31 protein-coding genes are annotated in these 57,671 nt (G+C 54.0%); 14 read left to right on the top strand and 17 right to left on the bottom strand.

Annotated features, from left to right (window positions below; all coding sequences use genetic code 11):
- From HNQ64_RS15805 to HNQ64_RS15835, 7 genes are all read right to left on the bottom strand, one after another.
- Positions 1 to 182: hypothetical protein (locus tag HNQ64_RS15805; RefSeq protein WP_184210340.1), on the bottom strand; the 182-nt coding region annotated here is incomplete at its 3' end.
- A 291-nt stretch (positions 183 to 473) separates the two neighbouring features.
- Complete coding sequence (locus tag HNQ64_RS15810; protein WP_184210342.1) at positions 474 to 1,082, bottom strand: hypothetical protein; 609 nt, start codon at positions 1,080 to 1,082, stop codon at positions 474 to 476.
- A gap of 52 nt (positions 1,083 to 1,134) precedes the next feature.
- Positions 1,135 to 1,710 (bottom strand): hypothetical protein, encoded by a 576-nt coding sequence (locus HNQ64_RS15815; protein WP_184210344.1) that lies wholly within the window; start codon positions 1,708 to 1,710, stop codon positions 1,135 to 1,137.
- A gap of 49 nt (positions 1,711 to 1,759) precedes the next feature.
- The gene (locus HNQ64_RS15820; protein ID WP_184210346.1) at positions 1,760 to 2,404 is read right to left on the bottom strand and encodes a hypothetical protein; all 645 of its coding nucleotides are present in this window, start codon (positions 2,402 to 2,404) and stop codon (positions 1,760 to 1,762) included.
- 9 nt (positions 2,405 to 2,413) lie between these two features.
- The gene (locus HNQ64_RS15825) at positions 2,414 to 5,194 is read right to left on the bottom strand and encodes a hypothetical protein (RefSeq protein WP_184210348.1); all 2,781 of its coding nucleotides are present in this window, start codon (positions 5,192 to 5,194) and stop codon (positions 2,414 to 2,416) included.
- 169 nt (positions 5,195 to 5,363) lie between these two features.
- The gene (locus HNQ64_RS15830; RefSeq protein WP_343075903.1) at positions 5,364 to 5,942 is read right to left on the bottom strand and encodes a putative polyvalent protein kinase domain-containing protein; all 579 of its coding nucleotides are present in this window, start codon (positions 5,940 to 5,942) and stop codon (positions 5,364 to 5,366) included.
- 537 nt (positions 5,943 to 6,479) lie between these two features.
- Positions 6,480 to 7,247 (bottom strand): hypothetical protein, encoded by a 768-nt coding sequence (locus tag HNQ64_RS15835; protein ID WP_184210352.1) that lies wholly within the window; start codon positions 7,245 to 7,247, stop codon positions 6,480 to 6,482.
- Positions 7,248 to 7,684: 437 nt separating this feature from the next.
- On the opposite strand from HNQ64_RS15835, the gene HNQ64_RS15840 reads away from it, so the two are divergent.
- Positions 7,685 to 8,602 carry a class I SAM-dependent methyltransferase gene (locus HNQ64_RS15840; protein WP_184210354.1) on the top strand — a complete coding sequence of 306 codons (918 nt, stop codon included), beginning with the start codon at positions 7,685 to 7,687 and terminating at the stop codon, positions 8,600 to 8,602.
- 47 nt (positions 8,603 to 8,649) lie between these two features.
- Complete coding sequence (locus HNQ64_RS15845) at positions 8,650 to 9,720, top strand: L,D-transpeptidase family protein (RefSeq protein WP_184210356.1); 1,071 nt, start codon at positions 8,650 to 8,652, stop codon at positions 9,718 to 9,720.
- On the opposite strand, the gene HNQ64_RS15850 is transcribed toward HNQ64_RS15845, so the two are convergent.
- The 6 genes from HNQ64_RS15850 to HNQ64_RS15875 all read right to left on the bottom strand — a co-directional run bounded on the left by HNQ64_RS15850 (position 9,721) and on the right by HNQ64_RS15875 (position 29,746).
- On the bottom strand, positions 9,721 to 10,437 hold the full coding sequence (locus tag HNQ64_RS15850; protein ID WP_184210358.1) for a hypothetical protein: 717 nt from the start codon (positions 10,435 to 10,437) through the stop codon (positions 9,721 to 9,723).
- A 176-nt stretch (positions 10,438 to 10,613) separates the two neighbouring features.
- A complete protein-coding gene (locus HNQ64_RS15855; protein WP_184210360.1) occupies positions 10,614 to 14,102 on the bottom strand; it encodes a DUF4394 domain-containing protein in 3,489 nt (1,162 codons plus the stop codon).
- A gap of 202 nt (positions 14,103 to 14,304) precedes the next feature.
- Positions 14,305 to 23,154 carry a lectin-like domain-containing protein gene (locus HNQ64_RS15860; protein ID WP_184210362.1) on the bottom strand — a complete coding sequence of 2,950 codons (8,850 nt, stop codon included), beginning with the start codon at positions 23,152 to 23,154 and terminating at the stop codon, positions 14,305 to 14,307.
- On the bottom strand, positions 23,151 to 24,908 hold the full coding sequence (locus HNQ64_RS15865; RefSeq protein ID WP_184210364.1) for an MbnP family protein: 1,758 nt from the start codon (positions 24,906 to 24,908) through the stop codon (positions 23,151 to 23,153). The genes HNQ64_RS15860 and HNQ64_RS15865 overlap by 4 nt, the downstream gene beginning before the upstream one ends.
- Before the next feature lie 175 nt (positions 24,909 to 25,083).
- Positions 25,084 to 25,734, bottom strand: a complete 651-nt coding sequence (locus HNQ64_RS15870; RefSeq protein ID WP_184210366.1) for a helix-turn-helix transcriptional regulator — start codon at positions 25,732 to 25,734, stop codon at positions 25,084 to 25,086.
- Between the two features lie 79 nt (positions 25,735 to 25,813).
- Positions 25,814 to 29,746: a beta strand repeat-containing protein gene (locus HNQ64_RS15875; protein WP_184210368.1), complete on the bottom strand. Its 3,933-nt coding sequence runs from the start codon at positions 29,744 to 29,746 to the stop codon at positions 25,814 to 25,816.
- A 167-nt stretch (positions 29,747 to 29,913) separates the two neighbouring features.
- Here HNQ64_RS15875 and HNQ64_RS15880 point away from each other — a divergent pair, with 167 nt between their 5' ends.
- The 5 genes from HNQ64_RS15880 to HNQ64_RS15900 all read left to right on the top strand — a co-directional run bounded on the left by HNQ64_RS15880 (position 29,914) and on the right by HNQ64_RS15900 (position 34,945).
- Complete coding sequence (locus tag HNQ64_RS15880; protein WP_184210370.1) at positions 29,914 to 31,077, top strand: KamA family radical SAM protein; 1,164 nt, start codon at positions 29,914 to 29,916, stop codon at positions 31,075 to 31,077.
- Positions 31,078 to 31,152: 75 nt separating this feature from the next.
- Entirely contained in the window at positions 31,153 to 31,824 is a 672-nt protein-coding gene (locus tag HNQ64_RS15885; protein ID WP_184210372.1) for an ABC transporter ATP-binding protein, read from the top strand.
- On the top strand, positions 31,821 to 32,996 hold the full coding sequence (locus HNQ64_RS15890) for an ABC transporter permease (protein WP_184210374.1): 1,176 nt from the start codon (positions 31,821 to 31,823) through the stop codon (positions 32,994 to 32,996). The genes HNQ64_RS15885 and HNQ64_RS15890 overlap by 4 nt, the downstream gene beginning before the upstream one ends.
- Positions 32,997 to 33,104: 108 nt before the next feature.
- Positions 33,105 to 34,025 carry a methylenetetrahydrofolate reductase [NAD(P)H] gene (gene metF, locus HNQ64_RS15895; protein ID WP_184210376.1) on the top strand — a complete coding sequence of 307 codons (921 nt, stop codon included), beginning with the start codon at positions 33,105 to 33,107 and terminating at the stop codon, positions 34,023 to 34,025.
- A complete protein-coding gene (locus HNQ64_RS15900) occupies positions 34,022 to 34,945 on the top strand; it encodes an ROK family protein (protein ID WP_184210378.1) in 924 nt (307 codons plus the stop codon). The genes metF and HNQ64_RS15900 overlap by 4 nt, the downstream gene beginning before the upstream one ends.
- Before the next feature lie 2 nt (positions 34,946 to 34,947).
- Here HNQ64_RS15900 and HNQ64_RS15905 read toward each other — a convergent pair whose 3' ends face one another.
- A complete protein-coding gene (locus HNQ64_RS15905; RefSeq protein ID WP_184210380.1) occupies positions 34,948 to 39,579 on the bottom strand; it encodes a beta strand repeat-containing protein in 4,632 nt (1,543 codons plus the stop codon).
- Positions 39,580 to 39,820: 241 nt separating this feature from the next.
- Between HNQ64_RS15905 and HNQ64_RS15910 the strand changes: the two genes are divergently transcribed.
- The 7 genes from HNQ64_RS15910 to HNQ64_RS15940 all read left to right on the top strand — a co-directional run bounded on the left by HNQ64_RS15910 (position 39,821) and on the right by HNQ64_RS15940 (position 52,135).
- Entirely contained in the window at positions 39,821 to 42,352 is a 2,532-nt protein-coding gene (locus HNQ64_RS15910; RefSeq protein WP_184210382.1) for a DUF1553 domain-containing protein, read from the top strand.
- Positions 42,349 to 43,806: a DUF1501 domain-containing protein gene (locus tag HNQ64_RS15915; RefSeq protein ID WP_184210383.1), complete on the top strand. Its 1,458-nt coding sequence runs from the start codon at positions 42,349 to 42,351 to the stop codon at positions 43,804 to 43,806. Before HNQ64_RS15910 ends, HNQ64_RS15915 begins: the two co-directional genes overlap by 4 nt.
- Before the next feature lie 140 nt (positions 43,807 to 43,946).
- On the top strand, positions 43,947 to 47,123 hold the full coding sequence (locus HNQ64_RS15920) for a DUF1553 domain-containing protein (RefSeq protein WP_184210385.1): 3,177 nt from the start codon (positions 43,947 to 43,949) through the stop codon (positions 47,121 to 47,123).
- A 19-nt stretch (positions 47,124 to 47,142) separates the two neighbouring features.
- Complete coding sequence (locus tag HNQ64_RS15925) at positions 47,143 to 48,597, top strand: DUF1501 domain-containing protein (RefSeq protein ID WP_184210387.1); 1,455 nt, start codon at positions 47,143 to 47,145, stop codon at positions 48,595 to 48,597.
- Between the two features lie 83 nt (positions 48,598 to 48,680).
- Entirely contained in the window at positions 48,681 to 50,150 is a 1,470-nt protein-coding gene (locus HNQ64_RS15930; RefSeq protein WP_184210389.1) for a sulfatase family protein, read from the top strand.
- 48 nt (positions 50,151 to 50,198) lie between these two features.
- Complete coding sequence (rsmD, locus tag HNQ64_RS15935; RefSeq protein ID WP_184210391.1) at positions 50,199 to 50,756, top strand: 16S rRNA (guanine(966)-N(2))-methyltransferase RsmD; 558 nt, start codon at positions 50,199 to 50,201, stop codon at positions 50,754 to 50,756.
- A gap of 74 nt (positions 50,757 to 50,830) precedes the next feature.
- Positions 50,831 to 52,135, top strand: a complete 1,305-nt coding sequence (locus tag HNQ64_RS15940) for a 3-deoxy-D-manno-octulosonic acid transferase (RefSeq protein WP_184210393.1) — start codon at positions 50,831 to 50,833, stop codon at positions 52,133 to 52,135.
- A 4-nt stretch (positions 52,136 to 52,139) separates the two neighbouring features.
- On the opposite strand, the gene HNQ64_RS15945 is transcribed toward HNQ64_RS15940, so the two are convergent.
- From HNQ64_RS15945 to HNQ64_RS15955, 3 genes are all read right to left on the bottom strand, one after another.
- Positions 52,140 to 55,256, bottom strand: a complete 3,117-nt coding sequence (locus tag HNQ64_RS15945; protein WP_184210395.1) for an efflux RND transporter permease subunit — start codon at positions 55,254 to 55,256, stop codon at positions 52,140 to 52,142.
- Complete coding sequence (locus tag HNQ64_RS15950; RefSeq protein WP_184210397.1) at positions 55,253 to 56,425, bottom strand: efflux RND transporter periplasmic adaptor subunit; 1,173 nt, start codon at positions 56,423 to 56,425, stop codon at positions 55,253 to 55,255. Before HNQ64_RS15950 ends, HNQ64_RS15945 begins: the two co-directional genes overlap by 4 nt.
- Positions 56,426 to 56,568: 143 nt before the next feature.
- Complete coding sequence (locus tag HNQ64_RS15955; protein WP_221305470.1) at positions 56,569 to 57,564, bottom strand: SAM-dependent methyltransferase; 996 nt, start codon at positions 57,562 to 57,564, stop codon at positions 56,569 to 56,571.
- Between the last annotated feature and the right edge of the window lie 107 nt (positions 57,565 to 57,671).

Raw genomic sequence — 57,671 nt, forward strand, 5'->3', positions numbered from 1 at the left:
GTGAGGCTGCCTGCGGCGTGGCCGGTGGGCTGGCCGCTGCGGTCCCGCTGCAGGGTGTCTCGCACGGCCAGCTCGATGAGGGTTTCCCGCGTGGTGACTTCATCGGCCTGACCCTGGGCGATGGCGGCGAGGCGCTGGTAGAGGACTTTTTCCTGCGGGGTGCGGGCGCTGCCTATCGGCAAAGCGGCGGCGGCACGAAAAGACGGTCGTCGTTTCCTTTCCGGTGGCACTTCGCCACCAGCTCCGGCCGGGCAGTCACATCTACAGACACCTTTTCAAATGCTCCAGGGGTCAATTCCTAGTGTTCCCGGTACTCCACCCACTGCATGCAGACGGCGATGCTCTGGCAATAACGCCCCGAGGCCGTGTGCTGCTCCAGGTCATCACGTTCCTCTTCAAAAAGCTCAACGGTGTCTTTGTCCAGCCCTCACTCTAGCCTAACAAAGGGTTTGTTCCTCACCAATCCAGCCCCCTCACGGCCACTTGCCGACATGGCAGGGGGAACCCCGGGGCACGCGCATGTCTCCCAGTAGATTTGCGTCGTTGTTGTGCGTCTGGCACTTAGCAGCCAGGTAGATCAACGCCTCAGGATCGTCCAGGACTTGGCCCACTTCTTCTTCCGTAACTTCGTAGCTTTCATCACTGGTCACATCACTCATGACCGTGGGCAGATCTACGCGAATTTGCAGGATGTACTTTTGTGACTTCTGATCATAACCAAAAGCGAACTGCTCTTTCTGGAAAACTTCGTAAACTCTGAATTCCCGTCCATTGTCCAGACTCATCTGAATCAAGCTTGAACCTCGCCATTTTCCAGGGGGACAGGGCTCCCCTCGCACGGGTGGCAGCGGTTGGCTCATTCGGTCATCATTCTCCCGTGCCCGACACTTGGCCGTTAACGCCTGTCGCGCAGCGGCGTCTTGAGACGCAAGCCAGTACTCTTCTGGCGTGAGTTTATAGGATTCCAGATACTGCCGGTTGCCATCAAAGATAGGGATGCTCAAAAGAAACTGGTTAGTATCCAGATCCTGGTCCAGGCACATTTTTTCATCTTCTAAGCTTTGGAGCAAACGGTATCGCATACCTATAAATCATAGGCTCAAGGGAGTCTTTGTCCAGGGACGGCAGAGTGACTCATTGGTATGAGGTGCCCCGCTTGCTTGGGATCGGGCCCATGAAACGGGCGTCGTTCTGGCGGTCGCAGCATTTTTTCTTGAGGGCGAGCAGGGCCGTCTTGTCTTGGCTGAGATGACGGTATTCCTCGGGCGTGAGCTCGTATTCCTCTGAGCTTTGAAAATGGGGAGTGATGTTCACTGGAATACTCAGGCAGTATTTCCCGGTCTTCACCTCTTGCTGTAGAGTAAACCATTCCGCCCGAAAGTTCTGCAGCGTTCTAAACGGCTGGTTGGGATCGACGTAGAACAAGCACCCACCGCGATCCCCAGTGCAGGGTGTCCCCCGGTCTGCTGGCGGCGGCTCCATGAGCCGGCTGTCATTCTCCCGCGCCCGGCACTTCGCCACCAGCTCTAACCGCGCGGCTACATCTGCAGACACCTTTTCAAACTCTTCAGGAGTCAGTTCATAGTGCTCCAGATACTCCACCCACGGCGTGCAAACGACGATGCTCAGGCAATAACGCCCCGAGGCCGTGTGCTGCTCCAGGCCATAGCGTTCCTCTTCAAAAAGCTCAATGGGGGTGTAATCCTGCATCTCTCCCGTTATAAGCTCAACGGTGTCTTTGTCTAGCTCTCACGTCAGCCTAACAAAGAGTTTGCCCATCACCAATCCAGCCCCCTGACGGCCACTTGCCGACATGGCAGGCGGAGTGACGGCGGACGCGCATTTCTCCCATCAGGCGGGCGTCATTGTTGCCCGTCTGGCACTTAGCCGCCAGGTAGATCAGCGCTTCTCTATCTCTTGCCACCGCCTCATACTCTTCAGGCGTCACTTCATACTCATCACTCCCCATCGCGTCCATGGGACCAATACTGGTGCAGATCCTGAGAAAAAAGATTCGAGAATCCAGGTTACAATCCAGGCTAAACATCTCTCGCTTAAACACCTGCAGCGTTCTCACTTCATCACCGTTGCGTTCATGACGATTGAGGATCAAGCCCTCCCCAAATCTCCAATCGTTGATGGAATAGGGTTCACCGCGCACCAGCGGCGGCAGCTCGACAAGACGGTCGTCGTTTTCTCTACGGCGGCACTTTTCAGCAAGGGATACCAGCCAGGCTGGCTCCAGACGTGAGCGCTCGTATTCTTCAAGGGTGAGTTCATATCGCTCGCCATATTGCCTCACCCCGTCAAAGACGGGAATGCAAAGACAGATCATTCCGGAATCCAGCTCACGATCCAGACAGAAGTTCTCTTCACGAAAAGTCTGCAGCAGGCGATACATCATGACTGGAAGTCATAGGTTTAAGGGAGTCTTTGTCCAGGGTTTATCCGTTCGTCCTCGAAGATCTAAAGTTGCCTCAGGGATGGGCTCGCGATCCGGTACTTTGGGCAGCAGACCACCAGGAATCCACCATGTATTGGCTCCATCTTCGTTCCCAGAAGGCACCACCAGTTTATAGGTCTCAGGTCCGGTAAAGTCCACTCGAACGAGGGCGGCCCCTTTATACTCACCTGGTTCCATACCCAGGGCCGTTTCCAGCTTGACTCGGTCACCCTTGGCATAATCCAGAATGGCCTCAAGCTGCCACGTTGGCATGACAAAGGTGGTGCCATCATCGCGCAAGGGGGAGTGTGTCTCGTAATCCAAGGCTTTCATGATCTTGGACACACCACCCTTGAACAACTCCAGATGCTCCTGGGTCCGCTTTTCAGGGAGGTAATCAGCAGGGTCCGGCCGGTGGGGTTTCCAGAGGCTGGTGATGCGGGAGGCGGTGTCGGCAGGCATGCCGTCACTCCTCAGCGTGGTGGACAGGAGCGGGCGGCCTGTGCGGCCACTGGTGCTGGAGGTGGCGATGCTCTGGGGTGTCTGGCCACCGTTTTTGAGGGCGGCGTCCCGGGCCAGGAAGATGTAGTCTTTCAGGTCGTCATTGAAGCCCGGCGTGCGGGCATCGCGCAGCCCAGCTTTGACAAAAAGCTTGCCCACTAGGTCGCTGAGGAAGTCCCACATCTGCCGGGCCAGCGGGCGCATCGCTTCCGGTGAGGGGGTGTTTTCCACCTCGCGGGCGAACCAGGCGAGCTTCAGCGCCTCCGGGTCTCCATCCAGGTGGCGGTAGGCTTTGTCACGGGCGATGGCATCCAGCTCGGTCCGGGGGATCTGCGCGCTGAACTCAACCCAGCGCTGATACCCTGGGGTGTGAGGATCCGTTTTTTTGACATCCCCTTTGTTATTCCCAAAGAGAATGCTGAGCCCATCGTAGCCGATGCGGTGGCGGATGATAGTGCGGGTGAGGGCCTGACTTTCAGTCTCCCAGGCCCGGCGGCGGACGTTGTTTGCCAGGATGACGGTGCTGCCGGTGGTGATGTCGAAGAAGCCCTCTTTCCCCTGCATCTCAGCGCGGGCTTTGTCGGTGAACGGGTGCTGCTGAGCGTAGTCGGAGGCCAGGGCCTCGGCTTCATTGCTGAAGATGAGGGTGCGATCATGGACGAGGCCGGGGGCCTGCTGTTGCAGACGGGTGACCACGCTGTCAATCTGCTGCCGCTGGGGCGAAGGTACCCCTGCGGGCAAAGCAGAACCAGGGGCGCTGGTGTCTTGACTGGACATGAGGCTGCGGGTGTTTGCCTCCTGGCTGAGTGTGTCCGTCAAATTGGCCGCGCCTGCCTGGGTAGCGGGTGCCTCCTCTATCGGCGGAGTCTCTAGCGGGGCCTGAGTGCTGACAGGCGCGGCAGAGCCGCCAGCGAGGCGTTCGATGCCTTTTTGGCCGCTTTTCAGCAGGCCTGCGGTCATCAGGCTGGTGAGCAGCTCGGCGGGTAGGTTGTTCCAATCGTAACCGGGGGTGCCCAGCAGGCCGCGATCCAGCACGTTTTGCTGGAGCAGGCTCGTCAGCGGGTTTTCAGCCACTTCTTTGCCCATGTCCACGGCGTTTTTGGCGATGCCATGCATGCCGTTAGGCGTCATCTTGTGCAGCGGGCTGAAGCGCTCGATCGCCAACTCCGTGAGGCCGGTGAGCAGGGCGTGGGCATCGCGGTACTTTGCCAGTTGCTGGGCGCGGGCTGGGTTGTTATCTGCCAGGGCCTGCTGGATGAGTCCCTCTGTCTGAACATAGGAGCCGCCCGCAGCGGTGATGAAGCTGCTGCCACCGGCCACGCCGATGCGCCCGGCAGCGACGCGTGCGGCGAGGGTGGTGCCACGGGCGGCCAGGGAGACGCCCCAGCCGCCGAGGAGGCCGGGGGCCATGTAGCCTGCCCCCTGCTGAAGGCCAAGGACGGCCTGGTTCCAGGTGCCGCCCTCTAGACGGCGGCGGGTGCTGCCAGGCAGGGCGGTATCCAGCGCCTGCTCCGCCGCATTCAGGCGCTGGAGGGTGACGGGGGCGTGAGGGATGCCCAGGCTCTCGCTGAGGTGACCGCCCGCTTGATTGAGCCCGTTTTCTTCGCCAAAGAGGCGGGTGACCAGGGCATTGGCATGGAGGCCTGCACGGGCGAGGCCTTTGAGGATCTCTTCCCCAGCGTTGTAAGTGCCCACGAGGCCTTCCCACTCGGGTTTTTTCAGCTCTTCCCGCACGCGCTGGTCCAGCAGGTAGCGTGGGCCCTGGGCGGCCAGCTTCTGCTGCTCGGCCTTGGCTTGTTGCACTTTTTGTTCGGCGTGTTCAATCTCAGCCAGGGCTCCATTGGCGGCTCCCATGGCACCGGGGCCCATGGCGGCCAGGCTAGGTCCGCTGAGGCGGGCGCGGGCGCTTTCGGCCTGGGCCTGGCTATGGCGGATGGTGTTTTCCAGCTCGGTGATTTTGGCCTGCACGTCTTCGGGGGTGACGGGCGGGAGGCTGCGCAGGTATTGACGATCATCGGAGAGCTGGATGAGGAGGTCCAGTTGGCCCTCGGCATTGAGTCGGGTGCCGTAGTAGGCCAGGGTGGTCTCGCCCTCCTTGACGCTGCCGTAGGTGGAGGCCGGGCGGGTGGCCTGGAAGGCGGGGGCCTCCAGCACGGCGTCCAGCTCCTTCATGAGGGGGAGGAACTCAGGCAGGATGGGCTGCTCGGGAGACTCCACTCTTTGCGCTAAGACGGCCTGAAAGCGGCGCATCTGCTCCGGGTCCGTGAGGCGGCTCTGGAGGATCTGCTGTTGGCTATCTCGCGCGACCAGCTCAATGAGAGTTTCCCGCGTGGTGACTTCATCGGCCTGGCCCTGGGCGATGGCGGCGAGTCACCGAGGCTCAAAAGTAAGGAGGCCCTGAAAGGGATTCTGTTTAAATTCAGGCATTGCCCTCGGCATCTAGAATGAAGTTGCCTGGATGAGTATAAGCAATGACTGGGCCAGTATCCGGATGACGCCACTTGTTATAGCCATCCTTGATGTATCCCTGCGCCTCCATCCAAGCGATGATCTGCGGCTCTGTCGGGGAGGTCCCTTGGATGAATGGCTGCGAGATGATCACAGAGGGGCCGTCTAGGTCTTCGATCATGCGCTCAAAGAAAATGTCATCTTGAAACAATTCGTTAGACCAAGCGATGTTGTGGAGGTAGTCCACCAAGTTGCCTCGATCACCCAAATTAGGTGCTTTCGTGGTCTTGATGACACGACCTGTTAAAGGGTGAGTATGCACGTCATGTTCGGCTCCGCCTTCCAAGCTCTTGAGGTTCTTCCTTAACTCTTGGAATCGCTCTCCGTGGACGAGCCATCCTCCGTCTCGGGCCCACGATACCAAGGATTCGGACTCGGCACGTATCCGTTCGCCCGCATCTGCGCGTGCATTTCTTCCTGCGTCATTTTCTGCGCGAAGTCTGCAGGATTGGTTAACGTTACCTTCAGAACTTCCCTCTACTGGGTGCAAAATGAAGATTTTAATGGGGTGTCGCCAGTCTTATTTGACGATTTGGTGATGATACGGGTCCTCAATGCTTAATCCTATTGACGATAAATACTAACCTAACAAAATTTGATTCTTTTGGAAGAAGGATCTGCTTGGACGGCTTTCGCATTCCAAGATTCTTGAGTCGCACTTCTGGTGCTTTTAAAAACGAATAAAGCCGTCAGCGTATGACGCTCGGCTCAAGGCGATGGCGATGTTAAAACGACGCTTCTATCCAGACGAAAGTTACGCTGAAGACCCATGAGTGATTTTTAGTGAAAATGCGAGCGGTCAAGTGCGATAAATATATTGGCTCGCTTTCAGAGTACTCATTTGCATGCGCTATCTTCGCCTGTTGGCAAGTGTTTACAGGCATTGCTCATGAAACTATTCCGTGGTTTTTTATTTTAGCGGTGTGAGCAACAGACGTATTGAGTGCTTTCCAAAATGTATAGCTCAAATCTGTAAAGTAGGCCTTCATAGCGGTGAGCTTTAAATGCTAATTTTATGCGGCTGTTCTTACTTTGGGCTTAACCACTCGACGCTGAGAATCTGCTCGACCTCAATCTTGCCTCCGGCTTCGGGGATGTCTTCGATGGACTGTTTCCAAGTGACTTTGCATTTTCTCCCCTTGAATGCCTGTGAGTTTTCTAAGGCTTTATCAAGGGACGAATCTGGTTGTAAAACGAAAAGTGAAAGCTCTTTGCCCGTCGAAGTGCGCAGTTGCCAATGTGAGTAATCGCCCTGTTCGATGCCGAGAAAGATGCCTTCAGTGACTTGAGTTTTGCCGGCTTGTTTTTTGTTGGTGGCCTTAAGCGCTTTGATAAAAGCTGTGCAGTTTTTGGTGAGGCGTTCTGTTTCGGCGGCGTAGTCTTCACCGTGGAGAATGCCGGTTGTTGAATCGTTGGTTAGCCATTTGAAGATATGACCATCTCTGAAATAGAGTCGGTTCTCGATTTTTTGTGGTGATTTGCTGAGATGGTTTCTGAAGTAAGTGCTGTAAACGAAAAGGGGTTTTTCATCTTCCAGGTAATATTCTTCTACGCCAGCACCGTCTTCGCTGGATCTAGCGACGATTTTTTTGATTTGTCCTTCTTTGATCCAGCCTGTCAATGCAAAGACCAGAGGAGTATCTTTATAGGTTGCGGTGGTTTTGAGGAGCGTTTTTTCTTGTTGCTTGATCTGCTGGTAAACAGCCCGGTGATGAGCTGTATCCTCTTGAGCATTGATGCCGAAAGGCAAAAGCAGCAAGCACGATAGGGCCTGGAAAAGATTACGTATTTTCATAAAGCTATAAGTCGCTGATACCTACGGTGAGGTCGACCCTGGTTATTAGCTCGCAGCTATCTCACCTGAGTTTTCTTGGTCTGGCGGTGGTTCGGGGGATGGTGGGACAAGTGCTTCTTTTTTCTTAAGTTTGGGAGTTGGCTTTTGGCCGGGTATGAATCCGTCTTTTTGATTGCCCCAACTGCGTGCTGAGTTTCCGCTTTTAAAGGGACGAGGCGATTTATTGGTTTGTTTCTGACTCCGCATGGACGAGGGAATTGATTGTGTGAAGTGTGGTCTGAACCTATGAGAAATTAAATGGTTGGGGAGGTGGGAGCTTTTGGCAAAGCGAAATCTCTTCGTTTTGTCTTTCGATGCTTCTACTTGTGTGGGCGTTTGATCCTCTGAGAATTCTGCGACAGATTGTTCTTGTGAATGCCTCCTTTTCTCGCCGCCCTTTGATAAAACCTGCTACCTGGATTGCACCGGCAGAACGGGGTGTTTTTGAGACGGCTGGCACCACGGCCCACCGACTGGCTTCGGGTCCCGATGGCTGGGTGGAGCGTCTTGGAGACGATGTGATGATTTCTCACAAAAACGATGTGGCTTTGGCGGAATTGATCTCTGGTCTAGAAAAGTGGGCGCAAGAGTCAGGCTGGTTTCCATCTCGTGTTTTTACGCGTTTTTTGCCGCTGAAGAATGATGAGCGCATCTCACCCATTCTGCGTACGGGGGATATGACATTGCCGCTGACCACGGTGGTCACTGAAAATGGTGTGCGCTACGGTCTTGATTTTGCAGCGGGTTACAGCCATGGCCTATTTCTGGACCAAAGGATTAACCGGACGCAGCTCCGTCTGCTGAAGCCTAAGCGGATGCTGAATACCTTTGCCTACACGTGTAGTTTTACGGTGGTGGCTGGGTTGGTAGGTGCTGAAACGTTGAGTGTGGATCTTTCCAAAAAATCTTTGGATCGTGGTAGGCAGAATTTGGCGCTGAATGGCATTTCTGAAGCTAAACATCGTTTTATCGCAGATGACGCTCAAGAGCTGATGCCTAGACTGGAGCGCAAAGGCGAGCGCTTCGATGCTATCATCTTAGATCCACCCACCTTTTCGCGCAATGATAAGGGGCGGTTATGGCAGGTAGAGCAGCATTTTGAAGACTTGGTCAATGCGGCGCTGGAACTTGCTATGCCAAAATGTGCGATCCTTCTTTCTACCAACTGCACGAAGCTGGACACCGTGGTGCTAGAGCGCCGTTCTCGGCAGTGTGCGAAGATCAAGCGACGTGCTGTGGACTATCTACGACTCGCGCCGCAAGTGGATTTTCCGAGCGGTCATGGTTCGAGTACCTTGTGGATGATGGTGCGATAAAGGGGCTAGAACACAGCCACCTTCGTTCACTGCTGCGAATCGTGTGGATGAAACCATCATCCCATCTTTTCATTTTAGCGGTCTGCTTCTTCGGTCCGCATTTAGCTTCTGCCGCATTGGATGCAGCTCCGAGCTCCGTTACTGCGGAGGTGGAAATGGCGACTCGTCTTCAAGTTTTTTTGGATCGTGCAAACTATGGTCCAGGGAAGATCGATGGGCACTACGGGGGCTTCACGGAAAAGGCACTGAAGCTTTATCGTCAAGCTCATGGCCAAGAGGTGGATGCAGTCAACGGTGCGCCGAATGAAAATAAGCCACCTCTGCCAGATCCCAAGGATCTGGATTTAGCGAGCGTGGGGCCGGCCTTCATTGATTACGAAGTGACTGACGCGGACCAGAAAACTGTGGGTGAACTCCCTCAAACGGTGAAAGCGATGGCTAAGCTGAAATGGCTGCCTTATGCGAGCCTTGCCGAAGCATTGGCTGAAAAATTTCACTGTGACCTGGATTTCCTCAAACAGCTTAATCCCGGCAAAATGGAAGGTGTGAAGGCCGGGCATAAAATCCGTGTGCCGAACGTGGAACCTTTTGATGTGCATATGATCAAAGACCTGCCCTTGCTGGATCTGAGCAAGAACGCTCAAGATAAGGAGCCGAAGAAAGAAAGTAAGGCGGGTAGCGCTCTACCTGATGAGACTGTAAAGAGTCAGGAGGAGATCGCTGTGAAAGTGGACAAGTCAGATAACATGCTGCGTTTGTTCGAAGGGGGGAAGTTGGTGGCTGCGTATCCGGTCACTATCGGTTCTGAACAGACGCAATCTCCTTTAGGTGAATGGAAGGTGCGAGGCATCGCGAGATTGCCTGATTTCCGTTACGATGAGTCGTTTTTGAAAACGGGTGAGCGGGGAGATGAGACTTACTTGTTGTCGCCCGGGCCTAACAATCCGGTGGGTGTGGTTTGGATCGCACTCAATAAGGGCGGAATCGGCTTGCATGGGACGAATGATCCTGATGCGATCGGCCGCAGTGCCAGCCATGGGTGTGTGCGATTGGCAAACTGGGACATCGTCCGTTTGGCCACCCGTTTGCGGGCAGGCGTAGCCGTTTCCATCCAGTAGTTACGCTCCTTGTTTTTTGCGGTTTGGCTTAGGCGTTTTGGGCGGCTTTGAATTGCCTGCGGAGGTGGGACGATCCGTTTCTTTAATTCTGGCAAAAATTTTCTGTGCGTAAGCCGAACTTTGCTCGGGTGTCATATCTGGTTTTTTGTCGAACTGAGCTTTGAGCTGGTCTTTGAACTTGCCTCGAGCTTCTGGAGAGAGCGAGGTGAACAGTTCGCGACCTTGTTCGCCTAACAAAGAGGATGTGGCGATTTTTTGAGTGGATTTTTTGCCTTTCTCTTTGTCTGCGAATTGGCTTTTAGGGAGGTCGCTTCTGCCATCCGTCTGGGGTGCCTGTTGGCCTTGGTAATGCATCACAAGGGATTCAGAGCCTACTTTCAGTTCAACTTGGGAGTTGTTGAGGTCTACCCCGGCTGTGCTGGAGGTAAGCTTCCAACCAAATTCATTAGGCTCATCGGTAACGAGGTAACTCTGCTTGGTAGCCGCGTTATAAATGGTGGCGACTGGGCGGCCTGATATGTAAGCCATGCCTTTGAGTTGGAGAGTTTCCTGCAAGTTCACTGAGCGGGTGAATGGAGAGTCTGCCCATAAGGTCTCGGCAAAACTGGCATCCAACGGCTGAGGTAGATCGAGATCCACTGCCGATGGTCTGTCCTCTGCCTGAAGACTGAGTACAAGCAGAACTGAGAGGCCGAAGCTGGTGGTAAAGATTTTCATTGGAAAACTCTTTCCCGTTAACGAAGGGGTCCCGAACCTCTATCACGAAAGAGGAATTTGTGATCGATAGCACTGTAAAAGAAAGCGCTTCTTTGATTGCACATGAAATCATGGTTTCATGTGGTCAAAGAAGCGCTCTGATCGGCTATAAAAAGCGACTGCTTACCCCATCCAAATTACGGGACGAGATCAAAACGACCTGATAAGATCGGGGCCTTGGCGGCGGTCTCATTGCCCACAGGGATCTGAGGCAGTAGGAAGTAACCGCTGGCCAGGAGACTATTGTCTGCTCCGCGAACAATCATGCCCTGGAAAGTGGCTTTACGCTGAAGCGTGCCATCTTTCAAAGTGAAGCTGCCTGTAAGGGTGCCGTTGGCGGCTTTCAGCATCAGGGTTGTTCGCCCTGGGTTTTCGCTGCTGCCTGGTGTTGGCAAGGTGAGTTTCAAGGATGGGCGCTGTAGGGAAACGCCATCCGTGATATTAGGATTGATAGAGGCGAGAGCAATTCCGCCCTGAGTGAAGACGAGCGAGGCTGGATCGCTGCTTGACGGCAATCCAAGAACCACGCTTCCTGCTGCGGCGCGGGCCAGATACTTGCCGTACACGTCCAAGGTAATTGGGCCGAAGGCGTTGGCATACGTCCGTGTCACCGTGGCTGGTTTGACCCAAGCTACAGTGCCATCGAGAACGTTTTCAGCGTAGTTGCCAGAGGCACCGAGGGTAAGGCCGAGGTTTCCCTGGATGGAGCCTAACTTATTGTAGAGTGACTGGAAGATGAGCACTTCACCATTCGGGCCGACAAAGCCTGAGGAAAGAATGGTGTTACCATCAGCTGTGCGGCCATTGACGGTGGTGGTGCCATCCAGAGCAATGGTGACTGCGGCATAACCGGAGCCTTGGGGAATGGTGACATTTCCGACGGAGCCTGGCTGGAGATCCAGTGCGACTGAGTAATAACCCATTTCATCCTGAGCTGGGTTGATGACTTTGTCGAAGGTTTTGCGCCAGCCACTGAGTCCAGTGAAACCTGCTGTGGTGGTGAAAGTGCCCCCGACTTCATTACCTGAGGTGAGGGTGAGTAGAATTTCTGTGCCGTCGGTCGCAGTGGCAGAGAGGGTGGGGTCTGTACCAGGAGTGGTATTGAGGAAGCCTTTAAACATCAGAGTCTTGGTGAGCTGCGTGATCTTTAAGGTGTAAGCGCCCGTGGTCGTCGTGGTTAGGTCAAAACGGCCCCCTGCATTTGCGTTCACGGTTGGCTCTGCTGAAACTGTCCCAATGAAGGTGCCGACGGCTGTTTTGGGAAGGGCTTGAATCACTAGAATTTCTTCAAAGACCTGCGTGTTGCCGCCTGCGAGTTTGGCGGTGATGGAGATGATATATACACCTGCTGTTGTGGCGCGGCCCGTGATAGTGCCGGTGGCTGGATTGAACTTGAGACCCTGAGGTAGTCCTGCAACTGTCAAGGTGGTGCCAGGCACTTTGTCGAAGCTAAGATCGACGGATGCGCCGACACTGGCGTCGGCAAATTCTGGGATCTCAACGAAACCTGTGGTGAAAGTAGCCACTGGTGAATAACTAGTACCAGCGATGGTGGTGGCATAGGCCTTAAAGCTGTAGGCTGAATTTCCAGTTAGACCTTCTACGGGAACGGTGAAGGTATTGGCCGTGCTCATGGTAGTGACTTGGGTCACGCCAGTGCCGCCGATAAGAGGACTCGCATTCGATGAGGTCAGGGAAATGACAATGCCACGATCAAGGATAGGCGCGCCACCATGGTCTGTGAGTGAACCGCCGAGAGTAGCGGTAAATGCCTCGACATTGGCGACAGTCGGCGAAATGAGCGTAGGAGCTACAGGCACTGAGAGGATGGATAGAGAAGACAAGGGCGTTGAGGTTACCCCGATCTGAGTAGTCGTCCCATTTGCGAGATTGATTTGGTACAAGGATGAAATTCCGCCGACATCGGAGACAAGCCAGCCTTGACCCACTGCAGGTGAATTGGAAGCGCTGACGGTCACAAAGTTAGGGATGTCAAAACCACCGGTCTTAGATAGATCGAGAATATCGCCTCCTAAGGTGATGGGGGTGCCTGCGGTGAGGGTACCAGCATTGGGAGGATTTTGGATAAAGAGCAGATTGTTGACATCATCCAGGACGTACTGAGTCGTCAGGGTCGTGCCACCAAAGCTATTGGTGTAAGCCGTGTGAGAAACGCCGTTGGCACCTCCATTGATTCCTCCGTCGGGATTGGTGCCTGCATCGATGGTGCTTCCATCCACGGCGGTGCCAGTCAGAGGATTGACTCGGAAATTAAGTCCGGTGCTGGTGACCACGCGGATGCGATCCACGGTAGGATTGAAATCAAAACCGTAACCCGTTGTAAGGGGAGACGGGAGATCAGTGGGGGTGCCAGCAGCATCTTGATAAGCGATCGTTCCGGCAGTCGTGCCGACGATGGTGGCTGCACCTGTTTGTGGGTCAATCAGGTAGAGAGTGGCTGTGTTTGTATCAGCATTGACGCCGAGGCTCATGAGTTGGCCTGTAGCAGGTCGCAAATCTGTGCCGATAAGAGTTTCTCCATTCATGATGCCGGTGACTGCGACTGTTGTGGTGGTCCCAGGTGTGAATGGTGAGAAGCGGACCAAGTTGGTGCCAGTAGCGTCCAGCGCAACCGCAGCGCCTAAGCGTGTGCGTAGAGCAAAGCTACGAACGGCACTACTGCCTAGAAAAGTGGCTGCACCGGTGTTGAGATTGATTTCATAAAGTCCCGAAGATCCTGAGGTGCGCAGGATTGCGTAAGCAAGGCCATTCATCGGAACGCTGTTACTGGCTAGAGCATTGACACCTGGCTCGATATCGAACCCAGCGACCTCCAAGATAGCCAGCGGCATTCCGCTAATGCTTACAGGAATAGCGTTGGTCTGAGTGCCGTTGTTGGGGGGATTCTGGATGTAGATAGAATCCGTCGCGGCATCCAGAGTGTATTGGGTGGTGATGTTCCCATTGTTAGGCTGGCTATTGGTATAGGCTGTGGCCGATACGGTGGTGGTAGCTCCATTGATGTTTGAATCAATCTGGTTTCCAGCCACGCCCGCGTTCGCATCTACGACGGCACCGTTGTTCGGATTCATGCGGAAATTCAACCCCGACGAATTTATGACGCGCAGTCGGTCCACAGCCGGATTGAAGTCAATATCCCACCCTGTAGTTGGTAGATCAATGGTTAGACCTGTGCTATCTGCGATAGAGGAAGAGGTTCCTAAAAGGACGGCAAGGCCACTGGTTGGAGAGACATGGTAAAGGCTCAGGGTTTCGGCCGTGGCATTCACACCCAAAGCGTAGAGAGCCTGATTTTGTGGACGCACATCCATGGTTACTAGGGTGTCTCCTGCCTGCACCCCAGTGATTGCAATGGAACTGGCAGGAGAAGAAACTGTGCCCAAGGTGGCTGTGGCGAGTGTGTTGTCTTCATTTAAAAGATACACTGGCGTGGTCAAATCTGCTGCATTTGCCCATGGAAGAGCCAATAAACAAGCGATGCTACAAAGCCAAGTTTTTGCCGAGGATGCGGGGCCTCGATGAAGCGCCGTCTGTTGGCTTGGTCGTGCCGGGGCTGCGCGGGTCCGCAAGGGTTGCGCATGGGAATGAGCGTTGAGTGTTTTCATGGTAGGCAGTGTGAGATTAAAAATCACCTTCTGGATTCAGCGAGGAATCCTGATCTGGCGATTCTTGGTCGGGTTATCCGATGGAGATGAGTCCATGGATTCAACTTTCCGAGAAAACATTCGCGGATGCCTCTACACCTGCGCTCCTGAATCGTGAGGAGGCTCTGGCTTTCTGATTAAGACCTTTAAGAGAGAAATCGTCCTATGGGCTAAACTGTGGCATTTTCCATTCGGATTGACCGGAACGTGGAATGATCTTCAAGAAAAAGCTGCGATGTGCAGATAAGAGTAAAGTAGCGCTGACATCGGGTGCAGAGGCATCTGCTCTAGGCATCCAGGCACCGGTGGTGCTGCTCTGGCGTAACCAATAGACCGTATAGATGGAGGCTCCTGGGGTAGAGTCTCCTGCCCAGAGTTGGAGCTGATCAGATACGGAACTGTTTTTACCTGCGGTGAAACCTTGGGTAGCAGCGAATTGTAATTGCTGTGGCGTGGCATCTACGGGCCAGGGAAGGGCTAACAAGTTATGCGTTTGATCCAAAGGACGCACAAAGACGCCGGTGCGCACATGACCAGTGAGGGTGTAGGTAACAGGTTGGCTGGCGATTTTGACCATGACACCCGTTCCTGGGGGAATGATCATGTCGTCATCCGAGGTTTGTGTACTATCGCCCGTCGGGCGCCATTCATGGCGGGTGGAGGAAAGCTCCAACCAATGTCTCTTCCACTCCAGTTGTTCGAAAGTCAGGACTTGATCTGCCTGAGTGGAGCTGTAAGCCCCTTGCAAATGTGTCTTTGGGAATACTTGATTGAGCGTGACATGGGGACGAATGACCACGCGTGCTCCGGCGAGGTCAGCGGGCAACGAAGCCAATGTGGAATGGGGGGAGTCCAGAGCCAGTGAAATGGTCTGGCCCACCATGCTGCGTATGTCATAACGATGACCAGCGTAAGCGCCATCCCGCACCTCTAAGTAACAAGGAGCATTCATGGGGGAGGGGACCAGGATGGAGCCTTGCACATGGAGAGAATCTGCGGAGGCAAGATCCGCCACAAAGCCAGCATAAAGGGGGGCATTGACCCAACTGACGCCAATGGTTTGACTCCCAGGAATCAACGCATGCTGCTGCCAGCATTGAGGAGTGCTGGCGGCCGAAATACCACTGCTATGGGTAACCCGGAGACGAACGATGCCCCTCTGGGCTGACTGCCCGGTAACATGGCTGATGCCTGGCCAAGTGAGTTGTTCTTCCTCGGCCCCAAGATCCGTCACTAGCGGTGCCAGTGAGAGGGGCTGCCAATCGCGTAAATTGGTGCTGGTTTCCAATTTAAAGCTGACGTCGGCAATGGTGCGGGGCCGAATAAGGTGGGCATCCACGCGGCCTTCTGGGGTGGTGGTGAGCCACCAGCCTGCATCATATTGATGATCACTATCCAAGGCATATTCGATGAGATCATTGACATCGTCCCCATCGAAATCCCGGTCTTTAGCATTGGAAGATCCAGGCAGGGGATCGGTGGTGCCCGGTGTGCTGCCACTACCATTGGCCACGGACGGAGTGCCGACGATTTGAACATTGTCAAAGGTGGCGGTGCAAAGTTCTGCGGCTCTGGATGAAGTGACAGCTAGTCCGACATGCATGGTCGTAGGGACTCCTTCCAGGGTAATGACACTGACGGGGGTCCAGCTTGTGCCAGTGGCGGAGGCGTAAGCGGTGAAAGTATTTCCCAAACGCACGAGACGGACCCAGTTGTTAGGCACGGGATTCAGGGCTGGACCTCCTGCGTAACTCGCTGCGGCATTGACGCCGGAGCGCCAGACGAAACCGAATCCGTTTCCAGCACTCGTGGGGGTGGTGAACATTAAGGCGTGACGTGAGCCTGGTGTGAGGGACTCGCGGAACATGACACCTGCTTTGCCCCATGGATTCTGATTGGTTTGGCTGGTGATGCGCGCGCGGATTTCTCCGTCCCCCACCAGTTGAATAGCTGCATATTGGAATCCATCCTGAGTGAAAAAGATGTCTTCACCCGCTCCTTTCAAGGTGTAGGCACCCGTACTGGCATTGTAGGTGGTGGACCCTGCGAGGGCAATATTCCCGACATCTTGCCCCTGGAGATTGATCATTGCTGGTGGAATATAGTTAACCAAGAGTGTGTTTGAGATCGTGCTGGGAGCGGCACTGCTGTTTTGTGCAGCACCGGCAGGAAGGGTGATGCTAACATTGCCTTCGGCTGTCGGTGTAATGGTGAGCCTGTATAGGGTGCCGCTGCCACTGAGATTGGAGGCCGTGCCATTTGTCACCGTAAAGTCAGAGAGTGCTAATCCAGTGACATTTTGAGTGAACTGTGCTTGTAAAGTAAATGCGCCAGTTTCTAGAGGGGAAGGGGATGACAATGTGACCGCTGGAGCGACGACGCTTTGAGCGCCCACGACTTGAACATTATCGAAGGTCGCGGTACTAAGTTGTGAGCGTGAGCCGGAGGTGAGAGCCAGGCCTACATACAGTGAGGAGGGCAGAGCTGTTAATGTGGTGCTGCTTACTTGAGTCCAAGCCGTGCCATTGGCGGAGGCATAAGCGGTCAAGTTATTTCCCACGCGCACCAGTCGAACCCAGTTGTTAGGGGCCGCATTCAGAGCGGTACCTGCGCTGTAGTTTGTCGCCTCATTGGCAGTGGTGCGTGCGACACTTCCGAAACCATTGCCCGCACCCATGGGAGTGGTGAACATCATGACGTGACGTGAGCCGCCTGTGAGATTTTCGCGGAACATGACACCTGCTTTAGCCCAGGGATTTTGATTCGTTTGGCTCAAGACTCGTGCCCGGATTTCACCATCACCGGTTAGCTGAGTCAGCGCATACTGGAAGCCATCTTGAGTGAAGAAGATGTCTGCTCCTGCTGCTTTTAATGTGTAGAGGCCGTTTTCAAAGGAGGTAGAACCACTGACTTCGACGGTGCCGACATCCTGTCCTTGGAGTGAGATAACGACTGGTGGCGAGTAGCTGACGCTGAGGATATTGGAGGCAGTGTTGGAGACGAAACCGGCATTGGTCACGGCGGCGGCGGGAAGGCTTAACGTGATGTTGCCTGTGGCCGTGGGGGTGACGGTAAGGCTATAGCTAGACCCGCTGCCTGTGAGGTTAGAAAGCGTGGCCTGTGTGGAGACAAAGTCATTTAAGGTGAGACCGGTGACAGGTTGGGTGAACTGCACCTGTGCGGTGAAAGGACCTGTTTCTAGGCTGGAGGCTGCACTGAGAATCACCGCTGGCGGGAGAATGGTCTGTGTGCCGGTGATCTGGACTTGGTCGAAGACCGCTGTGGTGGTTTCGTTGAGGCGGCCAGAGGTCGCAGCCAGGCCCATGAAAACCTGAGAAGGAAGGCTGGAAAGAGTGACACTGCTGACGAGAGTCCAAGTGCTGCCATCTGCAGAGGCGTAGCCCGTGAGTAAATTTCCGGCACGGACAAGACGGATCCAGTTGTTAGGCACAGGATTCAGGGTTGGGCCTTGGGCGTAGGCAGTTTCTGCATTGGCAACAGTGCGAGCTACTAAACCAAATCCATTGTTAGCTGCGGGGGGAGTGATGAAGACTGTGGCATGGCGTGAACCTGCGGTGAGGTCTTCACGGATCATTACGCCCGCCTTTGCCCAAGGATTCGTGTTGGAGAAACTACGGACACGAGCACGGATTTCTCCGTCTCCATTCAGCACGAGTTTACTGAAGTGAAAGCCGTCTTCGTTGAAGAAGATGTCTCGCCCCGAAGCCGTCAAAGTATAGGTGCCAGTGGAGGAGTCTAGAGCTGAGTTACCCGGCAAGAGTAGGCCGCCGATATCCTGCCCGACAAGCACGGGAGCAGGAGCTTGAAACACCATGGTTAACGGAGTCGATGCTAAATTCCCCAGGCCAGTGGAATCTTGGGCCACATTTGCGGCGAGAGTTAAAGTCACATTCGCCGTGGGTATGAGGGTGAATGTGTACGTGGTACCGCTACCTGATAAAGCGCTAGCGCTGCCGCCGGTGACGTTGATGTCGGAAAGGGTGAAGCCCGTGACCGGGTGACTGAAAGTCGCGGTCACGGTGACGGGCTGCGTGATCACGCTGCCTGCTGTGCTGGCTAAGATGACGGTCACTGGAAGTGGTGCAGTGGAGGGATTGTCATCCAATTGCTGGAGGTAGGCCGTGAGATTGGAGAGCTCGGGATCGGTCAATGTCACGCCACTGTGAGCGCGAACGGCGTCGGTAAGTGTGGCGGCAGAGCCATCATGAAGATACGGGGCTGTGGCCCAAAGGCCGCGAAGAGTGGGCACATCTAGACCTGTGAGGTCTCCATTCAGTCGTTTGCCACTGGAAGGCTTCAAGGTGCCGATGCTGCTGAAGATGTTCAAAGCGCTGTTGGAAAAGGTCGTGCCACTGTGGCAACTGGCGCAGTTCTGCTGACGGAAGATTTTTTCGCCTTCAGTGGCTGCTGCGGTCAATTGACCTTCTGAACCGCGATGAGGGCTGCGAGACTCGGAAGTGAGTGATTTGACATAAGCGGCGATGGCGTCCAAATCACTGCTGAGGCCTACCTTGGCATCGCCTAACGGTTGATTGCGAGTGCCTGCATTGAATTGGGCGTCCGGCATCAACCCGGTGCCCCCAGCGAGATTGCGGATCTGTCCTTCGAAGTCCTGCACTTCGTCGAAGTTGCCAGACCAATGCAAGGCTCCGTGATGGCCATGGCCACGTAGGGTGATGGTGTTGCGCAGTCCTTCACCGAAACCAGTTAGATCCCAGGTGCGACCGTCATGGCCCCCATCATTGTGGCAGCCTGCGCAGGAAATGTACTCCTGGAGAGCGAGTCGGCTGTCCACAGCATCGTAAAAAAGCTGTTTGCCTGTTAGAACTTGAGGGGACAGTTTTTCGGTGTTGCTGGTGCTGACGGTGATGGGGGCAGGGGGCAATTGCACGCCGCCATTCAGGATCGTGCTGACATCATGAATGGTGACGCTGCGGTCCATAAAATTCTGTACGTACAAAGTGCGACCATCGGGAGAAAGCGTGAGCCCCTGAGGTGCGCGGCCAGCATTGAAACGCAGCAATTCTTCTTGAGACCAAGCCGCTACAACAGCGACGGAGCGGCTGCTCTCTAACGCAACAAACAAATAACCGCCCCAGGGGTCGAAGACTGCGGCACTGGGCATCCCCGCATTGTCAAAATCCACACGGCCAGCATAATCTTCCGTTTGGGTGGTGAGATTGATGCGGCTAGCGATGGCACGAAGAGTTTGGTCATGATTTAATCCGATGCCGTTGCGAAGTGTGCCACGTTTGATGTTATCCTGTTTGGACGGCACCCAACCGTAGAGGCCATCTGGAGATAGGGCCATCGCGCCGAGGTAGTTAGGCAGACCTTTGGCGGAAGTCGGTGTGTCTTCTGCTTCGCTGTGCTGGAGCAAGATGGTTTTTTCAATGGCTAAGGTGCCTGCATCCAGAACGACGACTTCGCCACCTTTGCCACTGGGATTAGGGGCAGCGGTATTTTCACCTGGCACGGAGGGACTGATAAAACGGCTGGCATAAACGCGAGTACCATTCGCATTGATCGAAAGGTGGCGCACGTGCTGCCCGGCGTTTTGGGCAGTTATTGTGGCCCCGGTGGTGGGATTGAGTTTGAGGATCTGACCGGATCCTTCAAGAGCCACAAAGGCAGCGCTGCCATTGGGATCAAAAGCTAAGCCGAAGGGGCGTGAGCCTGGTGGCAATGTCACCGTGGAGACAACGGCAAAAGAGCTGCTGTTGAGAATGGACAGGCTAGCGCTTTCTGTATTGACCACCCAGATGCGTCCATCTGGGGCAATGGCCACACTGCGAGGGGCTTTGCCAACATTGGTTTCAGCTAGTTTTGTTTTTGTAGAGGCATCCAGGATAGCTACCGTGTCGCTATCTGGATTGACTACCCAAACGCGGTCATTTCCCGTGGCTCGGTCTTCAAATACAATGCTGGTCGAATGGGTCGGCTTTTTCCCCGTGAGAGGTGCATGGATGACTTGATAAACACTGGTGGTGGCGATGATTCCGGTGTCATCGGTGGCCGTCAGGCTGACCAAGTAGCGGCCTGGGGATGAGTAAGGGTGCAAGGCCAGCGTGGCACTGCTGTAGGCAGTGATAGGACTGCCATCTCCAAAGTCCCAGCGATAACGCGGATTGGCCCCACCACTGCTTTGAGCAATGAAGTTGACACTGACACCGGTGATGACGGCGGAGGTGGCTAGCGGTTGTAGCACCAGAGTGCTATTGATTGTCCAAGAAAAGCTCACGTTGATGGGGGGTGTATTGCCATCACTCACAATAACTGTTGGCGTGTATGTTCCAGAGGCCGTGGGGGTGCCGCTGATCACCCCTGTCGTGGCATGAATGGAGAGACCTGGAGGCAAGCCTGAAGCAGTGTAGGCGAGTGAGTCTTGATTGATATCGGCAGCGAATATGGGCCGATTCACTGCAATACCCATAACCCCGTTCTGGGCGCCTGGATTGGTCACGACTGGTGGCGTTGGGAGAGCAAAGGCGTTGCTGAAAAAGCTCCAGCTTAGCACCTCATGGGTGTTTGTGCTTCCTCCAGTAGCGCCTGTGAAGCCGACCCAGGCACTCGGGCCAATGAGGCTTGTCAGATCAAGCCCCGTTGTTGTTAGAATCGGTGTCGCTGGACGTGTGGTGACGACTCCTTGAGCCAGATAAACACGTAAAGTATCGGTATGACCATCGTACTCAGCCCACAGGGTGTGATTAGCTCCATTTTCAAGATCGAAGGGCGCTGTGTAGGTGGAAAGGTGCGGGGAAATGATGCCACTGGTCAGCACGCCGATGTGATTGGCATTGGGGTCGGTACCGCCGGCATAGGTATCCAGTTCGATCGCAAGACTTTCTATGAGCCCTTCATAGCCAAGGCCGCCACCTGCACTGCCGACTGCATCAGGTCGGTCATTCTGTAATACGAAAGTCATGCCATCGGCACCATCGCCAGAGCCATTCATGCGAAAAACAAAACGAGTGCTGAATGAGGTGCCCTGAGTGATGGGGACTGGCGTTTTCAAAAAAGCGGAACCTGCGAGGTTGGCGCCATTGGGGGTCAGTTGAAGCACGCCCCCCGTGATACTGGCGCTGCCATTCAATTGAAGGCTGCTATTGCTGCTGCTGAAGCTGGCGAAATCATGCGTGATGTTGGCCGGAGTGATGGTCCAGGTGAAGTCGGCGCTAGCGGTTGTGATGCCATCACTCACGGTGACGCGGGAGGCATATGTGCCTGTGCTAGTAGGGGTGCCGCTGATGATGCCCGTGCTGCTCTGAATGACAAGACCCGGAGGCAGGGAACTGGCGCTGAAACTGAGGCTGCCATTACCAGGTGCAAGACCGTAAACCGCTAAAACGGTGGCTGCATTCATGGCGCTGAATTGGCTGCCAGGATTGGTGATGGTGACGGTGGTGGCTGGGTCCACCTGAATGATCTTCGCTTCAGAATATGCACCATCAGCTCCGATGCCAAAAAGCATCCAGTATCCCGGAGTCATCACATTTAAATTTGCGTGAGATGTTACAGCGTAGATGCCTGGAGAAGTTTCTGTGAAAGGCAGTCTGAGGTAGCGCAGATCCGTGTTCATCGAGTGTGTCTGGGAAGACATTTTGATGAAGCTGAATTTGGTCAGACCTGGTGTCGCCTGAACGCTGAAGGTCATGCCCGTGCCGATGTAGGATGGAGCCTGCTGGATGACTGGGCGCACGGCCGCGGTGCCGTCAGCCTTAAAGAGCATGGGCGGAGTGTAGAGTTGTGCATCGCGATGATCGGCACTGTTGCCAGACAGCCCACCGCCACCTGACCACACACGGCCGTCGGGTAGCAGCAGGGCGAGTGAGTGATAATTGCGTGGGACACTCATGTCCGTGACTTCACGCCACTGACCGGTGGTGGGATTCCAAATTTCAGGCGACAGGATGCTGCCTGTATCATTGAACTTCAGGCCCGACGAGTTGCCTCCCATGACCATGACTTCGCCATTGGGAAGGATGACCGAATTAGCAAACTGCCGGACATACTTCATGGAGGACGTAGCCGCGACCACGGGGGTTCCGCTGCGGATATCAATGGTGAAAGCAAGATTGGTACTGGTGCCTGTTGAGCTATCGTTTGGATTTGAGTTGGTATTGAGAGAGCCGCCTGCGACTAAGATGCGGCCTTCATCATACATGGCAAAACAGCCCTCTTTAGGATAATGCGTGCCCGGGACATTGACCCCACTATAGGTTAGACTGCCGGTGCCTGAGGTGGTGACCCAGTTCATCTGGCGGGTGGGTCCCCCATGGAAGAGACGCCCATCAGGAGCGATGACCATCAGGGGATGCCAGCGGGTGACGTAGCCGGGCTGTCCCACCACCGTGGCCCAGTTGATGCTGCTGAGTCGTGTCCAGTTATTAGCCGCAGTCCAGCGTTCGGCCGTGTTAGTTCCGCCATCTCCTGTGACGGTAAAGATGCTGCCATCGGTCAATGCGACGCTGGTATTGTACCAGCGTCCATCGTTCATGTTAGGCATCACGGCCCATTTGCTGGTCCGCCAGTCGAAGATGCTGGTCAGTCGCGTGGTATTGCGCCCGCCATTTACAACCAAACGGCCATCTGGAAGCAGCACGGTACCCCCGCAGAACATGTCGTGGCGGTTGTTATTGATCTCCGTGAAAACGCCTGTAGCAGGATTCCAAACAGCGGCATAGGTGAACTCTGCGCCGACAGGGAAAGTGGTACGTTGATTGGAGGCAAAGGTCAGCAGGCGACCATCTGGAAGGGTGGCCGCAGTGACCGGGATGTGCGGTGTCCAACTGATGATGGGCGACCACACGCCCACTTGGTTTCTCTGAGTCGGCGTAGGTGCTGGGCCAGTGGGAGCGATGAAGGTGGGGGCTAGCATCTGAGCCTCCGCTGAAAGTAGGTCTGACAAAGCGTGGTCATCTGCGGCTGAGGCACGACCGCCAAGAATCAACCAGCCGGTGCAGATCACAAAAAATACAGAAAACTTCATCATGGTCGGTTGGCTAGTTTGGAAGGAGCTGGCGAAGCAATAAAGTCCTCGTCGGTGAGGGTTTTGAGGAAGGCGACGAGTGCCTGTTTTTCTTCCTTTGTCAGTTGCAGGCCAGCATCGGGATGTTTGGCCAAATTGGGGTCAAGATTCTCGCTACGCTGCACGCCTGTGCTGTAATGCTCCACGACTTCTTCCAGCGTGGCGAAGCGGCCATCGTGCATGTAAGGGGCTGTAACGGCAATGTTGCGTAAGCTGGGGGTTTTAAACTTGCCTTTGTCAGTCTCTAAGCCAGTCACCTGCATCCGCCCGAGGTCGGAAGAAATGAGGTCGAGACCATTGTTTTTGAATTGATGGTCAGTGAATAAAGTGCCGCCGTGGCAATGAAAACAATCGGCGCCACGAAGGCCACGAGCTGGATCAAATTCAGTCACGAAGAGTTGCAAACCACGCTTCTCTTCCTCTGTCATGAGGGCAACTTTTCTCACGGCGCGGTCAAAGCGTGATTCTTGGGAGATCAAAGATAACAAGTATTGCTCCAGAGCTTTAGCGATGAATTCAGGTGTGATTTCAGTGGTGTTGAAAGCTGCAAAGAAAGCCTCTTTGTGATCTGCGATTTTTGCGACCACCCGCTCCAAGCTTTCATTCATTTCATGCTTATTCTGAATGGGCAGCAAAACCTGTTCACGAAGGTTTTTTGCGCGGCCATCCCAAAAAAAGGCAGGTTCCCAAGCTAAGTTAAAGAGCGGCATCGCCTGGCGCACCCCTAACGTGCCCTCAGCACCCAGGCTGAATTTTCGAGAGTCTGCAAAAGCCGCGCTTCGTTGGTGGCAACTGGCGCAAGACTGGCTGTTATTGATGGACAGACGAGGATCATGAAACAAGGCTTCGCCTAAGGCCACGCCTTGTGGGGTAAGAGGGTTATCTGTGGGGAGTGATACCTGTGGGAAACGACTGGTGATGGCTAGGTTATAAAATTCCGAATGTGCTGATGCGGAACTGAGAGTCGGCTTGATCAAAGCGGGGGCTTGATAAAGATCGTGATGAACTGACTGGAGGCTGAAGGCTTGCTGAATGTTTTTCCGAAGGAGCGGAATCAGGGGATCCCCGTCACGTGAATGCGTGGAAGTGCCATGATGGGCGAAATCCACGCCTTTCAGGAGACGGGAAGCATCCAGACGCAGTTTCACGGTTAGCGGTCCGCCACCTTGAAAATCTACAGGTATCACTACGTGGATTGCATGGGGTGCCTTGGCGAGATGGTATGAAAAACCACCTTGTGTGGCATCAGGCCGCACCCAATGGCCTTCGAGGGCCATGAAGACGTAACCTCCCTGCCAGCCCCAGTGCAAGCCGCAGACGTCAGGGTGCAAGGCGTGATCTACCGGACGCTGATTCGGATCTGATTGATCTGCCTCAGGTGGCAGCCCCACATCAAAACGAATGGCTGTAAATTTTCCCGCAGGAATACCTTCAGCACGGGCTTTGAGACGACCTTTCTGAAGACTGTAAAAAGCGAACCAATCGGAAGATTCCAGCCAAGTCCCATCTTCTCGTTGAAGCGCCAATTTGGACAAAAGAAAATCCAACCGCTGTATTTCGTAGGCGGAATCATTGGTTTCTTCAGATTTGTTTTTTGATCCACGCGGCAGAATCGGCTGCACCTCAAGCTCGAAGACCTGAGCTTGTAAGACAGTCACCCATAAACAAGCTGCCATCATCACAAGGCGTGTCAGCTTTAGGGTTGAGATTGAAATCATGATTGATTCTCGAATTTGAAAAACAAATCGAATATGCAAGTCAACGGGTTGATTTCTATCTGGAAAATGTAAAATTGATGCAAAATAATATCCTGCAGCTTCGAAAATCAGGTGTTTTACCTAGAAATTTGACGTGAATATCCTGCGAGGGAATTATTCTGGCGTGGTTTTTGTCCTACAGGACGGGTCTTTCAAGAGTGAATGTCACACGCCGTAAGCCTGACTTTTCTACGACATTGCGTTCAACGGGACAGTCGAGCAGTCGCTCAATCATCTCACATTCGATTTCCTCGATGAGGGGGTATTGCTTTAAGACCTCTCCATACGGGCAGTGGTAGTCCACAATGCGAAGCTTGCCTTGGCCGCTCATTTCAACAACGGACATGCAGCCATCGGTGCTTCGAAGACGAGCGAGAACGAGAGCTTTGTTTTCAAGCTCAGTTTCTGCTGAGACTTTGCGAGCATAGCGTTCCGCTTTGGAGGCAAAAAAAGCATATAGAAGCTTTTCAGGGGCGGTGGCACCAAAAAGGCGCTCGGCTTGGCGGAGTAACTCCATGAAATGGTCGGCCGAAGCAGAGGGGAAGAGCGGGTCGAGCTTCGCTGTTAAGCGATAGATTTTTTCAGGTCTGCCATGGGGGACGGGATGCCTCCAGGTATCCAGGTAACCTTTTTCAGCGAGCGCGTCACAGTGCTGTTTCACCCCCATGTAACTCATTTTCATGATTGAGCACAGTTCCTTGACCGTCATGCCAGGAGACTGCTTCAAGTGCAGAATGATATCCACCGCCGGGGTGTGGAGGATGTCACGCAGGATGGGGAAAATCATAACCGCCGGATCTAGCGGCAGAATAGCCGGGCTAGCTTGCTTTGCCAACCTCCCATTGAGGACTTTTGTGCAATGCGCCCTAAGCGCGACGACGGCGTAGCAGTAAGGTTATCAATCCTAACCCCAGCAGAAAGGCACGCCCAGGTTCTGGAATCACAACAATGAGACCATGGCTGGTGAAGAGCGTGGTATCCCAACTCAGCCCAGTGCCGGTAAGTTCAGGTAGATCCAGGTCAAAACCGTTGTCTTCAGAACCAGTGCGATAGCTGCTGCCTAGGTTGGAGGAAAAGGTGTTTCCTGTCGCGGCTCCCCAATCAAGCAGGTTGAAGATTTGACCTGCGGTGGGGACGAAGCTTTCGGCGAGGACTTGAATTTTGGCTCCCGTAGCCTGATTGATCGTGCCTGTGATGTTGAGTTGATCGTGATTGCCTTGACCTGTGGCATTGGCCAGTATGTAGGCGAAGTAAGCAGGACTGCCGGGTGCATTGCCTCCGAAACTGTCCATGCTGGTGAAGGTGGCACTTGTGATTTGCAGCGTAGTCAGGGCTCCGGCTTGTAAAGTCAATCCTTGGGCGAGGTTTAGTCGGCCCAGGCCGCCCAAAACGTTTGGATCTCCAGGATTGAGGGTTCCACCGCTGGTGATGGTGGTGGCTCCGCCGAGTGTGCCTGTGCCACCCAGAACACCTGCGCTGACCAGGATGGCTCCAGTGGCCGTGGTTTGATCGCCATTGATCAGCACCGTGGTGCTGCCTGTCATGGAGGTGGGGCCGGTGTAAGTGTTGTTTCCACTTAAAATCACGAGGCCGGTGCTAGTGCCATTGATGGTTAGGCCGTGGCCCAGACCTGAGTCACCAATCACTCCAGTGAAGAGGGTGTTGGTGGCAGATTGATGTGTGAGGGTGCGTGTGCCATCGGTCAGAGTCACATCGCCTGCGAAAGTGAGGCTTCGATTGACGGATCCATTGATGATGGTGGTATCTGCCTGAAAGCGGACGCGGTTGTGCAGCAAAACATCACTGCCGGTGCTGGCCCGCATGGCAGAGCCGCCTAGAATGAGAGTGCCTGTGCCGAAGGGACCACTGGCAGGTGCATTCGGCGTGCCGAGTGAACTGGACTGAGGAATCACGGTGCCGACGTAGAGCCCGGTGTTTCCAGTATAAGTGCTCTGCTGGTTCATCACCACGGTGCCGCTGCCGTAGTAAGAGAGGCCTGCACTGCCTGTGATGAGTGAGGTGATGAAGGTGTTACCCGCAGCATTGGTGGTGACGATACCTTCGCGAGTGCCAAAGTCGAGAACCCCGCCATTGATCGCTGGGTTGGTACCATTGGAAAAAAGAATGGCTCCACTGGCCACATTGAGGCTACGTCCAGAATTGATGGTGATGGTATTGCCGCTGACGATCAGGGAATTGATGGAAGTGTTTGCCGTCAGCGTGGTGTTGGCTGTGATTTGGGTGTTGTCGCCCGTAGCAAAAGCATTGGTGGTGAATTCATCGGCCAGGTTCAGCGGACGTAGGCCTGTTGCGGGATCGTAAGTGACAAAGGTATTTGCCACGCCTGTTGCTGTGCCAGTGCCACCGGAGGCGGTGGCGGACTCTCCTAAAAGGAAGGGCACAATTTGCGTGTTTTTCACGCTGGTGTTGATCCCCGTCGTGATGGCCGGTGTGGTGCCAACGAGGGCAGGGGCCGTGGTCAATCGGATGCGCGCAACATTCGCTGTGCTAGTGGCATCTTGTCCTAGGTTTTGGCCATTGACGAGGAGGGTGCCGCCATTGGCTGAACGCGTGAATTGATTCGCGTTGAGAGTGGCTGTTTGTCCGCTGCCATAGCTTGCTGTCAGGGTGGAGCGCTTGGGATCCAAGATGAGATTGCCCACGGTTTCAGAGGATGTTGCCAAGTCCGATCCACGGTAAATGAAACTGCCCCCGCGGAAGCTCAGGTTGGCGGTGTCACTGAGTCGGTTGGTGCTGTTGTTATTCGCGCCTAAGTTATCCAGTGCCAGGGTACCGCCATTGAGGATGAGGTTGGTGGAGGCGAGTGAGCCATTGATGCCCAGGGTGGAAACCGCACCGCCGATTTGTAAAGTGCCTGCATTCACCGTGGTGGTGCCTGTGTAGCTTTGGGCTGCAATGAAGGTTTGAGTGCTGTTGCCATTTTTGACGAAGGAAAGCCCTCCGGTTCCATCGCGCATGCGGCCAGCGAAAATGGAGGTGCCAGTGCTATCTGAAAGGGTGAGGGTGGACGGGGGTGTTCCATTGTTTTCTACAAATAGGACGGCTCCGCTGAGGTGGTTCCCTGCGGTATCAAGGCCACGGAGAGCTAGGGTCTTGCCATTGAGGTCTAACGACATGCTAACGGTGGCTTGGGTGGCGATGACGGACAGTCGGCTGGCTGGATTCAGTGCATTGTTGACTCCCATGATTAAGCGGGCACCTGTGCCAGCGTTGGCGAAGAGTTGAGTGTCACCCGTGTAGGTGTTGACGTTGTTCAATACCGTGGTGGCATTGTTCGCGCGGCTGTGGAGGATGGCGGTGCTGCTACCACCACTGATCACGCCTGAGACGATGAGCGTCCCGCCCACACCTCCGCCGATGCGTGCTTCCGTGCCCGTGGCCTGGATGTTACCAGCCCACTCTGCTGTCGCGGCACTCGCGGTCTGCAGTGCGCCGTTGTTGTTACCGCCAGTGCCGGTGATGGAGATCGTTTCTCCTGTCACCACGATGCCATTGGCCAGAGTAACGCGTGCTCCCGCGCTCACGGTTGTGTTGCCAACGGTGTTTCCTAACGCCGTATTGCTCGCCACGACGATCTCGTTATTGCTTACCCCTGTCAGGAGAGTGCTTCCAGAGTAGGTGTTGTTGCCGGAAAGCGTGAGACTGCCTGCACCTGATTTGGTAAGTCCTAGAACAGATGTGCCGTCTTGGAGGATGCCGCTAAAGCTTGTTATGGCGGCTTGATTGACCGTAAGTCGGGCTTCCACATTGCCAGTATTGGTGATGAAGCTGCCACCGGTCCCAGCTGCTGCTCCTGAACGGGTGAGGCCGCCTAAGGTTTGATTGAAGCCGTTCAAATCAAAAATGGAGTCTTCAATGGCCGAGGTGGAGTCCAAATCCAGGGTGGTCCCCACAGGGAGGGCATCCTGGGCTCCGATCTGCAAGCGCCCTCGAAAAACGGTGGTGGCACCGTTGTAAGTATTCGCCGTGCCTGAAATACGCACAGTGCCGAGACCTGCGGTAGAAGTGGTAGCTGAGATGATGAGGTTCCCACTGCTGCCCGTTTGGATGGGCCCGCTGATGTTTAGAACCCCGCCGCCGAGGCTCCCTACACGTCCTCCTGCTTGCAATGTCACCGCACCTGCCCAGGTGGCAATGGCGTTTTCAGCCGTCCGTAGGCCACCGAAGAAATCCGCTCCGCTACCCGCCAGAGTGAGGCTTTCTCCAGAAATGGTGACGCCATTTTGAAGTTCAAGCTGACCGTTGGCTGAGACAGTAGTGGTTCCGATAGTGTCCCCCAAAGCCGCGTTATTAGCCACGCTCACACGCCCGGTATTAATCACCACTGGGCCGGAAAAAAGATTGGCACCTGAGAGCACCAAGGCACCTGCGCCTTCCTTGGTCAGGCTGCCAGCGGCGATGGATTCACTGATCGTGGCCGTGACTCCTGTTGCCGTAGTGATGATGCTGCTAGCCGTCAGGTTCAGCAAGCTATCGTTATTGGCATCCACGATGGAGTAGCCATTGCTGTTGAAAGTCAGGTTATTGACTGTCAGGTCGCTGGCCACTTCCACGCTTTCTCCTGTGCCGCCAAAAATAGCGTTGTTGCCATTCGTCCAGGGAAGGCCTGCATCCCAGTTGGGGGCTGTGAGGCTCCACTCGTTATTGAGATTGGACTGAATCCAAACCTGATCAGCAGCCTTTAAGCTAACGCTGGACAATGCAACACCTGCCAGGACGATGCAGGGGCGTCGAAATTTTTTAAAAATGAAGGCGACCGATGATGGGCTCGTTTTCATGGGGGGATCCGAAGCATAGGATGCCGCGATTCTTCCGCCAAGGAGAAAACTGGTTCCTCCAGGGGAATAAAGGTTCTACCCAGGCGTCTTTTATTCCCGATCTTTTTCAGTAACAAGTTTGACACGCCGAAATCCAGAGGCGTAACGTCTATTTAATCACAACCTCGATGCGCACGACGCCCCCCCTGCTCCCGGAGAAAGACTTTCGTTCTCATGCCCCGGGCTTTTGGAAAGATAAACTTATCCCGGCCCAGGATTGGAATTCGGCTGCCTGGCAACTCCGGAATCGAGTCACCACGCTTGCAGGCCTGGAGGAACACATCACGCTGACCGATGAGGAAAGAGCGGGTGTTCTTCTGAGCGGTAATAAATTGGCCATGGCCATCACGCCGCATTATTTCAATTTGATTGATCCGGAAGATCCGGAAGATCCCATTCGCCGTCAGGTCATCCCACGCATTGAGGAAACCTGGGATGATCCGGATGAAATGGCAGATCCCTGTGGTGAAGATAGCCATATGCCCGTTCCGGGTCTCGTCCATCGCTATCCAGACCGTGTATTGTTTCTGGTGACCGACCGCTGCGCGAGCTATTGCCGCTACTGCACCCGCAGCCGGGTGGTGAGCGGAGTGGGTGAGCAGGAACTGCACACAGATTATGAGGCGGTCTTTCGCTACCTTGAGCAGCACGATGAAGTCCGAGATGTGCTTCTGAGTGGGGGAGATCCTTTGCTGTTTAGCGATGGCAAATTGGAGGCAATTCTCAAGCGTTTACGCTCGATCCCGCACATTGAGTTTTTACGCATCGGTAGCCGGGTGCCGATCTTTTTGCCCCAGCGTATCACGCCTGAACTCTGCCAGATGTTGCAAAAATATCATCCACTCTGGCTGAGTATCCATACCAACCACCCACGTGAGTTGACTACGGAGGTCAAAGCTGGGCTGGAGATGCTGGCGAATCACGGCGTACCTTTAGGTAACCAAAGCGTGCTCTTAAGGGGGGTGAACGACGATGCGGATGTGATGAAGGCGCTCGTTCATAAATTGTTGATGTGCCGGGTGCGACCTTACTACTTGTACCAATGCGACCTCATTCAGGGCAGTTCCCATCTGCGGGCAAGCGTTAATACAGGGGTGGAAATCATCGAGCAGCTACGAGGTCATACCACGGGGTATGGGGTGCCTCAGTTCGTCATTGATGCTCCAGGGGGGGGCGGTAAAGTGCCCGTGAATCCCGATTATGTACTGCTGCGGGATGAGCAGCGGACCTTGATCCGGAACTTCGAAGGTCGGACTTTCGAGTATCCTGAGCCAGCGATGGTGAGAGTGTAAGAATGAGCTGTTAGCAAGGTCTGACAAAAAGAGATCTTGCTGGTTTGTCTGCGGTGGCGTTTGCTTTCACCAAGCATGGATCTGGCTGTCTCCGACCTGAGTTTTCAATATCCCGGCAGTGCCTTTGGCCTGGCGGTCAAGTCGCTGACGGTAAAGGCGGGGGAGCCTTTGGCTATTTTAGGGCCTAGTGGCGGAGGGAAAACGACGCTGCTGCGTCTAATGACGGGTCTATTAGCACCAGATAAAGGCACGGTCACTTGTGGAGAAACCCATTTGACGACTCTCTCTCCTGATGCGCGTCGTCAGTTTCGGCTGCAAAATATAGGTCTCATTTTTCAAGACTTTGCCCTGCTGGATTACCTCATGGTGAAAGAAAATATTCTTTTGCCTTCACAGTTTGGCTGTGGCCAGAAGGATGAAGCACCCCATCAATCTTCTGTTTTGACTAGGGCGCGAGAATTGGCTGAACGACTCGAAATCCAGCCTCACTGGAGCCGACGCACTCGACTATTATCGCAAGGAGAACGGCAGCGTGTGGCGATTGCTCGGGCTTTGGCTCACCAGCCTAGTTTTGTTTTTGCGGATGAGCCTACGGCATCTTTGGATGCGGCAAGGCGCAGCCTCGTGATGGATTTATTGATGAATTATGCACGTGAGAAACAAGCATGCCTAGTGGTGGTGACTCATGATACGGAACTGATGCCGCTGTTCCCTAAGCATCTACGCGTGGAGGACTTGACGGTATGATCTCTGCCTGTTTCCACCTCGCTTGGCATTATGTCGTGCGTCATCGTTTGCAGACCTTGCTGCTAGCAGCGGCTCTCGGTTTAGTGTTGGCGCTGCCGCTGTCCATCCGGGTGATCGTACGAGCGGCAGAGTCTGCCATGAGAGAGCGGGCTGCATCCACGCCGCAGGTGATTGGCGCGCGAGGCAGTGCGCTAGATCTGCTGCTGACGGCACTCTATTTCAAACGCCAGCCTCTACCGATGCTGACGGTGAAAACGCTGGAGGAAGTCCGCGCTGCTAAGCTGGGAACAGCCATTCCAGTTTACACGCGTTTTCATGCCCTGGAATACCCCATTGTGGGGACTCAGCTTGATTATTTTTCCTTTCGAGAACTGCGGGTAGAGCAGGGGCGAATGTTTGCTCGACTTGGAGATTGTGTGGTGGGGGCTGATTTGGCGAAAAAACAGGGAATAGAGGTCGGCGGTCATCTTTATTCTTCCCAGGAGCAGGTCTTCGATCTCGCGGGTATTTACCCTTTGAAAATGCGAGTCACAGGGATTTTAGCTGCCAATGGCACCCCTGATGATGAGGCCATTTTTACCGATTTAAAAACCACGTGGCTCATTGAAGGGTTAGCCCACGGTCACGACGACCTTGTGAGCAAAGAAGCTATTTTGACGAAGGAAAATGGCAATGTCGTGGGTAACGCCAGCGTGCGGATGTTTAACCAAGTCACTGAAAAGAATCTGGGTAGCTTTCACTTTCATGGCGACCTCACGGCTTACCCGCTGAGTGCCATCCTGATACAGCCTACCGACGCGAAAGCGGAGGCTCTGCTGGCCGGACGCTATCTAAAGAGCGACCTTCCGGCCCAGATCATCCGACCATTGGATGAATTTGAGACCCTCATGAACACCCTTTTCCAGATTGAAACGCTGGCGCTGGTGGTTCTTTCTTTGCTGGCATTAGCTGCGCTCAGCGTAGCGGCGCTGGTTTTTGCGCTGACCTTCCGGCTGAGAACGCGGGAATTCACCACCTTGGATGATTTGGGCATTTCGCGACGTGCTTTGGCTTTGACGAAACTTACCGAGGTGGCGTTTGTGACCTTCTTGGGCTTGGCTTTTGCCGCCGGGTTGACCGCAGTGGTTTGGAGCAATGCCGAATTAGGGGTGGGGTTGCTTTTAAGGCTTTGAGTGTTTGGTCACCCGCTTATAAAGATGGAGGGCTGCTATTTCTATGACTTGCCCCGGCGCGAGTCCCGCGTTGAATGAGCTTTCTCTCTGACTTTCTTTTCTGCCACGATGCACATCGCCGATATTCTTGCCGCCCAGCGTCCTACGCTGTCCTTTGAGTTTTTTCCTCCTAAAACGGCGGAGGCTTCGGAGGCGCTGTATCAGACCATCGGTGAACTGGAGGCTTACAAACCTTCTTTCGTAAGCGTGACCTATGGTGCGGGCGGTTCGACCCGGGAGTTGACGCATGACCTCGTGGTGCGGATCAAGAAAACGACGAGCCTAGATCCAGTGCCGCATCTTACCTGTGTCTGCCACAGCGAAGCGGACATCGCGGCCATCCTGGAGCGCTATGCTGAGGCAGGGGTGAGTAACATTTTGGCATTGGGCGGTGATCCCCCCAGGAATCTGGAAGGTTATGACCGTAAGAAGGATGCTTTTCAGCAGGCGGCTGATTTGGTGCGCTTCATCAAGAAATTCAATGAGAGCGGGGCTCACCCCGATCCACGCGGTTTCGGCATCGGCGTCGCAGGTTTTCCGGAAGGGCATCCCACCACGCCTAACCGCGTGTTGGAGATGGAATATTTGAAGGCAAAAGTGGATGCGGGTGCAGACTACATTTGCACCCAACTCTTCTTTGATAATCACGACTTTTTAGATTTCCGTGATCGTTGCCGTCTCTCCGGCATCCATATCCCGATCATTGCTGGCATCATGCCTATCACCAGTGCCAGCGGCATGCGCCGCATGGCTGAACTGGCTGCGGGGGCTCGTTACCCTGCCAAATTACTGCGCGCTATCCAGCGCTGTGGAGGAGATGAAGAGGCTGTGCAGCGTGTAGGAGTACACTATGCGACGGAACAGTGCCGTGACCTGCTGGAAAATGGAGTGGATGGCATCCATTTTTATACCCTCAATAAATCCCAAGCGACTCGCGAGATCTATGCGAGCCTCGGTATCCGTGATTCCGCAGCCGTACGCCCTGCATGAGTGACAATGCCCCACTGATCGTCGCCATCGAAGGTGGTGGTACCAAGTTTGTTTGCGGTATTGGCACCGATCCGCATAACATTCTAGATACCGCACGAATAGATACCACGACGCCCCATGACACCCTGGAAAATGTGAGTCATTGGATATCCAAAATGAAGGTGGCTCATGGTCCGATAGCGGCCATTGGCATTGGCACTTTTGGCCCGGTTGATCTCAATCGAGACAGTGAGACTTATGGATACATCACGACCACGCCGAAACCCCACTGGCAGCAGACGGATGTGGTGACATTTTTCAAAAATCGTTTCAAGGTCCCCGTGGGGTTTGATACGGACGTAAATGCGGCGGTATTGGCGGAATACCTGTGGGGCGCGGGACAGGGCATGGACCCGCTCATTTACATCACCGTGGGCACAGGGGTGGGCGGTGGTGTCTTGGTCAATGGGCAGCTTCTGCATGGATTGCTTCACCCAGAGATCGGTCACCTCATCGTGCCACCGCCACACAATAGTCTGGCCATTCAAAGGGAAGGGCAGTGCCCATTTCATCGCAGTTGTGTGGAAGGGTATGTCTGCGGTCCCTCCATTGCGAAACGCTGGGGAGTAAAAGCTGATGCCTTACCGCCGGACCATCCTGCCTGGGAAGAGGTGGCGGATGTCATGGGCTACGCGCTCATGAACCTGACGCTCACCCTCGCCCCCAAACGCATCATTTTAGGTGGAGGTGTGATGGAGCAGCCACATCTCATTCCACTCATCCAGGGCAAGCTGATGCAGCACATGAATGGTTATCTTTCGGTGCCACAGCTCAGCCATGACATTGAGCGTTTCATTGTTAAACCTGGACTGGGCGGGCGCTCTGGATTGCTGGGTTCGATGGCTCTCGGGCGCATGGCGATTGCGAATAAAGCCCTGTGAGTTCAGGTCTTTTTTTGATGCGGGCTGCCCCTTCGGCGTCGCATAGCTAGAGCGGCTCCCGCTGCTAGCAGGAGAAATGTTCGTGTAGGCTCTGGCACAAGGCTGATGCTGAGGATGCCACTGCTAAATAAGGCATCTGTATTCCACATGAGACCTGCGGGGAGGAGTGGAAGATCGTATTGAGCCACGGTGTTAGTGATAGGCTGGATGAGCCCGGACCAGTCAAACAATCGCCATTGATCATTGGCGGCCCAGGCGACCATCCCTGTGGGATTGGATACTTTAATGACCGTGCTAGCCTCCATATTGAGGGTGCCCAAAATCACCGCCAAATCTGCCGTGGTAGATAGGAGGCTGTTATCACCTTGACCTGCACCGGAAAATAGATCGAAGGCAAAGGTAGATCCACTGAGCATGTTCAGCACCCCATTACCTGAGGTTTGAAGGGTGAGACGGCTGGCGCTGCTAGCGGGAAGGCCTGGGAGTTCCGTTCCTATCTGTAAGGTGGCTCCTGTAAGGGTGACGTTTGTATCGACTGAGGGGGCGATGCGCCCGCTACCTCCTATGACAGCACCGACGTTCACATTGACCAAGCCTGTTCCCGTGCCTGAACCTGTGGTGTTGGTGACCAGCAGGGTGCCATTTTCTACAGATGTGCCTCCACTGTGGGTGCTGTTTCCTGTGAGGGTCCAAGAGCCTGGGCCCGTCTTTTCGATTTTGCTGGTGATGGCCGGGCTGACGTTGGCGAAACTGACAATTTCATTGGCTCCTGCCTGGGTGCCTCCCAGTCGTAGCACGCGCTGCACGGTATTGGTGCCGCCGGCGGTGAAGGGGGCGGTAAATTTAACGGTGCCTGTGCCGGTGTTTTCTAAGACAGCGACGACTGATATGACATCACCGGGAATGTCCGCGTTGCTGACATTGACTGGTCTGTTAGTGACTGAATCTGTGGCGCCGATGTATCTGAGTGTGGCGACTGCATTGAAGTTTTGAGACGTGGTAGTGGCTGTGGCCATATCAATGATGTGGGCGGTGCTATTGAAATCGCCTTTGCCTAGGGAGCTTGGGAGGCCTCGGTCAGCCAGCTTTGTGACTTCGATCGTATTCTGTAGCAGGGTGGTTTTCCCCCGATAAGTATTGGCTTGGCCTAACTGCAAAGTGCCGAGTGAAATGGTGAGATTGAGGTTATCCTCATTCGTGCCTGAGCCGCCGATGAAACCTGCGCGAAAATCAAAAGTGCCACTGACATAATGAAGAAAGGTGGAGAGTGCAGCCGTGCCGCCGACGAGTGCATTGGCCGTGCCGTTGCCTTCGATACGCAGACCGCCGTACTGCGTCACTGCGTGGCCTGTTGTGGTGCTGCCGAGAATCATTTTACCACTGGTGCTGCCACTGCCGAAAATGAATGGGGTGCTGGCATAAAGATAGTAGCTGATGCTGGTGGCCGTGTTTTTGATAAGCTGAAGGGTGCCCTCCTGGATGCGCGTGGCACCTGTGTAGTCCCCCGCAGCGTAAGCAGTGTCATATTCGAGGATCAGAGTGCCTGGGCCAGCTTTGGTCAATCCGGCGGCACTTCCAGTTCCGCTGGCTGCATTGTTTAAAATGCGACTGCTAATGGTCAGAGGGGCTTCGGTATTGTTCTGAATGATGACCAGATCAGCCGAGCCAACAGCCCCCCTGAGACTGGTGGTGCGGATGGCGGTAGCATTGGCTCCGACAGCGGGTGTGACCAAGATCCCGCCCGTGGTGAGCATCCGACCACTGGTATCTTGGGCGATGGTGGTGGCCTGGGCTTGGTGAAACCTCAGGCTGCTGATGGTTGTATTTGCAGTTAGGGTGGTGGTGCCGATGTTAAGAGTGATGTCTGCATTGCCACTTAACGTCGAGGCTGTGCTGGCTGTGTAACCGGTGATGCTGGATAGGCCCACAATATTCCGCAGGGTAGAGACTGCCGTGGTGGTAGCTGCCCAGTCATCCGCCCCCACGGTGGCATAGGCGCCACCGCCGGTGCTGGTGAGCAGGGCGTTGTTTGTGCCTCCTGTGGTTTTGATGCTGCCGCTGGCCGGGAGATCAAAACGCAAGGTGGCACCCAGATTCCTGGTAATGGCCCCAAAGGTGATGTCCATACTCCCGCCACCACTGGAGGTGGACGTGATACGCGAATACCCACTGTTCAGAGTGAGTGTGCCTAAAGCTTGACTGCTGACACTGTCTGCTTTGCCTGTTGTGCGAAAAGCCCCTCCACCGAGGATCAATGTCCCAACGGTGCTACTTAGCGTGGCCCCATTGTAGAGGATGTTTGTGGCGGGGGCACCGGTTCCATTGAAGTTGAGATGCAAGGCCCCATTGTTGACGGTGGTGATGCCTGTTGCGTTGCTAGCTCCGATGAGGGTCAATGTGCCACTGCCTTCTTTAGTGAGCAGCCCGCTGGTGGCTGAGATCGCGCCTCTTACCTCGCTGTCACCGCTGCCAGAGAAGGTGTAACCTGTGGCGCTGCTTTGAGCCGTGATGCCTCCCGCCAAAATTAGGGTGCCGCTATCCGATGTGAATCGAGTGCTGGACTGGATGCGCACCGCAGCCGTGATGGTATTGATACCACTGAGGTTGCGGATGGCTCCGTCAGAGGTGATGCCATGGCCATTCGCCTGAATGGTTTCTCCCAGAGTGATATCACCAGAAAGATTCAAGGAAGCACCTGCCATGATTTTGGTCACTCCTACGGCACCTGCTGCGCCGAGAGCCTGGGCGCTCCGCACTTCCAATACCCCGCTTTGGAGGGCGACTATGCCCGTGAATGTGTTGTTTCCTGTCAGCACGATACGACCTGTGCCATTGAGATTCAGGCTTACTGCGGCTGTGCCATTGTTGGTGATGCTGGAATGGAGGGTCAGCGGTTGGTTGCTGGACATATTCGTTAGCATGATTTGGCCGATCGTGTTGATCGCTCCTCCTGCTGTCAAAATGCTCCCATCTGAGGGGGCTCCCATCGTTAGACTTTGAGCCCCTTGCAAGATTTGTAGCCCACCTGCGGCGCCCAATCGCAAGGTTTTACCGGCGAGATCAAGGGTGCGAGCTTGAACTGTATCCGTCATGGAGATGGTATTTACATCCGTCGTGCCATTGTCAAAAAGCACTGCATTTGTGGATGCTGAAGTGAGCTGTAAGTGAGACACGGTGGAGTATCCAGGCAAGTTCGTCACCGTCAGTCCTTCCTGATAACCGAGATTTCCACTGAATAGACCGACGACACCTCCTGTTAGGCCTGCCCAACCACCCACTTTTCCGTCTGAACTGCTGTAGGTGGCCCAGGTGCCAATGAGGCCCTCATTATTACCACCTATTTGGCCTTTAATTTGACCTGAAAGAGGGCCTGTAATGGCAAGCACACCATTGCCGGTGCGGCTGATCGCACCCATGTCCAGATTCATGCTGCCACCAAAACCCGACACTGCGGTAATAGCTGTCGCACTTTGTTGCACGCTGACTCCGCTGAAGTTTTGGGAGTTTGTTTTCGCGGCAGCTCCATTGAGCCTAAGGACAGTAGGAACGGTGAGCCCGCCGATGAGTTGAAGGGCACCTGCTGCGCGGTTGTTGTAGAGCATGTTGCTCACAGGTGCCGTTGTTGTGGCAAAGTCCAATACGTTGACTCCACCTTCAGTGCCGCTGGTTTCAGTGGTGCTGATGATATTGGTCACTCGCCCTAGAATGGTAGCTCCGGTGTAAGTGCTAATGCCGCTGTAGGTGGTGGTAAGGGGGAGGGCCGCATTAGTCGGGGTAGCGGCGGTACGGGTGAAGGCCCAACTGCCTCCAATTTCGCCAATGCCCGATGAGATGGCTGTATTCACGGTATTGATGTGGGTGTGAAAGCGAGCATCCCCACTCAATGTCAACGCACCACTGAAGGTGCTTCCAGAGGCATCTACACGAATGGCTCCATAGTTGGAGGCCCCCGCCCCGCTTAAGGTAACTGGCACAGCGTAATTTCCCCCACCCGTAGGATTAAACACGGAGCCTGACTGGACATCAATGCTGCTCAGATTGCTAATGTAGGTGGGACTGCCCACGCTGGCGTAAATGCCGCTCGTCGCACCCACGGCACTCTTTAAAGTCAATGTCCCCGTAAGCTCGGTATTGATAGAACTGAGGCGGATGAAAGCGATGGTGGAACCTGCTGATTTTTGGAAGGTGAGATTACTCCCCTTTAATAGTGAGGTGAAGGTGATCCACTGCCCACCGAGACTGCCGCCAGAGGCTGCATTGGCGATGTTGATAATGCTGCCATTGCCGACATTCAAAGTCCCACCTGTAAAGCCATAAGCGGTGGAGCCGATCGGGGCGCCTAAGGAATTGAAATTCATGCCTGCCACTTTGATTTCCCCATCCACGGTGAGGGTTCCTCCTGTGGTGCTGCTTGTATTGCCAAATTCAGCGATGGCTGAGCCACTATTATCCCAGGCTGAGTAGGCATCATCTTTGAACCAACGTAAATTCGCAGGCATCGTCGCATTGGTGCTCCAGGTGCCACTGCCATTTTGAATACCTGCCGTTCCTAGGTCGCCATCGAAAGTGAATGTCTGAGCGACCGAGGAAGGCACCAGGAGCAGGAGGCTCAAAAAAAACAGGGGTATTTTCATGGTTAGCTAGATTCCTTCCGGCATTGAGTCCGTGGACATCCATGAGCAGCAGAAGGCTGTTCTTTGATGTCAATGTCCGGGGGGATTAACCAATTATAAGCAGTGGTCGTGCCGAGACGGCGATTGGGCTGTCATTTCAGCACAACAGTATCAATTGTTGGGCAGGAAAGTCCCATTTCGAGTCTTGGTTATTTTTGATGCCCTTGCGCAAAAAGTAGCCAATCTTTAGCGTAGTTGTTAGGTGAATTTTTCTGCTCTGGCGCACATATCCAAAAGGTTCGCTGCTTTGATAGGTCTTTGCACATTTTCTGCGACTCCCGCTGAAGTCGATTACCTCAAGGACATCAAGCCCCTGTTGCAGGAGCGTTGTTATGCCTGCCATGGCGCTTTAAAACAAAAAGCCGGGCTGCGTATAGATACCGTGGCTTTGATGAAAAAGGGAGGGGATGAAGGCAATGCGGTTGCCCGAGATCATGCTTTGATTTTGGAACGTGTGACGACCCAAGACCTTCATGAGCGGATGCCGCCAGAGGGGGAAGGTGCCGCCTTGACCGCGCAGCAGGTTGAGTTGCTTCAAAGCTGGATTCTTGCGGGAGCTCCCGGCCCCGTGGATGAGGAACCTGAAATGGATCCTGGTCAGCACTGGGCTTATCATTTGCCTTTATCTGCAGGAGCCTCTTTAGATGCCTTAATCTCTGAGCGCCTACGTTCTCTGGATATAAAGCCACAGGCGTCTGCATCCCCAGAGATCTGGTTGCGGCGTGTTTACCTAGATCTCATCGGTCTGCCCCCGACACCGAGTCAAATAGAGGCTTTCATACAACAAGATAAACCAGGCGGAGCCGCACGTATGAAAGTGGTAGATCAACTCCTGGCCTCCCCTCAGTATGGTGAGCGTTGGGGGCGCCACTTCATGGATATCTGGCGTTACAGCGATTGGTATGGTTTGGGGAATCAGCTCCGACACAGCCAGAAGCATCTTTGGCATTGGCGCGACTGGATCATCGAATCTCTGAATGCTGATAAAGGCTATGATGAGATGATCATTCAGATGCTAGCAGCTGATGAACTTGCTCCTGATGATCGTGATAATCTGCGCGCCACAGGCTTTTTAGCACGCAGCTACTACCTATTCAATCGAACGACATGGTTGGATGAAACGGTGGAGCATACCTGCCGTTCCTTTCTCGGCCTAACTATGCAATGTGTGAAGTGCCATGATCATAAGTATGACCCGATTGAACATGGCGAATATTATCGCCTGAGGGCTGTGTTTGAGCCTATGCATGTGCGCCTAGATCCCTGGCCGGGGGAAATTGATCTGGAAAGAAATGGGCTTCCTCGTGTCTTTGATTTGCATCTGGATCGTCCCACTTACCGACATGTGCGAGGTGATGAGAAAAATGAAGACCGCTCGGTCGTTCAACGGCCGGGCGTTCCCAAAATTCTTGGCGGCTCGCAGTATCAGCCAGTCTCGCAGGCATTGCCCATCAATTCAGTGAGACCAGCTTTGTTACCCTTCGTGCTTCAGGATCACTTGAGTCAGGCGAATTTGGAATTGGTAGGGGCTACTCGAAATATGAAATCAGCTAAACCTGCCTTCAAAATTCTGGCAGAGAAGACGCTGGCTGTAGCGGAGGCCCGCCCCGTCATGTTGCGTGCTGTGCATGCCGCAGAATCTTCGCCCACTAACAAAAAGCTTGCTGCGGAAGCGGCTCTAGCTGATGCAAATTTTCAGTTAGCCATTGCAGAGCAGTTTTTAATCAAAGCGGAAAATGACCCTTCACTGATACACAAGGATAATCAAAAGAAGACTGCGGCAATGAAGAGATTGGATGCTGCTCGTGCCGAACTCAAAAAGGCCCAGGAGAGGGTCGCTAACCCAGGTGTGGTGTATGCCCCGATCCATGCCACGCTGAAAGCGCAGGAAGGCCCCGACGATCCCAAAAACAAGGAGGTTCAAACATATCCTGAATCGAGTTCAGGGCGGCGATTAGCGTTGGGGCGTTGGATCGCTAGCCCACAAAATCCGCTGACGGCTCGGGTGCTAGTAAACCATGTCTGGTTACGTCATTTTGGCAGTGCGTTAGTGGCAGATGTGAGTGATTTTGGTCGCCGCAGCTCTAAGCCTTTGCATCAAGACGTCTTGGATACATTGGCCGTTCGCTTGATGGATCGTGGGTGGAGCCTCAAGCAGTTACATCGTGAAATGGTATTGTCAGAGCTGTATGCACGGAGTTCGTCCTCGGTCGGTGTTGCTGCGAAAACTGTAGAGAAGGATCCTGATAACACCTGCTATTGGCGGATGAATCCTCGTCGAATGGAGTCCCAAGTCATTCGAGATAGCCTTCTCAGTCTGGCTGGAAAACTAGATTTTTCTCAGGGTGGAGCAACGCTGGATCCTGTGACAATGGAGACGAGTTGTAGGCGCTCACTTTACTTCAATCAAACGGCTGATACTGAGCATCGTTTCCTAGCTATGTTTGATAACGCTAATGTGCTGGACTGTTATCGGCGGGAAGAAAGCATCGTGCCACAGCAGGCACTGGCTTTGGCCAATAGCCAGCTATCTCACGATTGCGCGACGGCGCTGATGCAGAAATTAGCAGGGCTAGATGACCGCGATTTTATTCGTGAAGCGTTTGTTAGGGTGTTAGGGCGCCAACCCGATGACGGAGAACAAAAAACATGTCTTGAGTCTTTATCGAGTTTGCGCAGAGAGCTATTTCTTCAAGCCTTGTTTAATCATAACGACTTTGTTACTTTGCGATGAAAAGAGGTGACCTATTGCCGGTGAACTCAGTGCCGAATCGCCGTGATTTCTTGGGGCAGCTTGGGCTGGGTCTAACAGGGATTGCTTTACAAGCGATGATGGCCCAAGAGGCGCAAGGGGGCGGCCTCTGGACGCCTCCAGATGGGTTTCCTATGCATGCGCCTAAGGCTAAGCGGGTGATCTGGCTATTTATGCGGGGTGGCGTCAGCCATATGGAAAGTTTTGACCCCAAACCCATGCTGAATCGTTATGCCGGCAAAAGTATTGAGGCTACTCCTTTTAAAGAAGTGCTCAATCCGGATAAGCTGAAGAATGTGCGAGTCGTGGTGGTGAATGATGCGAATGGACAGCAACGCAACCTCATCTATCCAATGCAGACAGGCTATAAGCGCTATGGCCAATGTGGGGTGGAGATCAGTGACTGGTTTCCGCATATTGGGTCTTGTGCAGATGAGATTGCTTTTATCCGCAGTATGTGGACCACGGATAACAATCATGGTGCACAGGTGCAGTTTGCCAGTGGTCGTCATATGCTGGAACCGCGTGTGCCGACGCTGGGAGCCTGGGTCAATTATGGCCTGGGAGCGATGACGGAGGACTTACCCTCCTTCATCAACATGGGACCACGCTATTTTGATACTCGGGACGGCCATTATTTGGGGCCTGCATACGATGCGGTGAATCTGAAGGTGGATCCTAAAAACCCACTTTCCTTTGCTAAACCTGAAGCTGAGATGGCTGCCCATGAACAAGCTGCTCAGTTTAGCCTCGTTCATCAGTTGAATCGGTTGACCGCTGAGAAGTATCCTGGAGATCGTGCTTTGCAGGCACGAATGAAAAGTTATGAGTTGGCTTTTCGCATGCAGACGGCAGTGCCAGAGACTCTCAACCTAGAGGCTGAGAGTATGGAGACGCAGCGCCTGTATGGTTTGGATCAAAAAGCAACGGAGCCCTTTGCTCGCCAGCTTCTTGTGGCACGGCGTCTGGCGGAGCGTGGGGTCAGATTCATTCAGATCCAGCATGGAGATGGAGCCGCCGGAGCTTGGGATTCGCATTCAGGTCTTCGCGGCAGTCACTCAAAACTTGCTGAGCAAGTGGATAAACCCATTGCGGGGCTGCTCAAAGATCTCAAACAACGCGGCATGTTAGAGGACACTCTCGTCGTCTTCGCAACCGAGTTTGGTCGCACTCCTGGCACTCAGGGAAGCGATGGTCGGGATCATCATCCCTTTGCTTTTAGCATCTGGATGGCAGGTGGGGGAATCAAGGGCGGGGCCATTCACGGAGCCTCCGATGAACTCGGCTTTCATGCCACGGAAAATCCGCATTACGTCACCGATGTTCATGCGACGATTCTTCATCTGTTAGGTCTTAATCCGCACCGATTGGAGATACCAGGTCGCAAGCGTTTGGAGAGAGACTTTGGCAAAGCCATCCCGGAGATCATGGCGTGAGTGGCATCTGAGACTCTGCTACTCCTCTATTGGCATATTTTGAGCAAGGTCTGGCCCATTTTGATTCCTGCGTGTGCCCAGGCGTTAAAACGCGCATCGTGAAGTAAGATTTTTTTAAACTTCGTCGTAATTTGCTAACAATGATTTTAGTACGTCTCCATGTCACATTAGGCTTGATTGCCCTTCAAGGGAGTCTTTTCGGTGCCAATACCGGGCGCATTTTATTCAACCAAGACATTCGCCCGATCCTCGCAGATGCGTGTTTTCATTGTCATGGTCCAGACCCAGGCACTCGCAAAGCGGGGCTGCGCCTGGATACAGAAGCTGGCTTTTTTACAGCCAAAGAAGGTGAATCTCCCACTGTCCTGAAAGGCAAGCCTGAGGAAAGCCCCCTTTATCAGCGCCTTCTTTCTAAAGATGAAGATGAGATCATGCCACCGCCGGAATCTCACAAAGAATTGAAGCCGGAGCAGATCGCCAAGATTAAAACCTGGATTGAGGAAGGGGCGCCTTGGCAGCCGCATTGGTCACTCATTAAGCCTGAGCGCGTTCCAGCACCAGAAGTGAAAAATTCGGCTTGGGTAAAAACTCCGGTGGATCGTTTCGTTCTTGCTAAGTTGGAGGGGATCGGTCTCCAGCCAGCCTCTGAAGCGGATGCCCATGCCCTCATTCGTCGAGTCACTCTGGATCTCACAGGGCTTCCGCCTGCACCAGCTTTGGTGGAGCGATACTTGAAAAAGTCTGCGGACAATCGTCTATCGGATAGTGCGTACAATGAGTTGGTGGATGAGCTTTTGAAGTCTCCTCAATATGGTGAGCACCGTGCTCGTTATTGGTTGGATGCTGCGCGCTATGGAGATACTCATGGTCTGCACTTTGACAAACCCCGTGAGATGTGGCCTTACCGTGACTGGGTGGTGAAGTCTTTTAACCGAAACCAACCTTTCGATCAGTTCACGGTCGAACAAATCGCGGGTGACCTTTTGACACAACCGACGGAGGAACAGTTGATCGCTACCGGATTCCAGCGTTGCAATATCACCACGAATGAAGGTGGGACAATTGATGAAGAAAACTTGGCCAACTATGCATCTGACCGTGTGCAAACACTCGGCTGGGTTTACATGGGCCTAACCACCAATTGCTCCCAATGTCATGATCATAAGTTCGATCCCATTTCTCAGCGGGATTATTACTCTCTCGCCGCTTTCTTCCGCAACACGACGCAGAAGCCAAAGGACGGGAATGTAAAGGATGGAAATGGCCCCATTTTAGTTTTGCCTGAGGCCAAAGATCGTCCACGCTGGAATGCGCTGCCAGTGGAAATTGCTGCAACGAAAACCAAGCTCGAAGAAAATCGCAAGCTAGCCTCGGGTGAGTTTGACCAATGGCTCTCTTCCGCCAAGCCCGAAGATTTGGACAAGGATGTGCCAGTGAAGGGAATGGTTGCTCACGTGCCATTGAATGAAGGCGTAGGCAGTGAAGTGATTGGCACCTGTGGTGCTACCAAAAAATTCAAGGCCACGGGTGAAGTCTCTTGGAAGCCAGACGGTAAGATTGGACCTGCGCCAGTGATGAAGACGAATGGTACTTTTGAAATCGGTGATGTGGGAGATTTTGAAAAAAACCAAGCTTTTAGTTATGGTGCCTGGGTGCGTGCCGGTAAGGTAGGCATGAGTGGGGGCATCCTGGCCCGCATGGATGAAAAGGGCGGCTACCGGGGGTGGGATCTGTATCAAAATGACCGCACCTACTCCGTGCATATTGTCAATTCTTGGCCCGAAGATGCCCTGAAAGTCAGCACGAAAAAACCCAGTATCCGACCTGGGGTATGGCAGCATGTGTTTGTTACTTACGATGGCAGTGGCAAGGCTCAGGGAGTGAAGCTGTTCATTGATGGCGTGGCTCAAGAAATGAAGATTGATACGAATGCTCTGAAAGGCAGTATCAAGACGGCGACTCCTACCCGCATCGGCCAGCGCAGTCATGTCCAGGTGTTCCATGAAGGATCCGTGCAGGATGTGCGCATCTATGATCGCCTGCTTTCGGCCACGGAGATTCAGACCATTTCCAAGGTAGGCCCTCTGCGTCTGATGCTGGCCTCAGCCAAACGTGGCCCGAAGCAAAAAGAGGCTCTTTTTGAGCACTACCTCGTAACTCGTCATGCAGGGTACCAGATGGCTAATCAAGCCTCTGTGAAACTGGAGGCAGAATTGGCCGCGATCAAATCCCGGAGTCCGCTAACTCACATCCAGGAAGAAAAAATGGACACGCCTGCCATGGCTAATATTTTGATGCGTGGCCAGTATGATCAAGTAGGCGAGGCTGTGGATGCAGCCGTTCCTGTGGCATTAGGCAAGCTGAAGGCAGATGCACCGAAGAATCGGTTAGGCCTTGCCCAGTGGCTGGTCAGTGAAGAAAATACGCTCACGGCACGTGTCACAGTGAACCGCATGTGGCAGGAGCTTTTTGGTCGAGGGATCGTGGTTACCAGTGAGGATTTTGGCATCATGGGTACGGCCCCCACGCACCCAGAATTGCTTGATTGGTTGGCCGTGGAGTTTCGTGAAAGTGGTTGGGATGTGAAGCGGTTTTACAAAATGCTCGTCACGTCTGCCGCTTATCGGCAAGCCACGATCATCACTCCAGAAAAGATCGAAAAAGATCGCGACAATGCCTACCTCAGCCGTGGCCCACGTTTCCGTATGGATGCGGAAATGATCCGCGATTATGCCCTGGCGGCAAGTAGTTCACTTTCCCCTAAAATGGGTGGCCCAGGAACCTTGCCTTACCAGCCGGAAAACGTCTGGGAAGTCGTCGGTATGGGGACAGAAAAATACGTGCAGGATAAAGGAGAAAATCTGTATCGACGTACGCTTTACAATTTTTGGAAACGTATGGCCCCACCGGCCAATCTGGATGTTTTCAATGCGCCCAGTCGCGAAGTGAGTTGTGTTCGCCGCGATCGCACCAATACCCCTCTCCAAGCCCTTGTGGTCATGAACGATCCCCAGTTCATTGAGGCTTCTCGCAATTTGGCTCAGCAGGCTCTTAAAGGAGGTGGAGATGACCACCAGAAGCTATCGGCCATTTCCCAGCGTCTGCTTTGCCGTCCACTCAAACCGCAGGAGGTAGCCATTCTTCAATCTAGCTTGAATGACCTTCGTGGCCACTATCAAGCAACGCCTGAAGATGCCCGAGCCCTCATTGCCGTGGGAGAAACCAAACCTGATGAAAACCTAGCTCCGGCGGAACTAGCGGCTTGGACCATGGTATCCAGCCAACTCATGAACCTGGACGAAGTGCTGAATAAATAACGATCTGATTTTCCTGACTATGAGCCTTCTTCACGAATGGAATACCTTTGAAACACGCCGCCAGTTTTTCTCACGCGGGAAAAATGCTTTGGGTGCGGCGGCTCTTTCTTCTTTGTTAGGCGAGGCGGTGAGCAGCCAGGCCCTAGCTGGGCAGGGGAGTGTTTCCCCCCATTGGGCACCCAAGGCTAAACGAGTGATCTACCTGCACATGGTTGGGGGACCTTCGCAGATGGATTTGTTCGACTACAAACCGGGCATGAAGGACTGGTATGACAAGGATCTGCCAGCAAGCATTCGCAATGGCCAGCGTCTCACCACCATGACCAGCGGCCAAGCGCGATTTCCCATCGCGCCCTCGAAGTTTAACTTCGCTCAATACGGCAAGTGCGGCATGTGGATGAACTCTGATTTGCTGCCACATCTCTCCAAAAACGCTGATGACATCTGCTGGATGCGTTCCATGCACACGGAGGCTATCAACCATGAGCCTGCCATCTGTGCCATGCAGACCGGTAATCAGATCACTGGGCGTCCTTGTTTGGGATCTTGGGCTTCATATGGACTGGGCTCGGTGAACTCTAACCTGCCTAATTTCGTAGTGCTCATCGCCACGCCGACAAATCGTGAGCAGGAACAGGCGATCTCCTCCCGTCTTTGGTCCAGTGGTTATCTTCCGGGTGAGCATGCGGGCGTGTCTTTCCGAAGCAAGGGAGATCCCATTCTTTTTATCAACAACCCTCCCGGTGTGCCTAGCAGCGTGCGCAAACGCACGATTGAGGGTTTAAACGCGCTCAATGAACTGAACTACAGGCAGGTAGGAGATCCTGAAACGCACACCCGTATCCAGCAGTATGAAATGGCCTTCCGCATGCAGGCGAGTGTGCCGGAATTGACCGATCTGTCCAAAGAACCGGAACACATCTTCAAGATGTATGGCGATGAGGCGAAGAAACCTGGTACTTTTGCCAATGGGGTGCTCATGGCCCGCCGTCTGGCCGAGCGTGGCGTTCGCTTTACCCAAATTTACCTCAATAACTGGGACCATCACAGCAACGTGGGGGGCCGCATGCCTAGCCAGTGCAAGGACATTGACCAGCCTTGCCACGCCTTGATTGAGGATCTCAAGCAGCGCGGCATGTTTGAGGACACGCTGATCATCTGGGGGGGCGAATTCGGGCGCACTATTTACAGCCAAGGTGGCCTGAGCAAAGAAAATTACGGGCGCGATCATCATCCTCGTTGTTTCACGATGTGGATGGCAGGTGGGGGCTCTAAAGGCGGCGCTATCTACGGTGAGACGGACGAATTCAGCTACAACATCGTCAAAGACCCCCTCCACATCCGCGACTTTCATGCCACGGTGCTGCATTTGCTGGGCTATAATAGTGATCGCTTCACTTACAAATTCCAAGGTCTCGACCAGAAACTTACAGGAGTGGAAGCTGCCAAGGTGGTCAAGGCGCTGATCGCGTAACCCAGAGGGGATGGATTGGCAGGCTCTTCCACTGGTGGAACAGCCTGCAACATCCCATGAAGAAGTTCGTTTGATCCTCATCTATGATGCGGATCTTTCTCTTGGGTTTATTTGGACTGGCTGCACAGATGCTGTCAGCGGTGGGACCTAACTTTGTATGGATTGTGGCCGATGATATGTCGCCAGATATTGGTGCCTACGGAGCCGCTGGGGTTAAAACTCCCAACCTTGATCGGTTGGCCAGAGAAGGCCGTCGTTACACCCGTGCTTATGCCTCCGCACCGGTTTGCAGTGCATCGCGCTCGGCTTTTATCCTGGGCACCTACCAGACCACGACAGGTCTTCATGCTCATGATGTGGAAAATCCACAACCTCTGTCGGCTCCTTATCAACATCTTCCGGCTTTGCTGCGGCAGGCGGGTTGGTTTGTGACGAATGCCGTGGCCCCCGGTGGAGAGAAGTCCAAAACGAAAGCTAAAACGCACTACAATTTCGCTCATGACCCCTCTGAAATGTACGATGGTGTGGACTGGAGACAACGCAGTTCTGGACAACCTTTCTTTGCCCAGTTCCAGATCTCTGAACCGCATCGCCCGTTTCCTATCCCCGCAAGCTACGATGAAAATGCTCTGAAGCTGATCAAGCTTCCTTCAAATTATCCGGACCATAAGCTGATGAGGCGGGATTGGTATGCATACTTGCGGAGTGTTGAAGTCGTGGATCGGCGAGTCGGGGCTATTTTAGATCAGCTCGAAAAGGAAGGTGTTTTGGACGAAACCATCATCATGTTTTTTGCAGATCATGGTCGCCCTATGCCTTGGGGAAAGCAGTGGTTAAGCATCGAGGGTTTGCAGGTCCCTCTGCTTATCCGAGGACCGAGTGTGCAAGCTGGGAATGTGGAGGAGCGTTTGGTGAGTCTTATCGATTTGGCGCCCACGATGCTTTCTCTCGCAGGCTGTTCGATCCCTGAGTGGATGCAGGGGCGACCAATGCTCAAAGGGCCTTTTCCAGATCGAGACCAGATCTTTGCAGCGCGTGACCGTTGTGGAGATGCAGAAGATCGTATCCGGGCTGTTATCAGCCCGGGGTTTTTGATGGTAGAAAATTTTCACCCTGAAATATCCCGCCTTAATTGGTCCAGCTATAAAGAGGCAGGATATCCGGGCATGGTTTTGATTCGAGAACTGCACAGGAGTGGTGGACTGACTCCTCTCCAAGATCGTTATCTATCACTCCAACGTGAGCCCTTAGAGCTTTATGATTTGAAGGCAGATCCTGCAGGTCTGGTCAATGTGGTTCGTGAGAGACAGATGGCCAATGATGTGCAAAAACTAAAATCAGCGTTGGATTCTTGGATCAAGATTACTGGGGATTTGGGAGGATTACCTGCTGCTTCCACAGAGCCTTCTTTGATGGACATTCAGAAGGCAAAAAAGCAGGATTACCTTCGCGTCTGGAAGAAGCGCGGCTTTAAGGGGGAACCCTCGGATACCGAACGTCTCGATTGGTGGATGCATCAATATGGCCTGCGTGCAGGAGTGCCCATTAACTGAGATAAGGCCCAGACTCGACAAAGGGGGGCATCCTCGCTAGCGTCACACATGCGGCTCATTTCAGGCAGTGCTGGGGGCATCCCCCTGGACGTTCCCAAAAACGTCACCCGTCCTACGCAGGACCGGGTGAAGCAGGCCATTTTTAATATGCTGGGAGAGTTGGTGGACGGAGCTCGTGTGCTTGATTTGTTTGCAGGTTCTGGGGCGCTGGGCTTGGAATGCCTCAGCCGGGGGGCGGTCAGTGCGCAACTCATTGAGCAAGATCGTGCCGCCTGTGAGGTCATTCGAAAAAACATTGCCAAAACCCGCCTCGAAGGGGCCTCGGTAAAACAAGGGGATGTCTTCAAGGTTCTATCGCAAATGGCTGGAACGACGATGTTCGACCTCGTCTTTGCAGATCCTCCGTATGCGCATCAGTTGGGCGAGGAAGATCTCAGCATGAAGCTGGCTCTTTTTCCTGAGCTGCAGACGGTGATAGTCCCAGGCGGAAGCCTCATTCTAGAATGCCGGGTCACAAAAAATGCACCAGTGGAATGGGGCCCCTGGGAGATGGTGCGGGATCGAGAATATGGTGGCACGCGCATTCTCTGGTTGAGAAAGCGGTAGCGTCTGCGCTGGGCGATGGCATGGAATTGGCCACCCAGTTTTTGCCTTTGATTGAGACCGGGTCGTCCCTTTGCATGTCCAAAAATTTCAGCCTTTGCCTTTATAACCTGTTACTCCCTATCGGTGTGCTTTGCATGCTGCCGGGAGCCGTTCGAAAGATGCGCCAACGCGGTGGTCATTGGCGGGATCTAGTGCAAAGGTTAGGTTTCTTTTCGACTGAACAAAAGCGGACTCTCGCTGCCCTGCCCACAGGTCAGAATCGGCTATGGATCCATGCCGTCAGTGTGGGTGAAGTGGGGATTGCGACGAAGCTCATGGCCCTGATTCGACGTGAGAGGCCACAGGTAGGTATTGTACTGACTACCACCACCCCTACTGGATACGCATTGGCGGCAGAGTTTGCAGCGCGGCAGTTAGGCCATGTAGTCGTGCTTTATTCGCCCCTAGATTTACCTGCTGTGGGCGCTCGTTTTTTAGAGGAGTTGGCTCCATCTCAATTGGTTTTGGTGGAGGCCGAGGTGTGGCCGAATCTGGTGGCCTCTGCCGTGGGTTTGCACATTCCTGTATCATTGATCAATGCACGTCTGTCACCTCGTTCGGAGCGGCGCTATCGACAGCTTCGTTTCATCATCCGGCCGGTGTTTTCCATGCTGCATCAGGTAATGGTGCAGGAGCCTGAGGATGTGCAGCGCTGGGCAGGGTTGGGACTTACCGTTGATCGTGTGCATCATACAGGTAGCATCAAGTTTGACCCACAGGGAGCGGCTCCTGATCCGGTTCAAGTGCAGTCCCTGCGGGAAGTTTTAGGACAAGCGGGGATCACCCCGCAACAGCCTATTCTCCTTCTGGCAAGCACGCATCCAGGGGAGGAAGTCCTGCTGGCGAAAATGACCCAACGTCTCCGTCAAAAGCATCCCACACTGGCCTTGCTCATCGTGCCTCGGCATGTGGAGCGCACAGCCTCTTTGCTGGAAGAGCTTCGTGACTTAGGTCTCCATCCACAAAGACGTAGCCAGGTGCAGTCTTCTTCACTGGACTTGCTTATTGATACCACGGGAGAGCTGCGGGCGTGGCAGGCACTGGCTACGATAGTGGTCGTAGGGAAGAGCTTTTTGGCGACAGGTGGTCAGAACCCGGCTGAAGCCGTCATGGCGCGCAAGCCTGTTTTGTTTGGCCCGCACATGGAAAACTTCCAAGCGCTCGTCGATCTGCTGCTGACCAGAAATGGAGCCATTCAGGTTGCCGATGTAGTGACACTAGAGCCGCGGTTAGATGCACTGCTCAAGGATGAAGCGTTATGTCAAAAACTAGGTGACAATGGCCATGAGGTACTCGCGATGCATGAAGGTGCAACAGCCAAAACAATGGCGCTTTTGTAGCCACCTAGGCAGGTGTTGGTGAAGCGGTGATGACCTCTTTCAATGTCGACTTTTTGTTTCGTCGAAACAGCAGACTGAGTTTCTCCATGTAGATGTAAAAAACAGGCGTGATGTAAAGGGTGAGCAACTGGGAGAGTAGCAAACCACCCACCACGGCGAGGCCTAGCGGGCGACGTGCTTCAGCGCCTGCTCCCCAGCCTAGTGCAATCGGCAAGGCACCCATGATGGCGGCGAAGGTAGTCATCATGATGGGGCGAAAGCGCACCAAACAGGCTTCGTAGATGGCTTCCGAAGGTGTCTTGCCCTCATGCCTTTCAGCCTCCAGGGCGAAGTCAATCATCATGATGGCGTTCTTCTTGACGATGCCGATGAGCATCAGCACGCCCACAAAGCCGTACAGATTCAGTTCATAACCAAAGAACCAAAGAGTGAGCAAGGCTCCGACACCTGCTGACGGCAAGCCTGAGAGAATGGTGAGCGGGTGAATGAAACTTTCATAGAGAATGCCCAGCACAAGATAAATGACCACCACGGCCATGACGAGTAAGAGGCCGAGACCATCGAGGGAGGACTGGAATGCTTGAGCTTCTCCTTGGAAGGCCGTGCTGATTCCGGCCGGGAGTTGCTGGTCCACCGCGCGATTGATCGCATCCACCGCTTGTCCGATGGAGATACCTGGTTTCGTGGCAAAACTCACCGTCACACTGGGTAACTGGCCTGAATGAGTGACTGTGAGAGGGCCTACGGTGCGGGTGATTTCAGCCACGCTTCCTAGAGGCACCAGTTCTCCTGTGCTGCTGCGCAGGTAAAGCTGGGCCAGGGAGGCCATGTCCGCTCTGTATTTCGGATCCACCTCGAGAATGACATAATATTGGTTAGTCGGTGTATAGATGGAGGATACCTGACGGGAGCCATAGGCATCATACAGTGCGCTTTCCACCTGGGTGGCCGTTAGGCCTAAAGATGAGGCCTTATTGCGGTTCACCTCCACAAACACCTGCGGACTGGTGATGAGTAGGTCACTGGTCACATCAGCCAGCTCAGGCAGCGCTGCCATGGTGGCTTCGACTTTAGGCGCTACTTCGAAGAGTTGTTTGATATCCACCCCGATAAGCGTGAACTGGTAAGGACTTTTGGTGCTGCGACCGCCGATGCGAATGGTAGCGGGTACCTGAGGAAAAGCGCGAATCCCTGGGATGGCAGCTAACTGGGGGCGTAACTGGTCCACAATGGCCTGTGCACTCGGTCGTTCATTGCGGGGTTTTAGGCTAACGAACATGCGTCCGCTGTTCGCTGTCGAACTAGGTCCGCTGGCTCCAACACTGGAGCTAAATGAGGCAATGTGAGGATTGCGCGCTAGCACGGCTGCCACTGCTTGTTGATGGCGCGACATGGTTTCAAAAGAGGCATCTTGAGCACCCTCTGTAACGACTTGGATCTGCCCTGTGTCTTCTGTGGGGATGAACCCTTTGGGCAAGTGCATGAACAGCCAAGCGGTGCCTACCACCGTGCCGAGTGTGACTAGCATCATGCTAAACCGGTGACGCAGAGTGAATTTGAGCGTCACATCATACATGTGCAGGAGGCCGTTAAAAAAGCGCTCAGTGACTCGATAAAACCAGCCATGTTTTTTTTCCTGTACATGTGGTTTCAGGAAGCGACTGCAAAGCATGGGGGTCAGAGTCAGCGAAACAAAACCGGAGACCAGGATGGCCACGCCAATGGTGACGGCAAATTCATTGAGCAATCGCCCGAGAATGCCGCCCATGAAAAGAACGGGTAAAAAGACGGCAGCGAGGGACAGTGTCATAGAAATGACCGTGAAGGCAATTTCGCGCGAGCCCTTCAAAGCCGCATCCCACACCGTTTCGCCCTTCTCGATGTGCCGGACAATGTTCTCCAGTACCACGATGGCATCGTCCACGATGAATCCCACACTCAGCGTCAAAGCCATGAGAGAAATATTGTTCATGCTGAATCCCAGCAAATACATCACCGCAAATGTGCCAACGATAGAGAGTGGAATAGCTATGCTGGGAATGAGCGTGGCGCGGAAGTTCCGCAAGAACATAAAAATGACCACGATCACGAGGCCAATGGTGAGCACGAGCGTGAGTTGCACATCATGGACCGACTCACGAATGGCTTGAGATCGGTCAATGAGTACACTCAGTTCCATGGCCGCAGGCATTTGGGCATTCACGGAGGGCAGCAGTTTTTTGATGGAATCCACTACTTCCACCGTGTTCGCTCCCGGTTGCCGTTGCACGGCGAGCAGGATGGAACGTGAGCCATCGCCCGACCAATTCGCGATTTGATCTTCCTCCACGCTATCGAGCACATTCGCCACTTGATCCAGCCTCACGGGTGCACCGTCCCGATAGGCGATGATCAGTGGACGGAAGGCGGCGGCGGTGGAAAGTTTGCCGCTTGTTTGGAGGGTGAAGTTTTGCTCCTGGCCCTGCAAAACACCGGCTGGCAGATTGCTATTACCTGCGGCGATTGCATCGCGAACTTCATCCAGACTGATGCCTCGAGAAGCTAATTTTAAGGGATCTGCCTGCACGCGCACGGCATATTTTTGGGATCCGAAGACACGCACCTGTGCCACCCCTTCTACCATACTGATGCGCTGGCCGAGCGCTGTTTGCGCGTATTCGTCCACCGTTGAGATGGGTAGTGTTGCAGAGCTAAGTTGTAAGATCAGTACCGGGAAATCTGCGGGGTTCACCTTGCGGAAAGAAGGCGGGCTAGGCATGTCATCCGGCAGGTAACGTTGGGCGGCGGAGATGGCGGATTGCACATCCAGAGCCGCGCCATCAATGTCGCGATCCAAGTTAAATTGAATGGTAATGCTGGTATTGCCCAGAGCACTGCTGCTGCTCATGGAATCAATGCCTGCGATCGAGGAAAACTGTTTTTCCAGAGGCGTTGCCACGGAGGCCGCCATCGTTTCGGGGTTTGCGCCTGGCAGAGTTGCGGAAACTGAGAGGGTAGGGAAATCGACGTTGGGCAGGTCATTAACAGGCAGTTTCTGGAATGCCAGTAAACCAAAGGCCAAGATGCCTGCCATGATCAGCGTGGTCATGACAGGCCGGTGAATGCAGCGTTCGGGCGTCATGGGATTTTAGGAGCTGCCTGAGAGATTTTGCCATTTTCCGGTTTAATCACAGGTGGCATTCCGACAGGAGGCTTGATCTCTACCTTGCTGTCTGGAGTCAGCCGCAACTGCCCATCAATGACGACCACTTCACCGGCTTTTAAACCGGTGCGGATGATGGCTTCGGTTCCGACGGTTCTTTCCAGATCCACCTCTCGCAGATCTACATGGCTATCGTCCTTGACGACAAAAACATATTGTCCTTTTTGCCCAGTCTGGACGGCGGTGGCGGGGACGACGATCGCATTGGGCTGAGTGGTTAAGGTCAGGGCAACTTCGCCATACTGCCCTGGCCATAGAGCGAGGTCCTCGTTAGGCATGGTCGCTTTCACTTCAAGCGTGCCGGTGGCTGGTTTAATGGCGTTATCGACAAAGGAAAGCAGACCTTGGATTTGCTGAGCGGCGCTGCCACTGGGCGCGATAGTGACCTTCAAATCGCCACGTTTCATATAAGTCTGGATGTCCGCGAAATGCTGTTCTGGGACGGCAAAGATGACCTCGATAGGCCGGAGTTGATTGATCACTACCAGATCCGTCTCATCTGCCTTCACCACATTTCCTGCATCCACGACTCGCCGACCTGCACGACCTGTGATGGGCGAAACAACATCGCAAAAGCTGAGTTGGAGTTCTGCCTCTTTCACGGCTGCGGCTGCGGCTTCCTGATTGGAACGGGCGGCATCGGCTGTGCTTTTAAAGTTGTCCACTTCGTCCTTTGAGACACCTCCGCTTTGAGAAAGATTGGCATACCGGTCCGATTGGCGTTTGGCGATCTCTGCCTGAGTTGTTGCCTGCGCCAGCTTGGCTTTTGCCTGAGCGAGCACGACGGCAAACGGTGCGGGGTCTATCTTGGCCAGCACATCGCCCTTTTTCACATCCTGACCTTCGGTAAAATTAACTTCGGAGATCTGGCCCGTGACGCGGGCTTTCACTGCGACGGTGGATTTGGCCCGCACATTGCCGATGGCCTGCAATTGGAGGGGGACTTCTTTTTGCTCCACAGTAGCCACAACAACGGGAATGGCTGCTGTCGGTTTACGGCCAGAGTTACCTCCTTTGGTTTCCGCGGGAGAGCAGGCAGTCAACCAAATGCCAAGGGTCAGCCAAGAGAGCTGAATGGGGAATTGCATAAAGTAAAAAGAGAAAAATGGGGAAATACAGGGTCTTCCGCTACAACATACGTTTCAGCGTGCCTTTTTATGGGTGCTGCTTTGCGCAGCAAACCATGGACTATCTTTTGAAACGCCTAACCGAGAGTTTAAACTAAAGCATTTTACTGGCACGATGAGCCTACTCGATGAACGACATGTTTAAAGGCTGAGCCTGCTCCGTCTTTCTCTAAAATGAAGGTTGTTCGGGTGTCTGGGTTTAAATTCTTTAGGTGATGATGAATGAAGTCCGCTTGGGTCCCATAGCTGCTTTCTTGCCATCCTAGCTCTTGGGCCCAGAGGCGGAAGTCGCTAAAGTTGACATCAGCGGTAATATCTTGGCGACCTGGGTTTTGATACACGGCGAGACCTTCTAGCCGATGCTGATGTAGATAGGCTCTCAGAGTACCAGCGGGCCGCCGATGGTAGAGGGCAGGGAAGAGGCCGCCATAGTCCACTGTCAGCATGGCTCCACTTTTCCAAGCCGGAGCCCAATGTTGGAGCCATCGTCGTACGGATTCATGCACTTCCACGCGTTGAGCTTTTGCACGGGTGGGCCAGGCACCGAAAACGTGAAATAGCGATCTTTGGTGGGCATCCCAACTGAGTGGTTGTAAAACTTCACGACCTTTTTCATCCAGGTGGACTTCCTGCCAGGAATCTTCGTGATTTTGCAGCAGCGTGGCTGGGAAAGCATCGAGCAGTTCATTGTGATAGATGAAGGCCTGCCCTCCGCATGCGTGGAGAGCATCTTTAAGATCCTGATGCCAAGTCACGGATTTGCCCAAGAGTGCCATCTGTTGTTTTTGCAAAACTGGAGATGTCTCCACGATGTGCCACTGAAACCGGCGACGCTGCCACCAGCCCAGACTCTTTTTTACTCCAGCCATCAGCACCCCGCTGCCTGCACCGATTTCGATCACTTGCCGAACCTGTGGTTGTAGCGCAGCTTCCTCTTTTAACCACTTTGCAATGGATTGGCCGAGAACAGGAGAAAGAGTCGCCGTGGTGGAGAAATCCCCCCGGGCTCCCACTGTCCGGATCTGTCTCGAATAATAACCTTTCACTGGATCATACAGTGCGCGAGCCATGAAGGCGGAGAAAGGTTCAGGAGGTGGCATGGGGTGGATGAAACAAAGCTTTGACTCTCTTATCCGCGTAAAACGGCATTTAGCCACGGCCGTGTGAGTATTCTTGGAATTGAAGAAAGAATGAAAGGGACTCTGTT

The organism is Prosthecobacter dejongeii, assembly GCF_014203045.1.
GTDB lineage: Bacteria > Verrucomicrobiota > Verrucomicrobiia > Verrucomicrobiales > Verrucomicrobiaceae > Prosthecobacter > Prosthecobacter dejongeii.

Bases quoted from the DNA above. Each gene is read 5' to 3' on its own strand.
- HNQ64_RS15825 (WP_184210348.1), bottom strand. From the start codon at position 5,194: ATGCGCCGCTTTCAGGCCGTCTTAGCGCAAAGAGTGGAGTCTCCCGAG.
- HNQ64_RS15835 (WP_184210352.1), bottom strand. From the start codon at position 7,247: ATGAAAATACGTAATCTTTTCCAGGCCCTATCGTGCTTGCTGCTTTTG.
- HNQ64_RS15845 (WP_184210356.1), top strand. From the start codon at position 8,650: ATGAAACCATCATCCCATCTTTTCATTTTAGCGGTCTGCTTCTTCGGT.
- HNQ64_RS15880 (WP_184210370.1), top strand. From the start codon at position 29,914: ATGCGCACGACGCCCCCCCTGCTCCCGGAGAAAGACTTTCGTTCTCAT.
- HNQ64_RS15820 (WP_184210346.1), bottom strand. From the start codon at position 2,404: ATGATGTATCGCCTGCTGCAGACTTTTCGTGAAGAGAACTTCTGTCTG.
- HNQ64_RS15860 (WP_184210362.1), bottom strand. From the start codon at position 23,154: ATGATGAAGTTTTCTGTATTTTTTGTGATCTGCACCGGCTGGTTGATT.
- HNQ64_RS15915 (WP_184210383.1), top strand. From the start codon at position 42,349: ATGAAAAGAGGTGACCTATTGCCGGTGAACTCAGTGCCGAATCGCCGT.
- HNQ64_RS15890 (WP_184210374.1), top strand. From the start codon at position 31,821: ATGATCTCTGCCTGTTTCCACCTCGCTTGGCATTATGTCGTGCGTCAT.
- HNQ64_RS15925 (WP_184210387.1), top strand. From the start codon at position 47,143: ATGAGCCTTCTTCACGAATGGAATACCTTTGAAACACGCCGCCAGTTT.
- HNQ64_RS15870 (WP_184210366.1), bottom strand. From the start codon at position 25,734: ATGATTTTCCCCATCCTGCGTGACATCCTCCACACCCCGGCGGTGGAT.
- HNQ64_RS15945 (WP_184210395.1), bottom strand. From the start codon at position 55,256: ATGACGCCCGAACGCTGCATTCACCGGCCTGTCATGACCACGCTGATC.
- HNQ64_RS15950 (WP_184210397.1), bottom strand. From the start codon at position 56,425: ATGCAATTCCCCATTCAGCTCTCTTGGCTGACCCTTGGCATTTGGTTG.
- HNQ64_RS15920 (WP_184210385.1), top strand. From the start codon at position 43,947: ATGATTTTAGTACGTCTCCATGTCACATTAGGCTTGATTGCCCTTCAA.
- HNQ64_RS15850 (WP_184210358.1), bottom strand. From the start codon at position 10,437: ATGAAAATCTTTACCACCAGCTTCGGCCTCTCAGTTCTGCTTGTACTC.
- HNQ64_RS15875 (WP_184210368.1), bottom strand. From the start codon at position 29,746: ATGAAAACGAGCCCATCATCGGTCGCCTTCATTTTTAAAAAATTTCGA.
- HNQ64_RS15905 (WP_184210380.1), bottom strand. From the start codon at position 39,579: ATGAAAATACCCCTGTTTTTTTTGAGCCTCCTGCTCCTGGTGCCTTCC.
- HNQ64_RS15940 (WP_184210393.1), top strand. From the start codon at position 50,831: ATGTCCAAAAATTTCAGCCTTTGCCTTTATAACCTGTTACTCCCTATC.
- metF (WP_184210376.1), top strand. From the start codon at position 33,105: ATGCACATCGCCGATATTCTTGCCGCCCAGCGTCCTACGCTGTCCTTT.
- HNQ64_RS15810 (WP_184210342.1), bottom strand. From the start codon at position 1,082: ATGCGATACCGTTTGCTCCAAAGCTTAGAAGATGAAAAAATGTGCCTG.
- HNQ64_RS15930 (WP_184210389.1), top strand. From the start codon at position 48,681: ATGATGCGGATCTTTCTCTTGGGTTTATTTGGACTGGCTGCACAGATG.
- HNQ64_RS15865 (WP_184210364.1), bottom strand. From the start codon at position 24,908: ATGATTTCAATCTCAACCCTAAAGCTGACACGCCTTGTGATGATGGCA.
- HNQ64_RS15815 (WP_184210344.1), bottom strand. From the start codon at position 1,710: ATGCAGGATTACACCCCCATTGAGCTTTTTGAAGAGGAACGCTATGGC.
- HNQ64_RS15855 (WP_184210360.1), bottom strand. From the start codon at position 14,102: ATGAAAACACTCAACGCTCATTCCCATGCGCAACCCTTGCGGACCCGC.
- HNQ64_RS15900 (WP_184210378.1), top strand. From the start codon at position 34,022: ATGAGTGACAATGCCCCACTGATCGTCGCCATCGAAGGTGGTGGTACC.
- rsmD (WP_184210391.1), top strand. From the start codon at position 50,199: ATGCGGCTCATTTCAGGCAGTGCTGGGGGCATCCCCCTGGACGTTCCC.
- HNQ64_RS15955 (WP_221305470.1), bottom strand. From the start codon at position 57,564: ATGCCACCTCCTGAACCTTTCTCCGCCTTCATGGCTCGCGCACTGTAT.
- HNQ64_RS15885 (WP_184210372.1), top strand. From the start codon at position 31,153: ATGGATCTGGCTGTCTCCGACCTGAGTTTTCAATATCCCGGCAGTGCC.